The organism is Cupriavidus sp. CuC1 (assembly GCF_044627735.1).
GTDB lineage: Bacteria > Pseudomonadota > Gammaproteobacteria > Burkholderiales > Burkholderiaceae > Cupriavidus > Cupriavidus ulmosensis.
In genome coordinates, this window is record NZ_JBIUHC010000027.1 from 1 (window position 1) to 55,675 (window position 55,675).

A 55,675-nucleotide genomic window follows, 5' to 3' on the forward strand; every position below is an offset into this window, starting at 1 on the left:
GATGAAACGGATGGCGGATCTCAGCCCATCCCAAATGCTCATTGAGCGCTTGTGCAGTTCGCGCTGACCGTCCCCACGATCTCCGATCGCATCGCTCAGACGGTGGTCAAGCGATATCTGGAGCCGCTCGTGGAACCGGTGTTTCACGGTGACTCATACGGGTATCGTCCCGGACGATCGGCGCATCAGGCGCTCAACGTCACCCGGCAGCGATGCTGGGAGTACGAATGGGTGCTTGACCTCGACATCAAGAATTTCTTCGGTAGTATCGATTGGGAACTCATGATGCGCGCGGTGCGCTGTCACACGGACTGCGGGTGGGTGCTGCTGTATATCGAGCGCTGGCTCAAGGCACCCGTGCAAATGCCTGACGGGGCCGTGGAGTATCCGGACAAGGGCACGCCGCAAGGCGGTGTCGTCAGTCCGGTGCTGGCTAACCTGTTCCTCCACTATGCGTTCGACCGGTGGATGCAGAAATATCACCCGGACGTGCCATTCGCGCGTTATGCCGATGATGTCATCTGTCATTGCAAGAGCGAAGCGCAGGCGCGGCTGCTCAAGCAGGGGCTAGAGACGCGGCTGGCCGAATGCAAGCTGGATTTGCATCCAGAGAAGACCAAGATCGTGTATTGCAAGCAGGCCAACAGGCATGCAAGCTATCCGCTATGTCAGTTCGACTTCCTGGGCTATACGTTCAGACCGCGAAGTGTCAGAAGTCGGGTGGGTAAGCTGTCGGTTGGCTTCGTGCCTGCAGTCAGTAACAAGGCTGCAAAAGCGATGCGACAAGAGTTGCGTCGCCGCAGTGTGTTGCACCGCTATGACTTGAGTTTGACTGAGTTGGCTGACCGAACGCGTCCGACGTTGCTTGGTTGGATTCACTACTACGGTCGATTCTATCGGTCTGCGCTGGGGCGGGTACTGCTTGTGCTCGATGCCGCACTGGTCCGCTGGGCGCAACGGAAGTACAAACATCTCCGCGGTCGTAAGCTGCGTGCAGCGGCATGGCTACGAGACGTCAAGTCTCGGCAGCCGGGCCTCTTTGCGCACTGGGCCGTGGAGACCACGGTTGGACGATAGGAGCCGGATGAATCGAGAGGTTCACGTCCGGTTCTGTGAGGGCGTGAGGGTGCGATTCCCTTGCGCTACTCGACTATTTCGCGGGAGTTTCGGACCGGAGTCATACCGACGCTTCGTGCGGATCGACTTCGGGCACGCCTCGCGACTAGGCGCGAATAATGGCAGGAGTACGCGCAGACCAGGATTGCCCCATGCCAGGGCAGGGCTTCGCTAGGCATTCCGGGTACGCCGCGCCGGCATGGCTGGTTGCTCTATGCCTTGGCAAGATGGCGCTCAAACCATTGGGTCGCCAGCCGAGCGACCGTTTCCAGTGCACCGGGCTCTTCGAACAAGTGGGTGGCACCAGGCACAATGTCAAGTTCCTTTTGGCATATAAGCAAGGCAAATGCCGACTCATTTCGTTCGATCACGCTTGAATCGAGCCCTCCAATGATCAACAAGGTAGGCGCAAGCAACTTTGCGAGAGCGTCACGACCCGCCAAATCGACTCTGCCACCTCGTGAGACGATAGCGTGGATTTGGATTGGCGACGTGCTCGCGGCACGGATTGCCGCGGCGGCGCCAATGCTTGCCCCAAAATAGCCCAACGGCAGCGGTATCGCCTGCTGCTGTGCCACCCACTTTGTCGCCTGCACTAGCCGCTCAGCCAGTAGATCAACGTCGAAACGGGTGGCCGGGATGCTGTCCTCCTGCGGCAATAGGAGGTCCATCAGCAGCGTTCCCATGCCGCTTCGATTGAGTTCGGCGGCCACGTACTTGTTCCGCGGGCTATGTCGGGAACTGCCGCTACCATGCGCAAACAATACCAAGGAGCCGGCACCCGGCGGCAGTGTGAGTATGCCCTGCAGGTACACGTTCCCGGCCGGGATCACAACTTCCCGTGCCGCTGAGTCAGTCCACATGGCGCGATCCCTCATCAGATGCGCTTTGACGCGTGCAGCCTTACAGCCGCTTCCTTCCCTGATCACTATAGTAGGGCGGACGGAGCAGCGTGGCGAGTTGCCGTCTCGTATCGGCATCGGTGCGTCAGCCGCCAACGCTCTCACGACCATCCAATCCGGTGGGCGTTCCCGGTAGCCTGATGGCGGACGTCGTCCTCCGTATGCAGGTAGCCGCTGGTGGTCGAGATGGAGGCGTGCCCGAAATTGTCCCGCCCAAAGCGCAGGTCGAGCTGCTGATCGGTCATGTGGCTGCCGGCGGTGTGACGCAACCAGTGCGCTGACGCGCTGGCCAGCACGTCAGTTGGCCTTCCCAATCGGGGCCGCGTGCAAGCAGACGTTCGGCCGCCATCGCGAACACTTCCTTGAACACCAGGTGCAGGGCGCCGCGACAAGGGCCGTTCCTTGTCGGCGATCGGCAGAGCGGTACCACCGGTGAAGATAGAGGTGCGCGAAGTACTATGCAGCACCCACAGATCAACCGTTGGAATGCCAATGGTATCATTTGGTATACTTAGATGGGGATTTGGCCTTTCGAACGCATGAGCTGTGCAGAATGCGTTGTCTGGTTCGTGCAGTATGAGATTTCCTGTAGTCTTCGCTTACCAATATTCCCTATGACACTACAACCAAAACAGAGTATGGCCGCCGAGATCAAGGCTGCCATCGAGGCAGAGATCGAGAGCGGTAAGCTACCGCCGGGGGCGCTGCTGGACGAGCGCACGCTGGCTGAGCGCTTTGGTGTCTCCCGTACGCCGGTGCGCGAGGCCTTGCAGCAGCTTGCGGTACAGAATCTCGTGCGCATCGCTCCCCGCGTCGGCGTCTTCGTGTCACGGCTGTCGGTCACGCAACTGCGTGAAACGCTCGAGTTGCTTGGCGAACTCGAGGCCGTCGCTGCCAAACTTGCGGCGCGGCGGATGGACGACGAGCAGCGGTCGTTGCTCGAGACGAGCATGGCGCAGTGCGTCGAGGCGTCCAACGATAACAATGGGAAACGATTTGCCGAGGCCAATGCTGCGTTCCATGACCTGATCTATTCCGGCAGCCACAACGAATACCTTGCCCAGCAGATTCACGGCATCCGGCGTCTGATGCAGCGCTATCGGCCAAAGATTTTCCTGACGCCGGCGCAACGGCAGAAAGCATTGCAAGACCATCAGAAACTGGCTGATGCGATTCTCCATGGCGACGAGATCGCGGCGCATGACGCCATGCTCCAGCATGCGCCGGTGGGAACCACCGGATTTTCCGAGTTTCTCTCGACGCTGCCGGCGAGTTACCTCGAAAACGAGGTGGGGCAGGGTGGTTCGCCCTCCGCGGCAACATCCGGCACCAAGCGGCCGAGGGGTGGCGGTACCTCCGAGGAAGGCGACGCCAAGCCCAGGGCCAGACGCGGCCTGAGCCGCGCCACTGTTAGCTGATTTCGCATGCCCCCAAGGGGTGGGGGCGGGCATCGGCCGAAAACTCGCTCCGGCAGGCCGCCGGAGCTGCGCTTAGAACTTATGCCGCATGCCGATGGCAACCCCGATCTGATTGTGCTCATTGGCGGCAAGCTGGTACGCAGCAATGGCACCGTTGAAGTTCTCGAAGTTCAGCGCGGCGTTCTTCGTGTATGCGGTGCTCAGGTAAACGTCGGTGCGCTTGGACAGGGAATAGTCCGCGACGAGCGTGAGCTGCCACGGATTGCTTGGGTTAGTGCTGCCAGTCGCCGTGCGCAGGGAGCGCAAGTTGTCGTAATACACCACGCCCGTCAATACCAGTGCTTGTGTTGCCTGGTAGTTCAAGCCAAGCCACCAGATATCATCGCGCGCGACCGTGCCGGCGGCCGTTGCGCCGTTCTTGCCGTAACGGTAGGCGGCTTGGGCGAGCAATTTCGGTGTGATCTGGTAACGCACGCCGACGGCTGCCTTCTGGGCTCGCGTGTAGTTGCCACCGGTCGCGGGGCCGTTCACATTGTCGTAGGCGACGGCGATGCCGCCTGATCCAAACGAGTAATCAGCGCCCGCGCCATAGCCGGCCGAGCCTTGCGTCGAACCGGGTTGCTCGCCGAAGCTCCAGTGCGCTTCGGTCGTCAGCGGGCCGAAACTGCCATGGTACTTCACCATATTGTTTTCTCGAAGCGACCCACCGGCAATTTGCGTCACTGGCTCGTACAGCGTGGCATATGCGGTGGGCGAGTAGTTCGCCATGATCAGGAAGAGCGACGTGTATTGCCGCCCGAGCGTCAGTTGATGGCTGCCGGACGCAAGCCCCACCCATGCCTGGCGTCCGAACAGCAGGCCGCCCTGCCCGGATGTGCCTGTGTCGATGTTGAAGCCACTTTCCAGGGCAAAGATCGCTTTGTTTCCGCCGCCGAGATCTTCGGCGCCACGCAAGCCCCAGCGGCTCGGGGACAGTCCTCCCGAATTCAGCGCTACCTTCGAATGGCCGTTGGCACCGCTGCCCAGGTTGTGATTGGTGTACTCGATATTGGCATCAACGACCCCATACAGGGTGACCGATGACTGGGCAAATGCCGCCATGCTTGCGATGGCGCATCCAACGCCGACGATACTTTTCTTCATGAACCTTCTCCTCCGTGTTGATCCAGGTTGCGCTCTGGTTTCCGTATTGGCGAATTTGCGCCGCCGGATTCCATAATTGCACATTGGTATGTATGTGGACGTTAGTGGTATACGTTAATGTTGTTATATGAATACGAAATCGCTGGTTTTGTACGAGCGAGGCCTGAGAAATGCGGTGGGCGCGGCAGCAGGGCATGCAATGCGCACGCGCTTTGGCGCGCGACCCGGACGCAAGCCCGGGTCGGATCTGCGCCTCATCAGGCGGTGGAGCAAGCCAGGCGTGCCGAGTTCACGGCCTGCCCGCCGCGCGCCTATGGCGCCGGCCATGCCGTCTTGTTCTCAGGTGCGTATTTGTAGATCGGCAAAACGCCCGTTCTCTCGTGCCAGGCGCTCGAGCAGGGGAGCAGGCTGCCACCAGAAGCCATGCTGCTCGTGGAAGCGCTTGATGTCCGCGTAGACCTTGGCCAGCCCGATGCGGTCGGCGTAGTACATTGGCCCGCCGTGGTGAGCCGGGAAGCCATAGCCTGTGACGTATACGATGTCGATATCGCTTGGGCGCAGCGCGATGCCTTGCTCGAGGAGTCTCGCGCCTTCATTGATCATGCCGTAAAGGCAGCGTTTGATGATCTCCTCCTCGGAAATCGGCTGGCGCGCGATCCCCAGCCGGGCCGACTCGCGAACGATGAAGTCTTCGACCACCGGATCGCGCAGCGGCGTGCGGCTGCCCGGCTCGTATCGGTACCAGCCGGCTCCACTCTTTTGCCCGAGCCGTCCCATCTCCGTCAGCTTCATGATCAGGTCGTTCCAGCGCCGATCATTGGGCCGCGTCGCCATCTGGGCCTTGCGGGTCTGGTAGCCAACATCGTTGCCGGCCATGTCGTGCACGGCGAAGATGCCCATGGCATAGCCGAAGCGTGTCAGGGCCTGGTCGACCTCGTGGGGTAGTGCGCCTTCTTCGAGCAGGAAGTGCGCTTCGCGCGTGTAGTTGCGGAACAGCGCATTGCCGATAAAGCCGGGATAGATGCGCGCGAGCACGGAGATCTTGCCCATGCGCCGGCCGAGTTCCATCAGCGTGGCGATGACGTCCGGGGCGGTTCGCTGCGCGCGCACGACTTCCAGCAGGCGCATGACATGCGCCGGACTGAAGAAATGGGCGCCTACGACGTCCTGATGCCTTTGCGTGACCGCGGCAATCGCGTCGACATCCAGCCCGGAGGTGTTGGTGGCGAGGATAGCCCCCGGTTTGGCGATGGTGTCTAGTTGGCGGAATATTTGCTGTTTGAGCGCCAGGTCCTCGAAGACGGCTTCGATCACGAGGTCCGCGTGCCTTGCTTGTGCCATGTCGATCGAGCCGCTGATCAGGGCGATGCGCCGGTCCATTTCAGACCGTTCCAGCCGACCGCGCGAAACGCTGCCAGTGTAGTTGTCGCGCACCCGGCGCAGGCCGCCATCCAGGGCTTCCTGGCCGCTATCGATCAGGGTCACCGGAATGCCGATGTTGGCGAGCGCCATGGCGATGCCGCCGCCCATGGTTCCGGCGCCGATCACGGCCACGCTGCCGATCGGGCGCAGCGGCAGGTTGGCAGGGATGTCGGGAATCTTCGCCGCTTCGGCCTCGGCGAAGCGGATATGGGCTGCAGCGGCATCGCGCTCCGCTTGTGTGTCGGGCTGTGCGCGGGCGTCGTCAGGAGACATAGCGGTCATGGTCATATTCAGTCCAGTTGGGTTCCGGGGGCGACGAGCGGCTTGGCCCGCCCTTCGACGAATTCGCGCAGACGCTCGGCGGTCTCCGGGGAGCGCGCCATGTTGGAGTTCAGGTACTCCATGAACAGGCCGTCGTCGTGCGACAGGTCGTTGATGCGCGGCAATACGTTGGTGATCCGCCAGTTGGTGTCCGGTGTATTCCGCGCGATCGTCGCTGCCAGCTCACGCGCCTTATCGAGTGCATTGCCGGTCGGCACAACGTAGCGCACGATATGCTCGCGCTCGCCTTCGGCTGCCGTTAGCAGGCGGCCGGTCAGCATCATGTCGGCCATGACGGTGTAGCCGACCACCCGTTGTACGCGGACCGTGCCGCCTCCGCCGACGAAGATGCCGCGCTGGCCTTCGGGCAGTCCGAAGAACGCCGAGTCGTCCGCCACGCGGATATGCGCCGCCGTGGCCAGTTCGAGGCCGCCGCCCACCACGGCGCCATGCAGCGCAGCAACGAACGGGATGGGGCCGCGGGCAATGATGTCGAACACCTCATGCCATGAATGGCGCCGGCGTTTGCGCGGGCGCACAGCCTCGCCGGCCGCGCGTGCCAGGGCTTCCTTCAGGTCCAGGCCTGCGCAGAAGTTGCTGCCATGTCCGAACAGCACGCCGACGTCGGCTTCTTCGCCGGCGCGTACGACGGCATCGCGCAGGGCGCAAATCACCTCTTCATTGATGGCGTTGCGCTTGTCGGGACGGTTCAGGCCGATCAGTGCGACCGGGCCTTCGAGTTCGTAGGTAACGAGTTCGGCGCTCATATCTGTCATTCCATTGAGTAGGGAAATCGGGGTTTCGTAGGTTCTGCAGGACTAGAGATCCAGCACCAGCTTGCTGCCCTTCGCGCCTGAACAGCAGATCATCATGCGTTGATTCGACGCCTTCTCCGCTTCGCTGAGCACCAGGTCGCGGTGGTCTGGCAGCCCTGCGAGCACGCGCACCTCGCAGGTGCCGCAAATACCCTCCTGGCACGAGTAGGGCGGCTCGATGCCGGCATTGAGCAGACAGTCGAGAATGGTCTGTCCGCTGGCTATCTCGATGCTGCGGCCGCTGCGCGCCAGTTCGACCGTGAAGCCGCCTGCGGTGGCGGCGCTCTCGCGCGCAGCGAAATATTCCCTGTGCACTCGCTCGGGCGGCAGGCCTGCGGTGGCTTGCTCGAAGGCGTCCAGCATGGGCATCGGGCCGCAGCAGTAGACATGGGCGCCGGCCGGCAGCGCGTCGGTGATGGCGGCGATGTCGAGCATGCTGCCGCCGGGCTCGCGGTCGAAGCTGAGCTGGAGCGTGGCCCCGGAATCGTCCCGCAGTGCCTGCAGGGTCTCGACGAAGGCGGCATTCTTGCGTGTGCGTGCCGCGTAGAAGAGCTGCCACGGCCGGCCCAGCGTCTGCAGGCGGCGGATCATGCCGAGGACCGGCGTGATGCCGATGCCGCCGGCAATGAAGACGCTCGACGCGGCCGCTTCCTCGAGCGGGAAGTTGTTGCGCGGCGCACTGACGGTCAGGGTGTCGCCCGGGCGCAGCACTTCGTGCAGATAGCGCGAGCCGCCGCGGCTCTGCGGGTCCTTGTTGACGCCGATCAGGTAGCGATGCCGTTCTTGCGGCGAGTTGAACAGGGAATAGTTGCGGATCAAGCCGTTGGGCAGATGCACGTCGATGTGCGCCCCGGCTTCGAACGGCGGGAGTTCCTTGTGCGGGGCTACCGGCCAGAGTTCGTAGCTGAGGATGCCTTCCGCTTCCCAGGTAATGGATTTGACCCTGACTTGCAGTGTCTCGGTAATGCTCATGGGTGTCTCCCGGGGTTGGGCCTGCGTGGGTTCGTGGCGGATGGCTCTGGCTAGATCTCGACCACGTCAATGTCCTTGAGCTTCACGCCCGTGGCTGCCTCGTAGGCGCGCTTGACCTCGTCCGGCTGGCCGGCGTGGAAAATGAAGTGGAACAACAGCTTGTTCCACTTCGGATGGTTGGCGTACTGCTCCAGCGCCAGGCCCTCCAGGAAGAAGGCGCGCGAGTCGCAGGGCAGCATCACGCGATGGTTGGCCTGCGGATCGCGGATCAGCCCCTTGGGATCCCGGCCCTGCGCCACGGCGTCGATATCGTCGAACAGGCGGCGGCGGATCATGGCGATGCCGCGGTCGCTGGAGCCGAGGTTCTCCTGGCTGCGGTCGGTGACACGGCCCTGGCCGACCCAGGCGATGATGTCCTGGTTAATGACATGGCTTGAGATCCATCGGCCGGTGCGCGCGTCGCGGATCGGACTGGTCCACGAAGGGATCACGGCTTGCTCGTAGGGCTCGGCCTCGCGTGGCACGCGGATGAAGGACCAGGTCACGCTCAGCATGTTCTCGTCGTCGACGGGAACACGCCATTCGAAGTGGTCGCCAAGAAAGAACCCGTTGGGCCATAGGCAGACGCGGCCGATGGTCCATAGCGGATGGTGCTCGTCCGTGTCTTCGCTGATGCGTTTGTAGAGGAAGCCGTGCTCGAATTCCTCGAAATCGAGCCGCAGGTGCCGTGGCGCGTAGCCTGCGGAATCGCCGCGGAGCCGGCGGCCCCAGTTGGCGTGCATCCACTCGAAGTGCACCGGATCGATTGAGTTCTCTTGTGCTTGCAGCCAGTTGCAGGGCACCTCGGCAAAGACCACCTGGACGAAGCCGTTGCGCCAGCTGAACGGCTCCCAGTCCGGCAGCAGTGGTGCCGGCTGTGGACCCATATAGGCCCATAGCATGCCGGCCTTGGCCTGGACCTGGTAGGCCTTGAGGCGCACGCGCGCCTTCAGCCTGCCATGCGGATCGGCCATTTGCTCGAAGGGCTGGTCGACGCAGCGGCCCTGCTGGTCGTATTGCCAGCCGTGGTAGTTGCAGCGCAGCCCGCATTGCTCGACGTAGCCGTAGGCCAGGTCGGCGCGGCGGTGCGCGCAATGCCGGTCAACCAGGCCGTAGGTGCCGCTCAGGTCCTTGTAGAGCACCAGGTCCTCGCCCATCAGGCGCACCGGCTTGATGGGGTTGCGGTCCAGTTCGTCGATGCCGGCGATCGGGTGCCAGTGTCGCCTCAACACTTCGCCCATTGGCGTGTCCGGCCCCACTTGGGTCAGCTGACGATTCTTGTCCTCACTAAGCATTGGCGTGTTCCTGCGGGCGATTGGCTACTCCGGTTTGAAGCCGGACGCCTTGATGATGGGTTCCCAGGCCGCGAGCTCGGCGCGTTGCCTGCGGGCCATATCCTGGGCATCGATAAAGTCCGGCACTACCGCCAGGCGCTTCATCAGGAACTCGGTGGTTTGCGGCATGGACAGAATCTTGCGCAACGCCTGCTGCATCCGTTCGAGCTCGGCCCCCGGGGTTCCGGCTGGCGCCCACATTGCGGTCCAGCCGTCGCCGGAGGTCACGTTGATGCCTTGCTCGGCCATGGTCGGGATATCCGGGGCCAGAGGCGAGCGCTTCGCGCTGAAAATGCCGATCATCCGCACCTTGCCGGTGCGGTGGTACTTCAGCATGTCGTCCAGCAACGTCACGGCCGCGGGTACGTGGCCTCCCACCAGGTCGTTGATCAGGGGCGGCGTGCCCTTGTAGGGCGCCACCGACAGCGCGATGCCAGCCGCCCTGGCGAACTGCATCCCGAGAAAGTGGTTCATGCCGCCCAGGCCCGGCGTGCCGAAGACGGCGCTGTCGGGATGCTTCCTGACCCAATCCACGAATTCGCGCGCATTGCTGACGCCCGTATCCATCCGTACTGCCATCCCCAATGGGTAAGAGACCAGGCCGGCCACCGGAGCAAAGTCGCGCCAGAGCTTCCACCTGAGCTGCGGCCCGAAGACCAGTGTCTGGAAGGTCGGCGTTGCATTGGGTGCGATCATGTAGGTGAGGCCGTCCGGCTTCGCCGCCATCAGCACGTCCGCGGCGAGACGGCCGCCAACGCCGACATGGCTTTCGATGATGACCGGCTGTTCCAGGATCTGCGGCAGCCAATCGGCGAAGTAACGGGCGATCGCGTCGGTGCCGCCGCCGGGCGGCAGCCCTAGCAGGATGCGGATCACGGGCTTTCCCTGCATGCCGGCGTACGCTGCGGCAGGCGCGGCGAGGCCCGCGCACGCCGCCAGCAGGAGCCGGCGTCGGCGGTAGCTTGTCATGCTTGTCTCCGTATTTTCTTGTGACGGTGCGGATGGCTCAGGGCGTTTGCGTCAGCGTGCGCCAGTCGCTGCCTGCCGGCAGCACGCCACCGACGGACGCCGCCTTGGCGTAGTCGAGATCTGGGTTGTCGGCCAGCGTCGGCGTCTTGCCCGCCGTGAACTCGCGCACGGACTTGAGAAGAGCCTGCCGCACGCGCAGTACCGCGCCGTCGGCCGAGCAGAGCTGTTCGGTGGTGCGGTCCACGATGGGTCCCTGGCCGATAAACATGGCGAAGTCTTCGGTACCCAGGTGTTGCGGGAAACCGGTGGCATGGCCGCGCTTCATCAGTTCGCGGTTCTGGCCCCAGTTGTTCTCGGGCCCTCCCGGCGGGAGCGGCGGGAACCCCCACACATCTGGGGTGGCGGACATCACGGTCATGCCTAGTGGCCGGTGCGGGTTGAAATGCACGAACCACGCGCGGTGCGTGACATCGTCCACCGGCGTGGAGAAGAACACCGTGCCGGGGCCCTTGGCATCGGGCGCGCAGATGATGCCGTACCACGGCATGACGAAGTTGTTGACGCGCGCGTACATCTTGTCGTCGGGCAGGGCGCGCACGGCGGCGTAGCGGTAGCCGTACGGCATGTCTTCGAATTCCAGCCGCGGCGCCAGCGCCTGGGTCATGTGCAGGCGCTCGTTGCCCGCGCCGGCGGTAATCTGCGTGGTGGATTCATGCAGCACGCCGACGTGTGAAGAGTCCATCGAGGCTTCCACGCCCTGCACCCAGTTGGTCGGCACTTCCTGGCTGGTGACCGAACGCTGGTCTTCCGGCAGGCGGGTGAACGGCAGGTCGGGAAATTTGGGCGGCTGTTCGCCTTTGCCCAGCCACACCCAGACAATGCCGCCGCGTTCCTCCACGCTATAGCGGTTGACGCGCACATGCTTGCAGAACTGCGACTGATCGCCCATGTGGTTCGGCGCTTCGATGACCTCGCCGCTGGCATTGAGCTTCCAGCCGTGAAAGATGCAACGCAGGCCGTTGTCTTCGTTGCGGCCCATCAGCAGGGAAGCCTTGCGGTGCGGGCACTGCTCGTCGAGCACGCCAACATGGCCATCGGTGGCGCGAAACGCCACGTAGTTGGTGCCCAGCAGCCGCACGCGCACCGGTGCGCCGTCCGCCACCAGCTTGGCCGAGGGTACAGCCGGGATCCAGTAGTGCTGGCGAATCATCTCGCCCATCGGCGCGCCGTTTTCCACGCGGGTGAGCAGTTCGTTGTCTTCGCGGGTCATGGCCATGATCAGCACTCCTCGTCTTTGCGGAAAGCGCGCGAATAGACGCGGGTGCAATTGCACTCGAAGATGTTCCTGCGCTCTTGCTCGCTGAGCCAGTCGATGCTCTCGATCACCGGCTTCATGTCGTCATAATCGCGTCCGGAGACCGGATCGCGCGCGCTGCCGGTGCCCGGCTTTTCCGTGCCGAACAGCACGTTGTCGGTGCCGGCTACCTTGAGCAGCAGCTCAATGGCTTCCTTGGAATAGTTGCAGGTGTCGAAGTACAAGCGCTTGAGCTGTTCGTCGAAGCTCACCGTATCGCCCTTGCGGACCGACCATGAGCGAAAACGTCCCATCTGGTAGGGAATCGCGCCGCCGCCATGTGCCACGACGATCTTCAGGCCCGGGTATGTGTCAAAGACCTTGGAGCCCAGCAGCGAGACGATGGCAATGCTCTCTTCGTTGATGAACTTCAGGGTATAGGACTCGCGCGCGCTGCAGCTGCCGGCCGAGTGGATCAGGCCCGGTACGTCGAGTTTGGTCATGGCATCGTAGAGCGGATACCAGAACGGATCACCGAGGCCGGGAGGCGTGGGGCCTTCGCCTTCGGTCGGGTCGGGGTTGATCAGGCAGCCGACAAAGCCGAGTTCCTTGACGCAGCGTTCCAGCTCGGGCACTGCACGCAGCGCCGGCGATTCGTTCATGTATTGGGGCAATCCCGCGACACCGCGGAAACGGTCCGGGAACAGCGCCACGAAGCGTGCGATCAGGTCGTTGCAATGGCGCGACCACAACTCGGTCACGCGGCCGGGCTTGACCGAGTGCATCTGCAAGTAGGGACGCGGCGAAATGAACTGCACGTCGGTGCCGACGTTGTCCATGCTCTGAACCAGTTCCTCGGCCACCTTGCGCACGGAAGCATCCGGCACCTTCGGCGTGGTTGACGGGTTGGCACGGCCTCCTACCAGCTCCGCCATGTAGCGGAAGCTTTCGGGAGGCATGACGATATGCGCGTGGGAATCGATGATCATGAGGTTCAGCCTTTGGTTTCGCTGGCCACAACGGCCATGCATTCAAGTTGCAGCAACATGCCGTGCTGGAGGTCGTGTACGACGATGTGCCGCGCGGGACGGTCGAGGGGGTCGGGGAAATAGTGCAGCCACTCACCGTTGACCGCCTCGCGCACGCTGTTGTCCTTCACGTAGACGGTGAGCTTGACCAGGTCGGCGAGGGTCGCGCCCCCGACTTCAAGCAGCCGCCGCAGGTTCGAAAAAGCCAGTTCCGCCTGCGCAGCGGCATCCGCCGGGAGTCTGCCGGTGGCGGGATCCTTGCCGGCAATCGCCGAGGAGCAGATGATGTTGCCCACGCGAGCGCCGACCGGGATCGGCGCGTTGTGCGCCAGGCCGGGGACATCGAGCGAGCGGAGCGTACGTGTCATGGAATGCCTCTGTCAGGGAGTTTCGGTGCTGGTTTCGCCTGCGAAGAAGTTCATCGGCACAGTGGCCAGGAACTCGGAAAAACCGGTGGTACCGGCGGGCACGTGCAACAGCATCGCGGCGCCTGCCTGCAGTTCGTCACCGGACTGGATGGCGCGCGCGATCTCCTGGTGATCGCTCAGGGACCTGGCGATCTGGCTCCTGTTCAGGAAATCCTGGGTGCGGTAGCGCTGCAGGCGCCTGCGTGCCTGGCGGATATGCTCGGCCAGATACGCATTGCGGCAGCCCGCGTAAATTGCCTCGTGGAACAGGGCATTGGCGGCCGCATACGCTTGCTGGCCGCCTGTCTCCGCGGCTTGCCGGCAGTGGTGAATGCCCGCATCGAGCGCGGCGTGCAGGCTTTCGTCGGCTCGCCGGGCGGCCAGCCTGGCGCACAGCGACTCAAGTTCCCCCACGTATTCGAGCATTGCCCGCACTTTGCTGATCGAAAGCCGCGCCACCGTTGCACACTGACGCGGCGCGATGCAGACCAGTTCGCGCGCCGCAAGCTGCTGCAACGCTTCGCGAACGGGCGTGCGCGACACGTCGAAGCGCACCGCCAGCGCACGCTCATCCAGCGCGCTGCCAGGTGGCAGGATGCCCTTTTCGATTTCCTCCTCCAGCGTGGCGCGAATGTCTATGGCGAGGCCCGTGCGCGGCGCTGGATCGGCTGCCGCGGACAAGGCCATCCCCTCGCTGGGGAGAGGGCGGGTGCGAACGGAGGTTGAAGTCATCAGCGGTTTACGTTGAAGGTCACGGCCGGCGATAGACCAGGGTTGCCAAAAATATACAACAATAGTTTTCTGGTATGCAAACAGAATATTTTTCTGGTGCCTGGAAAAAGGCAGTTGCTGCTGGGTTGTTGCTGGGTTGCGGGTGGAAAACAGCACTTGATCGACATGCTGCCAGTACTTCCGAGAGCACCTACAGCCATCCTGGTTCCTCCGGAAATGCCTTATAAACAAAGACCTTCGCGCTATCTTCGGGATCTGTGCCACCATCGATTGAAATCACTCGGTGACTGCCGGGCCAGGCATCGCTACCAGCCAGTATCACTAAGGGAAATCACTGAGAGATGGATTTCAATAGTTGCTTCTGGTGTATTGAAAACGATGTTGTGGTATGCCACAATGGTCAAACATCTCGGTTGAGACCTTCCTGGTCGCGTCCGGAACCCCATCTCAAAAGGCCTTATTTCCATGCGCAGTCCTGCATCAGTCCGCGATCTTTCCGGTCTCGCCGCCATGCCGGTAGACCGTATCCTCAAGCCGCAATCGATCGCCATCGTCGGCGCGTCCGCAGACCCGCGTTCCTTCGGCGGTTTCGTGTTGGCCAATCTGGAGCGCTTCGGCTATGCGGGCGCCATCCACCTGGTCAGCCGCAGCAGCAGCGAGATCAACGGCCGGGCTTGCGTGAAGACGGTGGGGGAGTTGCCCGAGGGGATCGATCTGGCTGTGCTGGCGATTCCGGAGGCCGGTGTGCTAGAGGCCGTGCGTGGACTGGCCGCCCGCCACACGCATGCCGCAGTGCTGTTTGCCTCCGGCTATGCCGAAGCGGGCGAGGAAGGCCGGGCCAGGCAGGATGCGCTTGCCGCTGTGGCGCGTGATGCCGGGATGCTGCTGCTGGGACCCAACTGCATGGGTTTCACTAACTTCGAGGCCGGCGTGCCGGTGACCTTCGAGCCGGTGCAGTCCTATCCGTGCAACGGCCGCCCGGGCATCGGCGTGGTTGCGCAAAGCGGCGCCATGGCTGCCAACCTGCGCGATGCTGTGATGGGCCGTGGCCTGCCGTTGACGGCGACCGTCTCGACGGGCAACGAGGCCTCGGTCGGTATCGAAGACGTGCTGGCGTACTACATCGCTGATCCACAGACGCGCGTCATCGCGGTCTATGCGGAACAGGTGCGCCGGCCGCGGCTCTTCTTGCAACTGGCGCGCCAGGCACGCGCCGTCGGCAAGCCCATCGTGATGCTGATGCCGGGCAAGAGCGCAAGGGCGCGCGAGGCGGCGCAGTCTCACACCGGTGCGCTGGCCGGCGATCATGCCACCGCCTCGGTGGCACTGGCGCGCGAGGCGGTGGTACTGGTGAATTCCCTGGATGAGCTCTTTGACGCAGCGGCAATCTTGCTGCGTTTCCCGGTTCCGCCCAGCGGCGGGCCGGCTTTTATGACCGGGTCCGGCGCAATGAAGAATATTGCGCTGGACTTCTGCGACGGGCTTGGCCTGGAACTGCCCGCCCTGACTGCAGCGACGACGCAGCGCCTCACCGGCCTGCTGCCGGGCTATGCGGTAGCCGAGAACCCGCTGGACTACACCACGATCGGCGTACGCCAGCCTGGGCTGATCGGCGAGATCCTGCTCGCCATGCTGGCCGACGAGCACATCGGCAGCATGGTGCTGAGCATCCCGGCCGGCCCGGAGGTGGCGCAGCGCGATAAAGCCGAGCATATCCTGCCGGCCATTGCGCAGGCGGCCAAGCCGGCGGTGCTGGTGATCACCGGCGACAATGGCCCGATCGAGCCGTTCTTCGTGGATGCGATCCGCGCCAGCGGCGTGCCTTTCTTCCGCTCGCCTGACCGCGCGTTGCGCGCCCTGGCGCGCGTGGCGGCTTACGGCGAGGCCTTGCAGCGTGCCGCGCGTGCCAGCCAGGGTGCGGCGCGCGCGTTGCCGCTGCCGGCTCCCGTGCCGCCGTCGGGTGTGTTTGCGGAATACCAGGGCAAGGCCTGGCTGGCGGCCGCGGGTATCGCGGTGCCCGAGGGGGCGCTCGCTGGCAGCGCCGACGAGGCGGTGTGCATCGCCGCGCGGATCGGCTACCCGGTTGTGATCAAGGCGCAGGCCAGCGCGCTGCCGCACAAGAGCGATGTCGGCGGCGTGATCGTCGGCCTGGCCGACGAGGCGGCGTTGCGGGCGGGCTGGCACGAACTGCACGCCAACGTGGCATCGCACAGGCCCGACTTGCAGCTCGATGGCGTGCTGGTCGAGGCGATGGGCGCGCGCGGGCTGGAACTCGTGGTGGGCGCCAAGCGCGACGCCGACTGGGGGCCTGTCGTGCTGGTTGGCCTGGGCGGCGTGTGGATCGAAGCTTTGAAGGATGTGCGCCTGATTCCCGCCGACATGGCCGAGGCCGACATCGTGGAGGAACTCGGGCGCCTGAAAGCCGCGTCCTTGCTAAAGGGTATCCGCGGCGCGGCTGCGGTAGACGTGCCGGCGGTGGCGCGCGTGGTAGCGCTGGTCGGCGAGCAGATGCGGGCCAGTCCCCAGATTACCGAGATCGACATTAATCCGCTGGTTGCCTATCCGGATCGCGTGCTGGCGCTCGATGCGCTGGTGGTCTGCAACCCCGCCGCCTGAGGAATACCCATGCAACTAGAATTTTCCGCCGCTGACGAAGCCTTTCGGCAGGAAGTCCGCGCCTTCGTCAAGGCCCGGCTCCCGGCCGACATCAAGCGCAAGGTGGAGCTCGGGCTGCGGCTTGAGCACGCCGACTATGTGACCTGGTTCCGCATTCTCGAGGCGCGCGGCTGGATCACGCCTGGCTGGCCTGTCGAGCACGGTGGCCCTGGCTGGAGTCACTTGCAGCGCTATATCTTCGATGAGGAGACGCTGCTCGGCGGTGCGCCGCGCATCATCGCCAGCGGCATCCAGATGCTGGGACCGGTGCTGATTGCATTCGGTACGCCGGAGCAGAAGGCCAAATACCTGCCGGACATTCGCCACAGCAATACCTGGTGGGCCCAGGGCTTCTCGGAGCCGGGTGCGGGCTCGGACCTGGCGGCGGTGCGTACCACGGCGGTGCTGGAGCCCGACGGCAGGCATTTCATCGTCAACGGGCACAAGGTCTGGACCTCATACGCGCACTGGTGCTCGATGATGTTCGCGCTGGTGCGCACCGACCCGAATGCGGCCAAGCCGCAAGAGGGCATTTCATTCGTGCTGATCGACATGGCTTCGCCCGGCGTCGAAGTGCGGCCGATCCGCATGCTTGAAGGCGGCACCGACCTCAATGAGTGCTATCTCGACAATGTGCGGGTGCCGGTCGAGAACCTGGTGGGCGAAGTCAACAAAGGCTGGTCCTACGGCAAATACTTGCTCGGCCATGAGCGCACCGGCATCGCCGGCATCGGCTCGTGCAAGCAGCAGCTTGCGCGTGCTCGCGTACTCGCCGATGAGCAGGGCCTGGGCGACGACGCACTGCTGCAGTCTCGTCTCGCGCAGTTCGAGATCGAGTTGATGGCGCTGGAGTACACCGCGCTGCGCATGCTCGGGGCCAACCAGCGCAGCCGGGTGCCAAGCGTGGAGGCATCCATGCTGAAGGTGCGCGGCACCGAACTGCGCCAGGCGATCTATGAACTGTTGGTCGAGGTGGCGGGGCCGCATGCCGTGCCCTTTGACGAAGCGGCGCTGCTTGGTGCGCCAGGCTACGAGCAAAGCACGCCGGGCGATGCAGCCAGTCCGCCCTCGGTGGCGGCGCTGGCGGCGAATTATCTCGATTCGCGCAAGCTGTCGATCTATGGCGGCGTCAACGAAGTGCAGCGCAACCTCATCAGCAAGGCCTTTCTCGCGGCCTGAACCAGAACCGGACCATGGATTTCTCCTTTACCGACCACCATATCGCCTTGCAAGACGCGGTGCGCCGCTTTTGCGATGGCGAATACCCCGCGCACCAGCGCGGCAATCCGGAAGCGCCGGAGCTTGGCGCCCAGCGCTGGGCCAGCATGGCCGAGCTGGGCCTGCTGGGCCTGCCTTTCGACAGCGAATTCGGCGGCAGCGGCCAGGGCGCGGTCGAACTGATGCTGGTGGCGCAGGAACTGGGGCGGTGCCTCGGCGGCGGTGCCTGGCTGTCGAGCGTGGTGCTGGCCGGGCAGTTGCTGGACCAGGCGGGTACGGCGCAGCAGCGCAGCCGATGGTTGCCGGCGGTGGCATCCGGCAAGTGCAAGCTGGCGCTCGCCGCCAGTGAGCCCGACTCGCGCTACGCCTTGTCGCGGGTGCGCACCCGGGCACAGGCGAGCGCCGATGGCTGGCGCATCGAGGGGCGCAAGACGCTGGTGCTCGAAGGCGGCGGCGCCGATGCCTTCATCGTGGTTGCGCGTACTGCGGGAGACGTGGCCGATGACGACGGACTGACGTTATTCCTGGTGGACGCGAAAACCCCCGGCGTAGCGGTACGTGGTTTCGCCACGCTGGATGGCCGCCAGGCCGCCCATGTCGTGCTGGATGGCGTGGAGGTCGGCAGCGATGCCATGCTTGGCGAGGCTGGCCGCGCGTTGCCGCTGATCGAAGCCGCCACCGACCGCGCCAGCGCCGTGTTGTGCGCCGAAGCGGCCGGTGCGCTGGAAGCGCTGATCGATCTCACTGCCGAGCACCTGAAGACGCGCAAGCAGTTCGGCACGACGCTGGCCAAGTTCCAGGTGCTCCAGCACCGCGTGGCCGACATGCTGATCGCGCTCGAACAGAGCAAATCGATGGCTTGCGCCGCCGCCATGGCAGTGGATGGGGGCGACCCCGCGCGGCGGCGCCGGCTGGTGTCTGCCGCCAAGGTCGTGATCGGCCAGGCCGGGCGCCAGGTGGGCCAATGGGCAATCCAGCTGCACGGTGCAATGGGTATGACCGACGAATGCCGCGCTGGCCACTACGCCAAGCGTCTGCTGGTCATCAACCAGCTCTTCGGCGACGCGTCGCATCATCTGCAAAGGTTTGCGCAACGGCCGTAGAGCCGAGCGTTTCCCGAAAAAGACGACAGACAGGAGACAAGACATGGCTTTCATCCGATCCATCAAGACTACGTTCTGCGTAATGGCCCTGGGACTGGCGTTTGGCGCCCAGGCCCAGAGCAAGCTTCCCATTCGCCTGCTGGTAGGCTTCGCGCCCGGCGGCTCTACGGACACCGTGGCGCGTGTGCTCGCCGACAAGCTGCACAGCGTGCTGGGCCAGACGGTGATCGTCGAGAACAGGCCGGGCGCCGGTGGCCGGATGGCCACCGAGGTGCTGAAGAACAGTGCGCCGGACGGGCTCACCTATATGGTCGCGCCCAACGCCACCAGCATCTTCCCGAGCCTGCTCTATCCACCGTCGGTGCTCAAGTACGACCTGCTGAAGGACCTGGCGCCCGTGGCCGTGGTGGTGTCGTATCCGTTGGCGCTCGCCGTCAGCAGCAGGACCGGCGCCACCAACGTCAAAGAGTACGTGGACTGGGTCAAGAGCCATCCGAAGGAGGGCGTGTTCGGCACAGCGGGGCTCGGCGGCCAGACCCACTTCACCGGACTGCAGTTCGCCAAGGCCGCCGGGTTGCAGCTCAATGTCGTGCCGTACCGCGGCAACGGCCCCTTGGCCACCGACCTGCTCGGCGGCCAGCTGCCGGCTGCCGTGATGACCGCGGGCGACATCGCGCAGCATCAGGGCGGCGGCCAGGTCAGGGTGATCGGCGTGTTCGGCGACAAGCGCTCACCCGTCATGCCGGATGTGCCGACCGTCATGGAGCAGGGTGTCAAGGTTGCGACAGGCGATGCCTGGGCCGGCGTCTGGGCGCCGGGCAAAACCCCCAAGGCCGAGATCGAGCGCATGCAGGCCGCGCTAAAGCAGGTGCTGGCGTTGCCCGAGGTACGTAGCATCCTGATGAGCAAGGCCGCCTTGAACCCGGACTTCCATTCGGCCGCCGAGCTCGACCAGCTCCAGCGCAAGGAACTGGCCTACTGGGGACCAGTGATCAAGGCTAGCGGCTTCACCCCCGAGCAGTGACGCATCCCGCGCCTGCTTTCCCACCTACATTTCAAGAACGCCATGAGTCTGAACGGAAGCGCTTATATCGTGGGGGCGTACGAGCATCCCACTCGCAAGGCCGATGAACTGTCGGTTGTACGGCTGCACGCGGACGTCGCCAAGGGCGCGCTGGAAGACGCCGGCCTGAGCAAGAGCGACATCGATGGCTATTTCTGCGCTGGCGATGCACCAGGCCTGGGCACCACGACAATGGTCGAGTACCTTGGGCTCAAGGTGCGGCACGTCGACTCCACGGAGTGCGGCGGCTCGGCGCCCATCCTGCATGTTGCGCACGCGGCGCAAGCCATCGCTGCTGGCCGTTGCAATGTAGCGCTGATTACGCTGGCAGGCAGGCCACGCGCCGCCGGTGCCGCGCTGTCGTTGAGAGCGCCCGATCCCGACGCGCCGGAGCTTGCCTTCGAGCTGCCCTTCGGCCCGGCCACGCAGAACCTCTACGGCATGGTTGCCAAGCGCCATATGTACGAGTTCGGTACCACCAGCGAGCAATTGGCGTGGATCAAGGTGGCGGCGTCCCATCACGCCCAGCACAATCCGCACGCCATGCTGCGCAACGTGGTGACGGTGGAAGACGTAGTGAACTCGCCGATGATCTCGGACCCGCTGCACCGGCTCGATTGCTGTGTGATGAGCGATGGCGGCGGCGCCTTGATCGTGGCGCGGCCCGAGATCGCGAAGCACCTCAAACGCCCGCTGGTCAAGGTGCGCGGCACCGGCGAAGCGCCCAAGCATGCAATGGGCGGCAAGATCGACCTGACATGGTCGGCAGCTGCCTGGTCAGGCCCGGCTGCATTTGCCGAAGCCGGCGTCACGCCAGCCGACATCAAGTACGCCTCCCTTTACGATAGTTTCACCATCACGGTGCTGATGCAGCTTGAAGACCTGGGCTTTTGCAAGAAGGGCGAGGGCGGCAGGTTTGTCGCGGATGGCGGTCTCATTGCCGGGGTGGGACGGCTTCCCTTCAATACGGATGGCGGCGGGCTGTGCAACAACCATCCGGCCAACCGGGGCGGTGTCACCAAGGTAATCGAGGCGGTTCGGCAATTGCGCGGCGAGGCGCATCCCGCCGTGCAGGTGAAGCACTGCGACCTGGCGATTGCCAGCGGCATTGGCGGTGCGCTCGCCTCGCGCCATACCGCGGCCACGCTCATTCTGGAAAGGGTATGACTACGATGAACACATCCCAGGCCACGCCGGCTGTCAAGTCCGCTGCAGCGCCAGCCGCGCCATCCGGCCCGCGCAAAATTCCGGCGCCGCGCGCGCTGCCCGAGAGCCTGCCGTTCTGGAACGCGGCCGACGATGGCCGTTTGCTGGTCAAGACCTGCGCTGACTGTGGCGAGACGCATTTCTACCCGCGGGACATCTGCCCCCACTGCCTGAGCGAGCGGACCGAATGGACCGGCGCGGCCGGCACCGGCACGGTGTATTCGTTCAGCACCATGGGCCGCGGCGAGGCAGCCTACACACTGGCCTTCGTGACCCTGGATGAAGGCGTCACGCTGATGAGCAACCTGGTCGATTGCGATCCTGCGCTTGTCACCATCGGCCAGCGCGTCAAGGTGGTGTTCAAGCCAAGCGAAGGCGGACACGCCGTTCCCATGTTCACCCCTGCCTGAGAGAAACGTCCATGAAGGAGATATCCATGCAGGACAAGTCCGAGCGCAAAGGCGCGTTGTCCCGGTTCACCGTTATCGACACCTCGCGTGTGCGCGCCGGCCCGACTGCCGTGCGAGTGTTCGCGGACATGGGCGCGCGCGTGATCAAGCTCGAGATCCCGCCCGGCGCGCCGGGTGGCGACGACATGATCGGCGGGCGCGATCATAACCGCGCCGATTACGAAAACCTGCATCGCAACAAGGAAAGCCTGACCCTCAATATGAAGTCGCCCGAGGGGCTGGCGATCCTGCACGAGCTGGTCCGGCGCGCCGATGTGTTCATCGAGAACTTCCGCCCCGACGTCAAGGACCGCCTGGGTATCGGCCCCGAGGCGCTGCGCGAGATCAACCCGCGCCTGGTCTACGCCAGCATCTCCGGCTTTGGGCAGGATGGTCCCTATGCGCGCTGGCCGGGCTTCGACTCGATTGCCCAGGGCATGGGTGGCCTGATGAGCGTGACCGGCAAGCCAGGGGAGGGACCGATGCGGGTTGGCATACCGATTGCCGATCTGTGTGCGGGGCACTTCTGCGCAATGGGGATCCTCACGGCACTGCTGGAGCGCGAAGCATCCGGTGAGGGCCAGTGGGTGCAGACCTCGTTGCTGGAAGCGCAGATTGCCATGCTCGACTTCCAGGCCGCGCAATGGCTGATCGACAAGAAGGTCCCGGTGCAGAGCGGCAACGAGCATCCGCTGACCGTGCCGACCGGCGTGTTCGCCACCAAGGACGGCTACCTCAACATCGCAGCGATCGGGCAGACCATGTGGACGCGGCTGTGCGAGGCACTGGAGGTTTCGCACCTGGTGACCGAGCCCGGCCTGGGAACGGATCCGGAGCGGGTACAGAACCGCGCGCGCGTCAATGCCGCCATCGGCGAGGCCTTGCTGGGCCGGACCACCGCGCAATGGACCGAGCGCCTGCTCAAGGCCGGCGTGCCTTGCGGGCCGATCCACAACATCGATCAGGTCTTTGCCGACCCGCAGGTCCGGCACCTGGCCATGGCGTGGCCGATGGCGCATCCGGAACTCGGCGACATCTCGCTGGTCGGCCAGCCGATTCGGCTGTCGCGCCATCCGCGCGAAGCCCAGGCCCGTCCGGCGCCCGAGCAGGGCTGCGACACGCAGGCGATCCTGGCCGAACTCGGCTATTCCGAGCAGCGCATCGAAGCGTTGCGTGCCGGTTTTATTGTTTGATTCCAAGGACATAGCAATGGCAAGACTCGTTGCCGCATTCGGCTCGTCGCACAGCATCATGCTGGTCTCCCAACGCGAAGACTGGCAACACGGTTTCCGCCAGATCGATCCCAAGAACCCGCATTACTACGATCGCGCTGGCAATCCCACCACGTATGAGACGTTGCTCGCCAACGCGCCCGCCGAGGCCGATGCGATGGTAACGCCCGACCGGATGGGCGAGCGTTACGACCGCGTCGAAGCAGCCATGGATGAACTGCGCGAGCGCATCCAGGCGGCCAGGCTGGACGTGCTGCTTGTGGTCGGTGACGACCAGACCGAGCTGTTCCGCACGACCAACAACCCGGCCTTCGCCATCTACTACGGAGAGACGATTCGCAACGCCCGCAGCGAACTGGGGACCTCGGACGGCTGGTACAAGAAGGCGCGCATGGCACGCCAGGAACCCGAGGCCGACCGTGACTACCCGGTGCATGGCGAAATGGGACGCTGGATGATCCGCGAGCTGTGCGATCGCAACTTCGACATCGCGGCCATGGACGGACTGGAACGCGGGCAGTTCGAGGGCCACGCCTTCTCGTTTATCCACCGGCGCTATCTGCAGGACACCAGCCTGCCGATCGTTCCGGTGATCGTCAACACGTTCGATCCGCCCAACCAGCCTACGCCGCGCCGCTGTGTGCAGCTTGGGGCCGCCCTGCGCGAGGTCATCGCCGCCTACCCGGAAGACTTGCGCGTCGGCGTGCTGGCTTCCGGCGGTCTGAGCCACTTTGTCGTCGACGAGGCGCTCGACGAGTCAATCATCAAAGCGATCAGCGAGAAGAACATCGACTATCTCGCTTCGCTGGACCCGAGGCAGCTGCAGGCCGGCAGCTCGGAAATCCGCAATTGGCTGATCGTCGTCGAAGCGGTCAAGGAGCTGGACCTCGAATGGGTGTCCTACACGCCCGGCTACCGCAGCCCGGCACTGACCGGAACCGGCCTGTGCTTCGCCGCCTGGCGCACCTTGCCGTGATGCCGCTATCTTATTCACTACAGGACACCGCTATGACAGACACCAACGTACAACGCCTGCGCCGGCTCGATTGCTGCGCAGTTTCCGATGCGCTGGATAAGCTGCAACTGCCCGGCGCGGTTACCGGGCTGCCGCAGCGCTCCGGCGCCGGCCGCATCGCGGGCCGGGCCGTCACCGTCAGGCTCGGCACCGGAGAGCCGCCACCTGGCCCGCCCCGTCACCTGGGATGCACGGCCATCGAGGAGGCGGGGCCGGACCACATCATCGTGGTCGAACAGCAGAGCGGCATCGAGGCTGGTAGCTGGGGTGGGCTGCTGTCGCTGGGCGCGAAGGCGAGAGGCGTCGCGGGTGTGGTGGCCGACGGCCCGGTGCGCGACATAGACGAAGCCCTGGCCTACGACTTCCCCATCTTTAGCCGCAGCCTCACCGCATTCACTGCTCGCGGTCGTGTGGTCGAAAAGGGAACCAACGTGCCGGTGCAGATCGGCGCGGTCAAGGTGAAGGCAGGTGATTACGTGCTGGCCGATCGTAGCGCGGTGATCTTTATCGCCGCACGCGACATCGAGCGCGTGCTCGAGGCCGCGGAGTCCATCGTTGCTAAGGAAGCCAGGATGGCCAAGGCGATTCTTGCGGGAACCCCGATCAGTGAGGTGATGGGGGGAAACTACGAACACATGCTTACGGATTGAGAGAATGAGCGATACCAAGGATATCAACGTCGAACGCGCCGGCAAGCTCGATACCGCAACCCTGAGCGACGCCCTCGACAAGCTGGGCATTGTGGGCCAGTGCTACCGGATCAAGCCACGCAGCGGCAGCTTCCGCATGGCTGGCCGCGCGTACACGCTCTTGTACGGTCCGGCATCCAATCCGCCGGGTACGGTGGGCGACTATATCGACGACGTGCCCCCCGGACACGTGCTCGTGCTCGACAACGGCGGGCGGGACAATGCCACCGTATGGGGCGACATCCTGACCGAGATCGCGCATCGCCGCGGCATCGCCGGCACCGTGATCGACGGCGTGTGCCGCGACGTCGCCCTGTGCACGGAGCTGGGCTACCCGGTGTTCAGTAAAGACCACTGGATGCGTACCGGGAAGGACCGGGTGCAGGTCGAAGCCGTCAATATCCCGGTCAACATCGGCGACGCGCGGGTGCAGCCCGGCGACATCGTGCGCGGCGACGCCGACGGCGTGGTGGTGATCCCAAAGGAACACGAAGCCAGGGTGCTTGACACAGCGGAAGCGGTGGAACGAGCGGAGAACGCGATCCGCGAAGCGGTGCGCGGCGGCATGCGGCTCGATGAAGCGCGCCGGCAGTTCCGCTATCACCAGTTGCAGACCAGGGAGGCATGAGCATGAAAGAGCATGACGCTGAAAGTACCACCCGCCGCGAGTTCACACGCGTGGCGCCTGACGTGGTCGAGGCGGCGCGCGCGCTGCCGACCGCGACCCTGCACGAGGCGGGCGGAAAGATCGGCGCGCTGCCTTCGGCCATCAAGCCGGTCGCGCCTGAGTTCCGCCTGTGTGGCCCGGCGCTGACGGTGCATTCTCCCGGGGGCGATAACCTCTGGCTGCACCGGGCGCTCGACCTCGCCCGGCCCGGCGACGTGCTGGTGGTCCACGCCAGCGGCGTCTACGAACATGGCTACTGGGGCGAGATCATGACCACCGCCGCCAAGGTGCGCGGCCTGGCAGGCCTGGTGATCGACGCGTGCGTGCGCGATGGCGTGCTGCTCGAGCAGATCGGATTCCCGGTCTTTGCGCGCGGCTTGTGCATTCGCGGCACCGGCAAGGACTACGGCGCGATCGGTTGGCTCAATGAGCCGTTGTTGATTGGCGATTGCCGGATCGCGGCGGGCGACCTGGTGGTTGGCGATGGCGACGGTGTCGTTGTGCTGCCGCGCGGCCGGGCCGCCGAGGTAGTGGAAAAAGCCCGGCGGCGCGAAGCCGACGAGGCGGCAATCCTTGCGCGCGTCGAGGCGGGCGAGTCCACCATGCAGATCTATGGCTTTCACTGAGGCCGCATGAGCACAACTGTCACTGGCCAGGCGCCCGAGCTTGTCATCGACGGCCATGTGGCCACCATCACGCTGCGGCGTCCGGCGGTAGCAAACCGGCTTGAGCTTGAAGATCTTGACTTGCTGCGCGCGCACCTGGCAGCCATCGATGCCCGCCGTGAGGTGCGCGTGCTGCGCTTTGGCGCAGTGGGCCGGCATTTTTGCAGCGGCTTTAATATCGGCAATGTGGCCGCGGGCGACGCCGGCGCACGCTTCGAGGCACTGGCCAACGCGCTGGAGCAGGCGCGGCCCGTCACCATCGCCGTGCTGAACGGCGGCGTGTACGGGGGCGCCACGGACCTGGCGTTGGCCTGCGACTTTCGCATCGGGATGCCCGCCTGCGAGATGTTTGTGCCGGCGGCGCGATTGGGGTTGCTGTTCTACCGTAGCGGACTGGAGCGTTATGTGTCGAGGCTGGGCTTGCCGACAGCCAAGCGGCTGCTGCTCATGGCAGACAAGTTCAATGCGCAGGAGATGCTGGCCTGTGGCTTCCTGGACCGGTTGGCTTCATCAGCCGAAGCACTGGAACAGATGGTCGTGGAACTGAGTGGCACGCTCGCGGGCATGGCGCCGCTCGCGCTGCTGGGCATGAAGAAGCATCTCAACCAGATTGCCGCGGGCAGGCTGGACGCTGACGAGATAGCCCGCGATATCGCACAGGCCGACGCGTCGGATGATTTGCGTGAAGGCGCGCTGGCATGGCAGCAAAAGCGCGCGCCGCGGTTTAGGGGATGCTGATGGCGAGAGCCGGGAGGATTTCATGACGATGTCGCTGGATAGCTATTTCGCCAGACTGCAGCGTGGCGCCATTGCGCCACCGCCGATTTCGACCACGCTGGGCGGAAGGATTGTCGCAGTGGATCTCAGCGCAGGGACGCTCGAATCGGAGTATGTGGCGACCGCCGCTTTTCTGAACCCGGCCGGGCAAGTGCAGGGCGGCATGCTTAGTGCGATGCTGGACGATGCGACGGCCTTCCTGGTTACGGCCACGCTGGCCGAACATGAATTTTGCGCCACGCTGAACCTCAATGTCTCGTTCCTGCGCCCAGCGCGAACCGGTCCTCTGCTTGGGCGTGCCGGCCTGGTTCGCCGGGGCAAGGAAGTGTGCAACGTCAGTGGGGAACTGCTGCAGGATGGCAGGCTAGTTGCCACCGCCACTGCAACTTGCATAATAGTTGGGACGAAGTGAGTGGAGTACCGCAGGCGTTGTCACGTTGACGATCACGGGCCGCAGTATCGGCAGGCGGGTGATGCCAGTGAAAATGCGCCACGCGTCGAACCGCGCAGCAAGCTGCTTGCGATAGAACGATGGGCGCAACAGATCACGCTTGAGCGCATACGGTTGAAGGGATACAGTTCGATTGACCGCATCAGTTGCCGCGGATGTCGCTCCACGGCACGCTGCCATCCTCATGCATCCAGACCGGCCCGCGCTCCATTCGCCCCCCGAGGCCAGGCGCTCCAGCTCTGCACCGGCCTTGCCAAGGCGGACGCCCGCGAGTCATAGGCGATGACGGGAGCCATCAGTTGCTCACCTCATCATGGATGGAGTAGGGAAGGGAAGAGGGATCAATGCGGTAGAACTTCAAAGCGTTCCCGCACATCACGGCATGTCGCTCGGACGGCATGAGTCCGTCCAGCATGCGCAGGACCCCGTGCACCAGATCACCGTAACTGATCCGTAGCCCGGCCACCGGAAAGTTACTCGCGAACATGCAGCGCTGCCAGCCGAAGACGGCGACGGTGTCGCGCACGATGGCGGCGTTGGCGTGCCAATCCCAGGCCTGGTCGCGCAGTCCGAACTCCGAGAGTTTTACGTGCACGTTGGATTCCCGCGCGAGCACTGCCATCGATGCACGCCAACGGCGCAATCCGTCCTCGCTGCGGTCCCAGGCGAAACCGTGGTGATTGAGTACGATCGGCACACCGGGAAACGCTCGCGCCACCTCCGCGGCATCCGCCAGGTGCCAGGCGGGCACGCGCAGGTCCCAGCTCAGCCCGTACCGCTCGAGCAGGGAGAATCCCCGCAGCCACGCTTCGTCCTGCATGGTGCCGGGCTGCCCGCGCACGCTGTGCGCGGGCGACGGCGCCGTCACGGGCTTGCTGCGAATGCCGCGTACCAGCGGGTATTGCAGGTGCTGCAGCAGACGTTCCTCGGTGTCCGGACGATCGAACCAGGCGTGCGCCACGACCGCACGCGGCAGGCCGTGCTTCTCATTAAGCTCGTGCAGCCAGGCCGTCTCGGCCACCTGCTCGTCGCGGCAACGCTCGGCCTCGACATGGACAGTCGCAACCACGCGAACCCCCCGGGCCGCAACCCGATAGTCAACCGGCAGGAAGTCCCGGCACAGTGCCCGGTAGTCTCCGAGGAAGAAGCGTTGTGGGTCGTAGTCCTCCTGCAGCCACGGGTAGTGGCCTTGCGACAGGTCCCACAGGTGGTGGTGCGCGTCGACGATCGGTACTGGCTCGTCGTCGGGGCGTGCCGGGTGGGAGGACGTAGATGCCGTCGTCATGGCGGGTCTCTCTTCAGCGCTCGCAACGAGCGGGCAACGTGCTCGAGATCACGGCGGCCAGCACCAGCGCCCCGGCCAGGCAGTAGACCCCAACGCCACCGTCGTAGCGCTGGATCAGCACCCCCACCGCGTAGGGTCCGCAGAACCCGCCAAGGTTGCCCAGGGCATTGATCAGCCCGCGGGCACCGCCGGCCACCTCCGCGCTGCACAGCTTGGGCGGGATGGTCCAGAAGACGCCAGCGGCGGCCTGCAGGAAGAAGCCGCTGCCGATCAGAAACAGGTAGGACAGTGCGACGGACGATTGAAAATGTACGGACAGGAACAGGCATAGTGCGAAGCCCAGCAGCGGACCGGTTACGAAGTGCCGGCGCATGCCTGTGCGGTCGGAGAGGTAGGAGGTCGCCCACATGCCGGCCATGGTCCCGATATAGGGCAGGATGGCCAGCATGCCGACCTGCCCCATGCCGCCGTGCGTTAGGTTCTTCAGGATGGTGGGCAACCACAGCGTGTAGCCATAGATGCCGGCCTGGTAGAAGAAGTTGAGCGCGATCAGGCGCCAGATGGTGGGGTCGCGCAGCACCGCGCCGAAGGATGCCGAAACTACCGCCTTCTCGCGCGCCGCGTTGCGTTCGGCCCTCAGCGAGGAAAGGATGTAGTCCTTTTCCCCGGGCGACAGCCACTTCGCCTTCTCCGGGCTGTCACTGGCAAACGGGATCCAGACGAACAGGAACAGTAGCGACAGCGCGCCCGTCGTGAAGAACAGGTAGCGCCAGTCCATCGTTGCCAGGATCGCGCCGGACAGCGGGGCGGTGATCATGCCGGCGAGCGGGACGAACATGATGACCATGGCGTTGGCCCGTCCGCGCTCCTGGTCCGGAAACCAGTTGCTGACCATGGTGAGCACCACGGGCAGCATGCCACCCTCGGCCACGCCGAGCAGGAAGCGCAGCGTGAGGAGCTGCCAGACCTCGGTGACCAGGCCGGTCAGCACCGAGATCACGGCCCATGCCACCAGCGACCACGCGATGAATTTCTTGCCGCTGCCTAGCGCCGCGAGCCGGCCGCCGGGAATCTGCAAGAACAGGTAGCCGACGAAGAAGATGCCGCCCGCCAGGCCTGCCATGCTAGCGGTCATGCCGAGCCCGGCGCTCATGCCCCCGGGCATGGCGAAGGCGATGTTGACGCGGTCCATGTAGGAGATGATGCAGGCCAGCAGGATGGGCGGGATGATGCGTAGCCAGCGCTTGCGCGGAATCGCGGCCACGGAGGCCGACGCGGCCAGGTTCGCCGGCTCGCTTGAATTGAGGGTTGTCATGTTGTCTCCACGATGGCGCCCGTTCGGGAGTCCCGACGCGGCGCCTGTTTTCTCTTTGTGTTGTGGCCTGTTGCCGCCTCGGCGGTGCCGTCTAGCCGCCCAGCACTACCAGGCCGTCGGGCTCCTTGCCGGTCGGGAACGCGTGTGAAAGCACCAACGTCTTCAGATCCAGCCTCGCGACGCTGTTATCGTTCAGCGGGATATAGGCGAAGGACTCCGTCGGATGGAATGCCAGTGCGATGGGCTTGTGCTCGGTCGGCACGCGATGCAGCTCGGCCAGGGTCTCGGGGTCGTAGATGCCGATGCTGCGTTCGCCGTAGTTCGTGACGAACAGCCGGTTGTCGCGCGACAGGTAGATGCGGGTCGGGTCCTCGCCGGTGGGAACGGTCGCCAGCAGCTGCATGCTGGACGCGTCCAGCATCGACAGGGTGGCGTCATCCCGGCTCGCCACGTAGAGGATGGATTCGTCGTGGTTCAGGCAGCAGCCCTCGGGCCGCCCGCCGACGCTTGCCGCCACCGGCGTCTGTGAAGGATCGTGCGGATGCACCAGCGTGACGTTGTGCGACTGCAGGTTGGTCACATAGGCCTTTTCACCGTCGCGGCGCACGACGAACAGGTGGCTCTTCACGCCGCCTACCGGCACAGTGCGCGCCGGCACCCGGCTTTCCTGGGGCTGATCGAAGACCAGGAGCATGTTGTCATGTTCGCTCAGCGCATAGACACGATCCTGCCGGTCGATCTGCAGGCCGTGGATACGGTGATAGGGGGCGCAATCCAGCGAGGCGACATGCTCGCCGCGCGCGATATCCACCACGAAGACCTCGTGCCCGCCCAGACCCTCGTGGGCAAAGGTCTGCACGCCATAGTGGCCGACGTAGGCGAACGCGCCGCGAGAATCCACGACAAATTCGTGGGGGTATGCCGGCAGCTGCGCGCGGAAGGCCAGCGCACCAGTGTCCAGTTGATAGCCGCTGAAGCTATTGCCGAATTTCTCTACCAGTACGGCTTTGAGGGGGGATGTCATTGGGTCTCCGGAGTTGGAATGGTTCATGCGAGAGTGCCTGCCCGCTGATAATGCGCGGCGCCCATGCGGCAAGCGATCTGGAAGGCCTGCCACGTTGCTTCCACGTTGGCTTTGCCTTGGCCTGCGATGTCGTAGGCGGTGCCGTGGGCCGGCGTGGTGATGGGGATCGGCAGGCCACCCTGCACCGTCACGCCGCGCGAGAAGCCCAGCAGCTTGATCGCGATCTGGCCCTGGTCGTGGTACATGGTGACGATGGCCTGATACTCCCCGGCCAGTGCCTTCAGGAAGATGGTGTCGGCCGGGAAGGGCCCGTGGAAGGGACAGTCGCTTGGCCAGGCGCGGGCCTGCAGCGCGCGTACCGCCGGCTCGATGATGTCGATCTCCTCGCGGCCGCACACGCCGCCATCTCCGCCGTGGGGATTGAAGGCCGCCACCGCCACCTTCGGCGCTGTCACGCCATTGGCCAGTAGCGAGCGATACACCAGTTCGGCAGCCTGTTCGATGCGCTCCACGCTGAGGTGGCCGGCAACGTCCTTCTGCGGTACGTGGGACGAGATTCTGGAGGTCCACAGATCGCCGAGCGTATTGAATTCGCAGAAGTAGCCGGTCACGCCAAGGTGCTCGGCGAAGTGATGCAGCTCGTCCTCATGGCGCAGGCCCCCGAGCTTCATGGCCTGCTTGTTGAGCGGCGCGAAGCAAATCGCGTCGATGTCGCCGGCGAGCGTCGCGTCCATGCACTGGTCCAGTACCTGCAGCACCGACCGGCCGCCCGGCGCTCCGGCCCGGCTGCGCTGCACGTCGGCGGCTGCGATGCTCTGGACCGCGAGGAAAGCGGGCCGCGCCGTGTCGGGCCTGTCCCGGACGTCGGCAAGCGAAGCCACTTCGTCCGTTGCCACCTCGGCGCCGGCGGTGCGCTGTCCGTCGGCCCACAGCCAGCGATCGCCGACCAGGACAATATTGGCCATGGCCGCCGCTGCCGGCTTGGCCAGCAGCTTGGCTATCAGTTCGGGGCCGATGCCGGCGGGATCGCCCAGCGTGAGCGCGACCACGGGTTTGGTAGAAGACATCATGGGGTCAGTCCAGTCGGGTGTGATTCTTGCGAATGATGTTGCCGTAGCGCTGGTATCGCGCGGCGTGGAAGGCCATAAACTGCAGTTGGGTCATCGGAGTGATTTCGGCGCCAATGGCGCGGAGCCGGCCGATCAGTTCCGGTGTTTTCAGCACAGTGCTGATCGTGTCGTGCACCGTGTCCTGCACCGACTTCGGTGTGCTGGCAGGCATGTAGATTCCATACCAGGCGCTTATCTCGAGATCAGGGGCACCAGCCTCTGCCACCGTCGGTACATCCGGCAATAGCGAGCTGCGCTGGCTTGCCGTGACAGCAAGTGCCCGAATCGTTCCATTCCTGATCTGCTCAAGCACGGCTGGCATGGTGTCGAAACGCATCTGAACCTGCCCTTCAGCCAGGCCGGACAAAGCCGTGCCGCTGCCGCGGCAGGGGCTCTGCCTGATACTTAGGCCCTTCACATCCTGAAGGATTTCCGCCGCGATGTGCTGGACGCTACCCGAGCCGCTGCTGGCGTAGCCAAGCTGGTCAGGGCGCTGTCTGGCCAGCTCGATCAGTTTCTGTAGCGAATCAATATGCAACCCGTTGCTTACTACCAGCACATTAGGGATATCGCCCACAAAGACCACCGGCACCAAATCGCGGTTGCCGTTGTAGCCGAGAGGCAGCAGGTGAGGGACGATCGTGTGGGCGGCTCCGATGCCCAACTCCAGCGTGTGGCCGTTGGTCGACTTGGCAGTCGCCTCGGCAGCCAGCGTGTTCCAGCGACCCGGCTTGTTCTCGACGAATACAGGCTGCTTGAGCATGGGGCCCAACTGATCCGCGATGGCGTGCGCGACTGAATCCGCCATGCCACCGGGGGCGGATCCCACCAGGATCCGGACGGGTCGCGTCGGCCAGTCTCGCGCCGATACGATGGACGCCGCGAGCAAAAGCACGACGGCGATCGTCGTGCCGATCACCGCTTTCATGAGTTGTCTCCAGTTTGATTTTTTGGTTTGTACGCCGCGCCGGTTGACCGTATAGTAGGCGGGCGATTGATCTCGGTATATTGAAAGAACTTGATCGATCTATAACCAGGAGTGATTGGATTGGGTTCCATCGACAAGCAGGATTCAACCCCGCTGCTGCTCAATCGGCTACGCATGCGGCAGATCGCGCTGATGCTGGCCATCGAGGAGCGCAAGACGCTTAGAGCGGCGGCCGACGAGCTTGGGCTCACACAGCCTGCGGCAACGAAAATGCTCCATGAACTCGAAGATGCGCTGGGGCAGCGTCTCTTCGAACGCGTGGGCCGAGGCCTGCTGCTCAATCCGGCAGGCGAGCGAGTGACGGGCTACTTCCGGGGCATTCGCGGCAGCATGGAAGCACTCAATCGCGATCTGGGTGAGTTGCGGCTCGGCAGCGCGGGGCGGTTCGCGGTGGGCAGCATCATGGCGGCGTCGCCCGGGCGGCTGACCGAGGCGCTGGTAGGGCTCAAGGCGAAGTTCCCGCTGCTCGCGATCGAGATCGCGGTAGACACCAGCGATCGCCTGCTTGCACAGTTGCATGAAGGCGTGCTGGAGGTCGTGATCGGGCGGGTGGTGGGAGATGAAGCACGAAATTGCACGTTCCGAGCCATCGATGACGAGGGCCTCTCCGTGGTCGTCGGCAACCATCACCCCCTGGCCGGCAAGCAGCGGGTGGACTTCGCCGCGCTGCAGGCCTACCCGTGGATCCTGCAACCCTGCCTCAGCCCCATGCGCGAGGTCATCGAGCGCGAATTTCGCGACCACCACACGGCCTTGCCGCGTGGGCTGGTGGAGACAGGCTCGATACTCACCACCATCAACCTGATCCGGCGCTCGGAGATGATCGGTGTCATTCCCGCGACTGTGGCTCGACGCGACGCCCAGCATCACGTGTTAAAGATCGTGGCGTATCCGATCCGCCAGAAGCTGGCTACCTATGGCAGCATCGTTCGCCAGGACCGGCCGCCGAGTCTTGCAGCGCTGTATTTCCTGGAACTGCTCCATGCCAAACCGGCCGGCGGCGGCAAGTGATCGATTCCGGCTTACCCCACGGCACGTACGCTGCCCCACCAACGTTGTTCAAGCCAAGTCGGTGACGTTGCGCGGCTAGTCCGCGGCGTATCCACGTCATGCGCAGGCTGCCGCAGGCGGCATCATTGGCATCCAACTACGCTGCCCGATGCGCAATGGGAACGCCAGCCAACGCGAGCACCGATTCCGGCGGCGCGTGCAAAGGCGCTAGCGAGATAACCGCAAGGAATACACGCATCAGTTATTTTCAATTGTTCGTCACCCGTCAATCTCGCAGACTAGCGGCACACAAAAAAGCTGCAGCGCTCGCTTTACCGAGCAGTCTGTCGATATCCGGAGACACAAATGGAACTATCAGAACGCGTCTGCCGTCGACGGGCTTGCCGTCCATGGCAATAGCTCCCATTCCCGCCGCGCCGCGGATAGCGCAACGCTCCCCATTGTCCGACTGAGATCGCGCGGCAGCGCGGTACCAAAGACGATCTGATTCCCACGTGAATTGCCCATCTCGCCCTCATCGAATGAGCCGGCAGGGAGGCGCTTGCGCTCTGCATTCGTGCGACATGCGGCAGGCATGGATGCAAGACCGTCTATGAATGAAAGACCACGATAACGACAACGATTTTTCGGCCGAGGATGGAGAAGTGAATGATGAAGAAAGCTACCACGCTGTTGTTCCTGGGAGCAGCGGCGACACCGGTGCTGGCGCAGTCGAGCCTTACGCTGTATGGCCTGGTGGATACCAGCATCCGCTACAGTACCAATGAGAACGCCGCCGGCAACTCCAAGCTGCAGATGAGCGACGGTGTACTGACCGGCAGCCGCTGGGGCTTGCTCGGCAAGGAGGAGCTTGGCAAGAACTACCAGGCGATCTTCGTGCTGGAATCGGGTTTCGCTCCGGACTCCGGCCAGAGCCTGCAAGGTAACCGGCTGTTCGGCCGAAGGGCGTTCGTCGGGCTTCAGGGCGATTTCGGCACCGTTACACTGGGCCGCCAGTTCACCGTGATCCATGAAGTCATGGCGAGCTATGACGCGATGGCGCTGGCCAATCTTTCCATCGTCGGGTTTCAGGGCGGCAATTACACCGGCGGCGTCCGCCAGGACAATATGGTGAAATACACCGGCATCTTCGGCGGATTCAGCATCGCAGCCCAACATGCCCTTGGCGAAGTCGCCGGCAGCATCGCCAGATCGTCCTCGACGGGGGGTAGCCTGAGCTATGCCGCTGGCCCCTTTATGGTCGGCGCTGGCTACCAGATCATGCGCGACACCAGCAGCTACTATGGGGTGACCGTGCCTAACAGCAACCAGAAGGTGGGAACGCTGGGCGGCACTTACAACGCGGGGCCCGCCACGCTCTACCTGGGCTACACCAGCAGCAAGTTCATCACTGCCGACTATCGCAACCAGGCCGTCTACGTCGGGGTAAAGTACGTGTTCAACTCGGCGTGGTCTGCGATTGCGCTGGGTACTTACGATCGGCTCAAGCATAGCGGCGACTCTGGCAACCGCTTCACCGGCTCGGTTATGCTCGACTATGCCTTCAGCAAGCGCACGGATGTGTACGTGGAGAGCGACTACACCACCCTTTCGGGGGCCTGGCGCACGCTGGGCGGCCAGGCTAGTTTCGTCACGCCGTTCTACGGCTACGGCAGCCGCCTGGGCGTCATGGCCGGGCTACGACACAAATTCTGAGTGCGCCGGGAGGCCGGCAGGGAGTAGGTGGTGCAAGTCCACTACGATGAAGGAAGAGCGAACCACATCGGCCCCGAGCCGTGCGCAGACCGCCGTGAGGTGGTCTGCGAAGCGTCGGTAGGGGAATGTTCGGGCCAGACATGGAGCCGCGATCGTTGTGTTATTCCGGCTGCCGACGCGGTTCAGAAGGCGAAAAGGCAACATGATGGGGCATGCAAGCGCGAGCGCCTCGACGACCCGGTGTGGTCGACGACCCTGGCACGCAAACTGATCGAACGTCTCAATCCCATCCTGCGGGGCTGGGGGCACTACTACAGGCGCTCCCACGTCCGAAGGCTCTTGAACCGACTCGACCGATGGCCCAACCAGAAACCGGCGCTTGGCAACCCAGGGACGCCTCTTAAGCCAGCGCTTCATGCACGTGTGGCTACGAGGCTGGCAGCCAACTAGTTCTGCAAGTTCATTCACCGTGAGATACGTTCTCACCTCATTCTCCAATCCGCCAGTCTCGGCGGGTCAATTCGATGAACCGTTGTGCTGCCGCGTCCACAAACTGGTATTGATGTGACTTGACTCGGCTCAACTTCACGCGTGATGCTGGTTGCTAGGCTCGTTTCACATTCTTGGAGATTCGCATGCGCGAAAGAGAACAGTCGTACAAAGGGTTCAAGGTCAGGCTTGTCATGCCAGATGGCGTCAATGCTGGTGAACACTATGGCCGGGTGCAGATTTCCGGTCAGGATCAGAGTGTCGGGGTTCGATTTACGCCGGACTGGATTCAGCCCCCCAAGACGGCCGAGGAAGCGGAAGCATGGCTTTTCGCATATGCAGCCGGTGTCATTGACTGTGAGTTGGCTGGTGGCCTTGGGATGGATCTCAGAAACGAATAGTGTCATTCGTTGGGCCTCCCGAACTCCACCACCCATCCCCAGGGATTTGTCTCCCAGGCGCCGGCTCCATTGATCGGCTTGTCCCATAGCGCCGAGTAGCCGTCGACCGCAGCGGGCAGCAATGTCCTGCGTGTTTGCGCGGCCGACACGGAATCGACACATAGCTCGCCGTCGTCGGATTCGACGTACAGCGCAATCGATCATCAGTCTGTCTTCTGGCTGAAGACCTCGAATGCCTTCGCGTAATCCGGATGCCAGCGCGAAAGCGGCGGCCGGTTCTCGACAATATCTCTTGCAGCCCAGAGGATGCGTCGCTCGTCGAGCGAACGCGGCACATCGTTGTCGGGACAGAGAATGTAGAAGTCACCGGCCCCCAACCGGTCCATCATGAAATCGACGGTTTGCTCTGGCGTCCAGGCACCGGCCGGCTTCTCGGTACGACCTCGGGCAGCAAGATCCGTGAAAACAAAACCCGGAATCAGCAAATGAGCGCTGATCCGGCAGTTCGGCGTATTGCGCAGCTCGTGCTGCAGCGCCTCGGTAAAGGCCTTCAGGCCAGCTTTGGAGACGTTATAGGCCGGGTCGCCAGGCGGCGTGGTGATGCCCTGTTTCGAGCCGGTGTTAATGACCAGACCCGGGCGTCCGCGCGCGATCATTCCAGGCACAAAGGTCTGCGTGCCGCGGATGACGCCCCACAGGTTGATGTCAAGCACCCGTTCCCAGTTCGCGGCCGGCCCGAACAGGCCGCTGCCAGGCTGAATGCCGGCGTTGTTCACGAGTACATCTGTGCCGCCGAAACGATCCTGGACTGCAGCTTCGAGCCGACGCAGGTCTTCGAGGCGGCTGACGTCCGTCTCGAACGCCATCACGTCGGCTGTTCCGTTGGCCGCAAGAACGGCGACCTCTTGGGCAGCGCGAGCGAGTCGGCTCGCGCCGAGGTCTGCGATGCAGACGCGAAGTCCGCGCTGCGCGAACTGCTTGGCAGCGGCGAGCCCAATGCCGGCAGCACCACCCGTGATAACGGCGACGGATCCGGGCGTGAAAGCAAAGTGTGTCATCAATGATCCTTCATTGTTCGTGGCTGCAGGGGGTGTGGTGCAATTCGGAAGTGTCAGTCTGATACTTTGGAGAGCGCGAGCCTATGGGTAAACGCAAAGACATCGGCAGGCTGTTCAATGGGCGCCACCTTGATCGCGAAGTTTTAGTCCTTTGCGTGCGTGGGTAGCTGCGTTACAAGCTCGGCTCCAGAAACGGGCGGCTTCCCGCCCCCTGCTGAATTGCACCACAAGCCGGGACGGCACCTTAGAAAGAACCATGGTTTCCCAGGCAAGCCGCCTCATATCGACTACGCTCAGCCGCCGTAGAGTTGTTTGCTCAAGCCCGCGTCGGTCAAGGCACAAAGCGCAATCGCGGACCAGTCATGCTCAGCGCCGATACCTTGTGAGCGTAAGCTCAGGAATCGGTCATGGACAAGGCTCGCAAGCGGTAGGGGAACGCCAAGCGCCTCAGCGGCCGCGAGCATCAGGCGGTTGTCCTTCTGGCCAAGCGGCAACGAGAAGCCAGGCGGCTGGAATCGTTGCGATGCAATCAGCGGGCCATAGATCTTGTACGGCGGCGCATTGAAATTTGCGCTCGTCAGCAACTCAACGAGGCGCATAGGGTCAAGGCCCGCCTTGCCCGCAACCGCACATGCCTCGCCCAATGTTTCGATAATCACGGACAGCATGAAATTACCGATGAGCTTGACCAGGTTGGCCTGAGAGGGATCCTCGCCGACAATGCCGACCGACTGCCCAAGCAGCTCAAGAAGCGGCACGGCAACCTTGAGGTGCTCATCCGCACCAGCGGCCATAATGAACAGCCTGCGCGCCGCCGCTGCATCGGGCCGGCCAAACACCGGTGCCGACACGAAGCCAAGACCGGCTCCGCGGTACTTCGCTGCGTGGTCCTGTGCGGTTGCCACACTGATGGTACTCATCGAGATGTGCAACGCGCCCGGTTTCAGCGTTGTGGCGATACCTGCCTCGCCGAAGGTGACCGCTACGTGCGCGGCGTCGTCGGACACCATCGTGAACACGACGTCGGCCGACATCGCCGCCTGCGCAGGACTTGTCGCGATGCTCGCACCTGCCGCACGCAGAGGTTCGGCGCGGGCGGGATTGCGATTGAAGACATGTACGTCATGCCCGGACTCGATCAGGTTAATCGCAATCGCGGCACCCATCGAGCCAAGTCCTACAAATCCAATCTTCATGATGAAATTCCTAATGATCAGCCGAGCGGGCGCGAGCTCGCTCAGACGGCAAATTGATAGACTTGGACGCCACGTAACCGTCCAGCGTAATGGTCTTTGGAGCGAGCTCTTGCCTTTTGATCGCCTGTTAAGGCTGATCTTGTAACGCATGTACCAACACACGCACAGGACGATGACTTCGCGGTCGAAGTGCCACCCGTTGAACAACCAGTCGATGTCTCTCAGCGTACTCATTGCGGGCTCGCGCTAGCCAAAAGCCCGAGCATCACCCACCGGCCCCCACGATTTGCACCAGAGCCGTTAGGGGAGCGTATGCGGAAGTGTGGGTCACGCCGGAGCAAAGATAAACCATGCAAGTCTTTCTTTAATCCAAAGAAGATATATGGATACAAGCAGGCCGACCGGTACCTGCGTGAGGCCGGCATCACCGCGTGCGAGCGGTTCGAGCTCAGCTCGCCGGTGGCCATCCCTCATCGTTTTCGCGGATGCAGATGCGTGCATGCGCCAGCAAATCGCGGGGCACCTGCGGCACCCCGTGCGTGTCAACGGCTGGTCGTCGCGCTGGAAGGTCTCAGGCAGCGACTCCAACTGCTGTAGCAGCAGCTCAGCTTCGTGTGCGAAGCGCTCGCCTTCCGGGGTCAGGCTGAGCGGATGAGCGGTACGCGTGGCAAGCGCAAGTCCGAGCCTTGTCTCAAAGTTGCGTAGGCGCATAGACAGCGCTGGCGAGGTAACGTCGAGCGCCGCGCTGCGGCGCTGACCGATGGCGCTCGTGCCAACGCGGAGACAAGCTGCAAGTCCTCGATGCGGATCATTCAGTTCAGCTTAACAATAGATTTCCAGGCATTTAACCACGGAGATGACATGGTCGACTACAGTGGCTACATATGCACCGGTCTCATCTCCACGGCGCGCCGACGCCGCGAAGGAGGACTTTGGCTCTTTACAGGCGCGCTCCGTGACCCAGCAGCCTGCAGCTGCTATGGCGTGTCCAAAGGCTTTGGCGAAGCGCTTGGTCGCCTCTATGCGGACAATATCGCCTGTCGGTGGCGTGTCTGCGTATCGGGTCATTTCGTCCTGGCGACCAACCCAGGCTCTGTTCCATGGCGGCTTTGGCTGTCTTGTCGAATTTACGGGACGGCTTGAAGATATCGATTGACCGCGCATTCTCAGATGACTCCCCATTAAGAATAGGCCTTTACGCATGGATGCAGTGATCTTGGTTGTGGCAATTGGAGCCATTGTTGCGGGCTTCGTTCAAGGCCTCTCGGGCTTCGCCTTTGGACTCACTGCAATGTCGTTCTGGGCCTGGTCGCTGGATCCTAAACTGGCCGCGGCAATGGCTGTCTTTGGGGCGTTGACGGGGCAGATCATCGCCGCGGTAACCATGCGCCGAGGATTGAAGCTGGGCAGGCTGTTGCCTTTCTTGATCGGCGGCCTGGTGGGCATACCTATTGGCGTCGCGATTCTTCCGGCGCTCGACCTTCAACTCTTCAAGGCTCTCCTGGGTACGTTCCTTGTGCTGTGGTGCCCCACAATGCTTGCGGCACGAAACCTGCCGACAATCACGGCGGGTGGGAGGGTAGCCGACGGGATCGTGGGTGGCGTCGGGGGGATCATGGGTGGCATCGGGGGCTTCACCGGCACGATTCCTACGTTGTGGTGCACGTTGCGAGGATTCGACAAGGATGAACAGCGTGCGATCATTCAGAACTTCAATCTCGCCTTGCTGCTTGTGACGATGGCCATCTACGTGGAAAAGGGCATCGTGACACGTGAAATGCTGCCGATGTTTGCCATCGTCGGGCCGGCGATGCTAATTCCCACTCTCCTGGGCGCGCGTCTGTATGTTGGCATTTCGGAAGCAACGTTCCGCAAGATTGTGTTGAGCCTGCTCGCCGCCTCCGGGGTCGCGTTGCTGGGATCGTCCGCGCCACATTTGCTTCAGCGCTTGGCGTAGGGATTCTGTTACGGTACGGTCTCGACGTGCTGCTGGGCTTACTCCAGCAACCCACTTCCTTGTCTGCCGCGGGTTTCACTCACAGCCTGGAGCAACCCATATTTGCGGATCTTTTGATATAAGGTACTTTTGGCAATGCCCAACTGGAAAGCGGTTTTGGTCAGATTGCCGCCGTTGTAGGCGAGCGCCTCCCGGATTGATTCGGCTTCGGCCTTTTCCAGTGAACAGCTTTTTGCGCTCAATGGTGGCGTCGCTTCCTGCCCAGCACCACCTCGGCTCAGGATCGACCCGATGGTGATTTCAGGTGGCAGCTTGTCCGTGGTGATCACATCGTCTTGCGCCATCAGCAGGGAGCCTTCAATCGCGTTGCGCAGCTCGCGCACATTACCTGGCCAATCATAGGTTAGAAGGCACCCATAGGCTTCGTCGTCAAACGAAGTCGCGGGTAGGCCGTAGCGCTCGCAAAGATGGGTCAACCAGTGAGCGATCAGCCCAGGCAGGTCGTCCTTGCGGTCACGCAGCGGTGGTATCGAAACAGTGGTCACGGCAATCCGATAGAACAAGTCCATGCGGAATTTCCCCTCCGCGATTTCGTCCCTCAGGTTGCGATGCGTGGCCGCGATCAGGCGAAAGTCGGCTTTGCGCGGCGAGTTCTCGCCGAGGCGATAGGTTCCGGTGCTTCTGCTAGGCGAGACCGGTGTCGGCAAGGAATTGTTTGCCCAGGGAATCCATCAGGCCAGCGCCTGCGCCGACGGCCCGTTTGTCGCGCTCACAATTGCGGCGGGCTATCGCGGGACCTGCTTGCAAGCGAGCTCTTTGGCTATGCGGATGGTGCCTTCACGGGTGCGCGCAAATCGGGGGCCGCCGGGAAAATCGAGGCCGCGAGCGGCGGCACATTGTTCCTGGATGAAATCGGCGAGATGCCCCTGGATATCCAGCCCCACTTGCTGCGGGTGCTGGAGGAGGGCGAGATCTGGAATGGAAAGGGAACACCGGAGCCGCAGTGAGATGGAGTGATTTCTCGATGCGCGCGGAACCGCCGCTAGGAGCCCAACTCGTGACGCCGCGCAGAGGGTATACCCATCATGGCCTCTACGTGGGCGACGGGAAGGTTGTGCACTATGCAGGGCTCTCGGGTGCCCTGCTCGCGGGGCCCATCGAAGAGGTCCCGGTAGCGCGCTTTGCCTGCGGCCACAAAGTGTGGATTGAGCCGGGCCTTTCCCCAAAGTACACAGGCGCGGAAGTCGTCCGTCGGGCTCGCTCCCGGCTGGGCGAAAACCACAATCGGCTGCTGACCAACAACTGCGAGCACTTCTGTATGTGGTGTCTATGTGGAGTAGCGCGCAGCGCACAGGTGGACAGATGTCTGGCGTTCCCCCGCCTGTTCCTGGCAGCAATTTTCCATCAGATCAAGGCAGGCGGCGCCATGTCTCTCCGGCGTTCCATATGCTCGCCGTGATTGGGGCGGCAGCCAACGTGAGTGATATCGGTGTCCCCCGTCCTTTCGAATCGGTTTCGGAGTCAAACTCAGTTCTACTTGTCCGACAGCGCTGTCGTAGGGGCGGCGTATGAGGACCATCCCATCTTCGCGCAGTCTATTGCGGTCAGCAAGCGGGTGGAGCCCGAGACGGAAGATGCCAAAATTGTTGCCGGCACACATTCTGCCTCAGTTACTTCACAAGACTATTCGGAGAGATGAACATCGGTGCAAAAGGGGAACGTTATCACTTGGCCGCTGATCCGAGGCACTGCCGGTCACAGACGCAAGGGGGAGAGCTGATACTGGAGACTCGCCACCGTTGAAGTCGCGGGCGTATCGGTTCGCTGACATCAGATTCCCACGCGATCCCACCCCGGTATGTGAATCTAGCCGATCATGACTAATTCCAGGCTTTCCGCAACGAGAAGATAGGAAGGTGAAGGGCTTCAGGCCCGCTTTTCCAACGATGTCAGGGCAAGACGCCCCATGGCCAGTTGCTGTGCCACTCCCGCAACGCGTGCACCCAGGTGTTCTGCGGTGCGCAGATCCGCGAGGGGTGGTACCACATCGGATCCTTCATCAGCGTTGGACTGGGCCGCTGCGCCCAGGAAAAAGCCATGACGATTCAGGGAATCCTCCGTCGACTTCGAATTGTTGTGTCCCGGCGGCAGGCCGAGGTTCACCCAGTGCATGCCGTGCTGGGCGGCGAAGATTGCAATCTGCTGCAACGTGACCAGCTTGTCGCCCGAACGCGAAGCCGCATTGGTGAAGCCCGCCGCCACCTTGTTGGCCCACTTGCCGCCCTTGGCAAAGACATGGCGCGAACTAGCGTCCATGAATCCCTTGAACTGCGCCGATGCACTGCCCATGTAGGTGGGCGCGCCAAAGATGATGCCATCCACGTTTTCCAGTGTGTCCCAGTGTTGATCGATTTCGTCGACACTGATCAGCAGGCTTTCCACGCCATCAACACTGGCTGCGCCGCGTGCGACGGCCTGCGCTTGTTTGGCGGTATGTCCGTAGCCACTGTGATAGACGATGGCGATTTGGGTAGAGCTGGAGTTCATGGTGCCAAGCCTCAATGTAGTTTGCAATAAATTGAATTTTTCTGCATCACGTGAAACGCCGTAGAGCTGGGACAGTGACGAAAGTTAGGGGGCGCAGCTTGTTCGCTGGAAATTCGACAACATCCCTTTTGTGCCGATTCCCATCGAGAATGCCGGGAGTAGCAACGCGCGAGCAACTCAACTCATGCCAGGTCCCCGAGGTCGTGAGAACGATCCTGCCGACGCTCCGGTTGGACTCCATGCGCCGATGCGCATCAGCAGCGTTCGACGGCGGGAACACGCTGCAGACCACTGACGTCAGGCCATCCGGGGTGAAATGATCGAGCCGCCGTTCGCTAAGGCGACGCACCATCGCATACTTGGCGGATTGTGCCCGCGATCTCTTTACGGTCCCGATGATCTGGGAGCGTCCATAAAGTACCCGCTCCAGCGGCAGCGCAGCCGCCGCTTTCCCATGGTTGGCGCTCTGCCTGAAGGCCAGGAGCATGCCGTACTTATCGTCTATTTGAATATGAGCCGAGCGAAGTCAATCGCACGCTGTCGATGGACGACGCGCTTGAACTGCTATGCGCACCGGCCGTGAAGGGGTCGCGCTTGCGAGTTACACGACTGCGGCCATCTTGTGGCGCATCCGCGCTAGCGGAATCTCCCGTAGCGGCGCTGGAGATGCCGGTGAACGGTGAACATGATTGTGATTGCGGTGATCAGAGGCGTTATCCGGATCGATGAACAAGTTAGCGTCTACGTGGAGAGCAGTATATTCAGACAACGGTAGCGGATCGATGGCTATTCAATGACGAGATTGCAATCTGCCGCACCCTACTGGGCCGCGGAGTCCTCAGGGTGCGAGCTTGTCACGCACATCGCGCCGGGCGCGGATTCTTGATACGCCGGTAGAGTTTGTCGAGCATCGCGTCGCTTTCCTTGGCCGACAGTGCAGGCGCATGCGTTGTGAAGACTTGATTGACGCAGAGCAGCTTGCGACCGGTTTCCAGGTGCACGACGACCGTCAACTGGTGGTGGTGGTGGTGGTTGTGGGCGAAGGGCTTGGCAGGTGCGCCGAAGCGATACTTTGCCCAAATCTTGGGGCCAGCTTGAACCGCGGTCGGGGCCTGAGAGAGCTTACGCCGCCAGATGTTCCTCAACAAGGCACTCACTTCAGTGCCTTGCTGCTGGAAACGCTACTTATACGCTTTGGCCGCAGTCCGGTCTGGTTCCAAGCCTTTCTCCCGGGGCAGAAGTTGAGCCAGTGTCCTTTGACGGGTGAGGAAGCTCCCGAGCATCGCAAGGCCGACCAGTGCGAGGACCGCACCGAGTTCGAAGTCCGCTGGAATGCCAAGCCGGTCCACGACGCGGCCTCCGAGAGACGAGCCAACCGCGATCGCGACCTGAATTATCCCAACGAACAGTGCTGAGCCAGCTTCCGGTAGATCGGCTGTCGATTTCTGAATCCACAAGCTGAGGCACAGTGGAATCGCGCCGAATGCAATGCCCCACGCAAGAACGATCGCCACCACTGTCGGGGCAGAATGGCGCAGCGCGGGCATCATCAACAGCGAGATCATCAGCATCAAGACCATCGCAGCCAGCGACGCCTTGAGGTTGCGCGTTACCGTTGCCGAGACGGCGAAATTGGAAACGAAGCCGATGGCGCCGAAGCCCAGTAAGACCCAAGTAATGCTTTCGGTGCTGAAGTCGGCGTATTGCAACAGGAAAGGGGCAATGAACGTATAGGAAGAAAAGTGAGCGCCGAAGATGAAGGCGACCATGATCAAGCTTCTGCGCGAGTGCGTCCGGTGCAAGAGCGCGAACAGATCGGCGATGCGCAACGCAGCTTTCGAGGGCAGTGATGGGACGAGGATGGCCTGGGCTACCATGGCCACGGTTACGAGTATACCGGTCGCTATGAACGATGCCCGCCACGACGCAAGGCTGGCGATGAACGTGCCGAACGGGACTCCAATCACTGTAGCAAACGTGACCCCTGCCAGAATCATTGCAGTCGCCCGCGCCGCTTCGCGCGGCTGCACCAGCCTTCCCGCGGCGGCAAGCGCGAGAGTCCAAAAGCCTCCCAGGCTTGCACCGAGGATGGCGCGCCCGATCAGCATGACCGCGAAATTGGGTGCAAATGCGGATATCAGATTGGACGTCAGCAGCAACACCGAAAGTATAAGCAGGATATAGCGGCGATCGACCCGTCCAGCCCCCAGCATCATGCCCGGCGCGGAGATGGCTGCCATCACGCCAGGGATCGTGACCATGAGGCCAGCGGTGCCAGGCGTTACGCCGAACTCCTGGGCGACTTGTGGCAAAAGTCCGACCGGCAAGAATTCCGTTGTGACGAACGCAAATGCGCCCACGGTTACGGAACCCACCGCTAGCCAAGCCCGCATAGGGGAGGGGTTGCGGGCTTCGTTCAATGGGTCACCTACCGGGTGACTGTTTTCCATCATCATAAATCTGCTTCCGGGCTTTGGGTCTACAGTTTGGGCTCGCCGATAGGTCTACCGCGACATCGTGCAGACAGGCTTTCCGGTAGCTCCATCTCGAAGCGGACGACGGCATCCGTCAACCGCGCCGATGTAACAGGAAACGCCAGCCTGACCGCGATACACGTGGTTAGGCTACCTAAGAAGTGCGAGGCGGGGTCGGCACCATACCATTGGTTCATGCTTTGCGCTGGCAGGTTGCAAATATGGCGCTAAACCTCGGTTGCCGACAGGGTCTTCTCGCATGCAGACCTGACGAAAAGAGTCGCTTGCATTCGATGGGTTCTTACTCGAACAATGCTGACCACTCGGCGTCGATTTAATTACAGTTCTGTCATGCTGGTGGCGCAAGCCCGTACTATTGGATAGACAAAACTCGATGCAGCGCTGGCGGTGGGAATTCCCGTGCCGCACAGCTGCAAGCGCGGCGAACGCGGCTTGTGCGCTACCAAGGTCGTGAGCGGTGCCGTGTCCCACAGAGATCGCTTCCTGTCTGATGTCCGGCGCTAGGAAGACACCCTGGCCTGTGTTTGTGTCGGCTGGGCGGAAGACGATGCGATGACGCTCGACCTCTGAGCCGGGCGACATTCGCAAGCCCGGATGCGCGGCGCCGATCTGCCCGTGAAAAGCGCGCCGCTGTGGCGAAAGATGGGTCGAAGCCGAATCTCTATATTCGGCTTCGAGCGCCATCGCGCGAACCGAGTATCAAATAACCAACAGGAAGCGGAAGTGTCAAACGTTCTTCATATTGTGGCGTCCCCGCGTGAGAGCAGCCAGTCCGGGCTGGTCGCGGGCGCATTCAGCCAGGAATACCTGCAGACCCATCGGGGCGCGCGCGTGGACGAGCTCGATCTCTGGGCACTCGACCTGCCGGAGATTCGGGAGGACATCCTCAACGCCAAGTATGCTGTTCTCGCTCGCCGCGAGCATACCGAAGCACAGGCGCGCGCGTGGGAGGTCATCAAGCAGGAGGCGGCTCGGCTGCTGGCCTACGACACGCTGGTGATCAGCACGCCAATGTGGAACTTCGGTCTTCCCTATCGGCTGAAGCACTACATCGACGTGGTTACGCAGCCGGGGCTCACGTTCAAATGGACACCGGAGAAGGGCTACGAGGGTCTCGTCCATGGGCGGCGCGCGGTGGTCATCTATGCGAGCTCCTTCGACTATGCGGCGGGTACACCCCTCGCTGGATTCGATCATCAGAAGCCCTATCTGGACGCGTGGCTGCGCTTTATCGGTATCACCGACATCAGCACCATCACGTTTGCCCCGACGCATCCAGACGCCCCGGCGATGGGAAGCGCAAGGGACGCGGCGATGACGCGTGCGCTCGCGATCGCCGGATCCATGTAGGTCCCCCACATTCGGTCCATTGAGGATCCAGGTGGTCCACGCAGTCCACATTGTCAGCAGCCAGTCATGGAACACAAATCCCTCAGACAAGCCGGCGGTCGCTTCCCCGTGGGCACCCGCGCACGCGGCGTGGCGGTACTGCTTTGTCTGGCCGTAATCGGCTTCAACCTGCGCACGCCAATGACCAGCCTGGGTTCGGTGCTGAGCCTGATCCAGGATAGCGTGACCCTTGCCGGATGGCGTACTGGCTTGCTGACTGCGTTGCCTTCTGTTTGCTTCTCGCTGTTCGGCCTCGCCTCGCCGGCGCTTGTGCGTCGTATGGGAGACGAAACCTGCCTGTTTGCATGCCTTGGACTGACGGCCTGCGGACTGCTGCTCCGTGGTGCGGGCGGGGGATCCTGGCTCTTCTTTGGTCAGGCCCTGTCTTGCGCCGGGATCGCCGTTATCAACGTCCTGCTTCCTGGGTATTTGAAGCGCCGGTTTCCCGAGCGAACTGGCTTGCTGACGGGCGTGTACTCGATGGCGCTGTGCGCGGGCGCTGCGCTGGCGTCGGGCCTGACCGTACACATGGCGCAACAGCTGCACGGGTCGTGGGAGCTGGCTCTGGCTGCATGGGCTGCGCCGGCGGGCCTGGCCACAGCCGGATGCGCGCTTGTATTCGGAGTGCGCAACGACGAGAAGCCCGGCTTGGCGACGCCCGGCGTTCAACATGGTGCGGTCTGGACGAGTCCTCTTGCCTGGCAGGTCTCGCTGTTTATGGGCTTCCAGTCCTCGCTCGCCTACATCGTCTTCGGGTGGCTGCCTTCGCTGCTTCAGTGGCGGGGGCTGGACGCCGTCTCGGCCGGCACGATGTGCGCACTCTCCGTCATTGTGCAAGCACCGGCATCGTTGGCCGTGGCGATATGGGCGAGCCGCACGCGCGACCAGAGGGCAGGGATGGCGGTGGCCTCGCTGACATGCGCTGCCGCGTTGTGGGCTTGCCTGCTCCTTCCGCTCGGCAATCTGCAAGCCGCGGCCGTCGCTCTGGGTGTCGCGCAAGGCAGCTTGCTGGCGCTAGGACTCACCGTCATCGGGATGCGCGCGCCGGATGGAGCGGTGGCTGCGCGCTTGTCCGGCATGTCGCAAAGCGTCGGCTACGCGATTGCCGCGCTGGGGCCGGTAGTGGTCGGCCTGCTGCACGCGCGTGCTGGCGGCTGGTGGCTTGTCGGTTGTCTTTGCCTGGCCATCGCCTGCGCCGCCGCGCTGTGCGGGCTCGGCGCAGGCCGTGCCCGGTTGATTCCGGCGCGCCGCCGCACCGATCTGACGATGGTGGGTGGCGACAATGTCCCTTGGTAGGCAGCGCTGTCGTCGCAGGCCCCGTATCTCTCATTCAGCTTGTGGCTGAGCCCGGGTCCTTTTCCATAACAATCACAGGAACTCGCGCGGCCTGCCGCGGGCATTGCCTTCCAGGCCAACATCCTCGCCTTGAATGCGGCGGTCGAGGCGGCGCGCGCGAACGAGCATGGCGGTGGCTTCGCCGTGGTTGCCGGCGAGGTTCGGATGCTCGCGCAGCGAGCAGCTACGGAAGCGAGGTCCATCGCGGCGCTGATTGCTGAATCCGTTTGGGCAATGGCCAGCGGGGCGGCCGCAATCGCCCCGCGCCCGGCGGCGCGGCTCTTAAGACCGATCCCGCCGAAAGCGCGCCGGCGTATTCCCCTCGAGACGGCGGAAACATGTTGTCATATGCGCCTGATCCGCGAAGCCGCAGTCGTGGGCGATCTTGATGAGCGGAAAGTCCGTTTCCAGCAGCAGCGCTTGCGCGCGCTTCACGCGCCGCTTCATGATGAAGCGCAGCGGTGCTTCACCGGTCGATGCGCGGAATGCGCGCATGAAGTGAGGAAGACTCAGTTCGGCTAGGGCAGCCAGTTCGAGCATCGAGATATCCTCGCCGATATGGCCTTCTATATAGTCGACGATCCGGCGCAGGCGATAGGGGGCGAGTCCACCCTTGTTGGCTGCGAGCGCGTCACCTTGCTTGAAGCGCGCAATCTCCACCGCCAATTGCCCGACCAGGCTTTCGCAATACAGCTGGCGCCCCAGTTTCGGCGTGACGCATTCCATGGCGAGCTTGTCCGCGATCGCCCACATTGCCCTGTTCTCGAACATCAGCCGCGTCGTGAAGGCAGGCGGTGTCTCCTCGCTTTCGCACGCCTGCCTCAGCAACTCGTCCGGGAAATGGACGGCGACACACCTGAAGCCTTTGATGAATTGTGTGTGGCCGTACGCTTCGCCGTCCTTCGCGATCAGGCTGAGGTGATCGTTGCCGCGGTAGGCGCCTTCGAGCGGCCTGGAGGGCTGGTGGCGTGCATCTATCTTGCCGCCGGTCTCCCGAAGCGCGGCGCGCAGGCTCAAGCGGCCGGAGCCGAGGGGGCGCGCGATGTCCGAGAGCTGGTCGAATTCGACGACTTCCACTTCGGTGTTGGCCCAGCGGCCAACCACGCGGCTGCGATGAAGATTACTGGCGATGCGTACCATGACGCCCTCCTGTAACTGATACGACACGATGCGAATGAGCTGCGCCAAGATCTCCACTGCCCATCGGCGTCGACGCTACTGCCAGAGAATGCCTGCTCTTCCCGTGCAATATTTGCGCCTGCGGGCTACCTATACTGACCTCGGCTGTGAAGCCAGCGCTGCCTGTTGCCCGGCATGCAACCCCTGACGATGAGGACTGAAACAAAGGAGCACCCTGTGCAGTATCGGTATGCAGCATCCGCCAGCGACGCGGCGGCAGGACGAGCAAGCGGCGCAAGCCGCCGCGGAAGAAATCGCATGAAACGCAGCCATGAGCGGGCAAGCTTTTTGTTCGACAAGGCGAAAGCCGAACACGCAGGGAGTGGAAATCATGACGAGCGGAGCTAGTCCGGTATCTGTCTGCGAGGTGATCAAGAGTCGCGTCGCTGTGCGTCGATTCCTGCCCCGGGGCGTCCCTGAGGCCGTCGTCCGTGAAATCCTGCATACCGCCAGCTATGCGCCAAGCGGAGCCAACCTGCAGCCGTGGAGGGTGTATGTCGTCGCCGGCACGGCGAAGGATGCGCTTGCCGAACAGTTGCATGCCGCGTTTCATGATCGTGCGGAAGCACATAGTGAGGAGTACCGCTACTACCCAGACCCGGGTCTGGAGCCATACGCTTCCCGGAAGCGTGCCTTCGGGCGCTTGTTCTATGGCGCGTTGGGAATTCGGCAGGAGGATGCCGAAGCCCGGGTGCGACAGACGGCGCGTAACTACCGGTTTTTCGATGCTCCCGTCGGGCTGGTCTTCACCATCGACAGGCGACTCGAGCAGGGCAGTTGGCTCGACTACGGGATGTTCCTTCAGAGCATCATGCTGGCAGCCAGGGCGGTCGGGCTCGACACTTGTCCTCAGGTATCGTTTGCAAAGTTTCATGTTGTCCTGCGTAAGTGCATGGGGATACCGGAAAACGAACTCGTTCTGTGTGGCATGTCCCTCGGCTATGCGGATCCGGAATCCCCCGAGTTGAGCACCCGGCAACCCAGGATTCCCGTGGATGCCTTCGCCTCGTTCTCGGGATTTGCCCCTTAGACGGGCGCCACACGGTTCACCCTCATCTGATCCTTCCGCGTCCTGCGGATTCGCTGCGACCGGTGCGATTTCACCGATTGCACCTGGATATCCCTCGCCTGGCCTCGCTGTCCTCTGGGCGGCGACGGCCGCCCTCCAGTCCTTTCTTATCGCACCGCCTCCGAAATCGTTCTGTGGCCGCGCCAGTTCAGCGGTGCCGCGCTCCCCCGGCGGGCCCTGCATGCAAGCCCGGCAGACCCTTGCCAATAATTTCATCTAGCTGACGTGCATTGTATGCAGCGATCTACTCCTTGGCATCAGCGGGTAAACGCTTAGCTGACGCTATGTGATCGATGTATTACCGTATAAAGCGTTTAAAAATCAACACATTAGGATGACTTTCACGATGATTTATCAGGAACGGGTCCGCCGATTCGGGTATTGCCAATCATGACGTGTCTTGCGATGTCTGCATGCAGCAAATAGTATGCTGCATACAGAGACGCGATGAACGCCTCTCGCTGGCAACCCACCCAAGTAGGAGATTCCCCACCATGATGTCCAAGGAACAGAACGATTTCATCACTCGCGTCGGCGAGCAGACACCGGCCGGCAAGCTGTTGCGCCAGTACTGGCAACCGGTTGCATTGGTGGACGAGTTCGCTGGTGAGCGGCCGGTTCGTGCGGTGCGCCTGATGGGCCAGAACTTCGTCGTGTTCCGCGACGAGCAGGGGCGCTACGCGATGCTGGATCGCGATTGCCCTCACCGCGGCGCAGACCTGAGCTTCGGCCGCCTCGAAGACGGTGGCCTGCGCTGTCCCTTCCACGGCTGGTTGTTCGACGCCAGCGGCACATGCCTCCAGACGCCCGCGGAGCCGGCGGGGAGCAAGCTCTGCCAGCGCATCAAGCAGAAGGCCTATCCGGTCGTGGAGCGCAGCGGAATGCTGTTCGCCTTTATTGGCGAAGGCGAGCCGCCGGCGTTTCCGGCCTTTGACTGCTTCGTTGCTCCGGGCCAGTACACCTTCGCGTTCAAGGGCTTGCTCGAGTGCAACTGGCTGCAGGCGCTTGAGGTCGGCATCGATCCCGCGCATGCGTCGTTCCTGCACCGGTTCTTCGAAGACGAGGATGTTTCCGAGAGCTATGGCAGGCAGTTCCGGGGCGCGTCCGCCGACTCGGCAATGCCAATCACGAAGGTTCTTCGCGAGTTCGAGTGCCCCGAAATCAGCATCGCCACGACAGACTACGGCATGCGGCTGATGGCCCTGCGCGAACTCGGCGGCGAACAGCGCCACGTGCGCGTGACCAATGTGGTGTTCCCTCAAGCGTTCATCATCCCCATGAGCGCGGAGATGACGATTGCGCAGTGGCACGTGCCCATCGACGACACTAGCTGCTACTGGTATGCCATCTTCACGAGCTTCACCGAGCCGGTGAACAAGCAGCAGATGCGCGATCAGCGCCTGGCGCTCTATGAGCTGCCGGACTACCGCCCGCGCCAGAACAAGCACAACGACTACGGCTTCAATCCCTACGAGCAGCGCAACGAAACCTACACCGGCATGGGCAGTGACATCAACGTCCATGACCAATGGGCGGTCGAGTCACAGGGCGCAATCCAGGACCGAACCCGCGAGCACCTCGGCACCACCGACAAGGGGATCATTGCGTTTCGCAAGCAACTGGTCGAAGCCATCGAGGCAAACCAGCGCGGTGAAAAGGCGCTGATGATGATCGATGCCGCGCAGGCCAGTGCGCTCAGCGGACCGCCTTCGATCGACGGTGTCAGTGACGGCCTCGGCGCCGATGAGTACTGGCGTGGCGCGGATGCGATGCGTCGCGAGGAATCGGAATGGGCTTCGCAACGCAAGTAATCCGCGCGCGCACAAGACAAATCACTGACAACCGAGGAGGCAAGTCCGTGTCGCAGACGCGGACCGCCCGACCCATATGGCATTTGTAGAAGACTTCGGCCTTTGGACCGACACCCACGCCCGCGCAGCCAACGACGTGATTCGTCGGCTCGCCAGCGGAGATATCGATGTTGTTCGATTCTCCTTCCCCGACCAGCACGGCATTCTGAGGGGCAAGACGCTGGTCGCGTCCGAGGCACAGAAGGCCCTGAAAAGCGGCATCAACGTGACCACGACGCTATTCGCAAAGGACACTTCGCATCGCACTGTGTTCCCCGTGTTCTCTTCGGGCGGCGGATTCAATATCCCTGGCATGCAAGGCGGCGCGGACGTGACGCTGGTGCCGGACCCGCTTACGTTCAAGGTGCTGCCCTGGGCGCCGAATACGGGATGGATTCTCTGCGACCCGCACTTCCATGACGGAACGCCGCTGCCCTTTGCCACGCGCCCCATTCTGCGGCGCGCCGAAGAGCAATTGGCAAAGGCTGGTTACGAACTGATCACGGGGCTGGAAGTCGAGTTTCACGTGTTCCGCTTGCTGCGCGAGCACATGACTCCGGATGATGCTGGCCAGCCGGGCGAGCCGCCCGACGTCGAACTGCTCTCCCACGGCTATCAGTTCCTCACGGAGTTGCGATATGACGCGACGGAGGAGGTGATCGAGCTGATCCGCCGCAACGTCCAGCAGCTCGGCCTGCCCGTGCGTTCGCTCGAAATCGAGTTCGGTCCGAGTCAGTTCGAATTTACCTTCGCGCCGGCAACGCCGGTGGAAACTGCGGACTGCATGGTGCTGTTCCGGAGTGCAGTCAAGCAGGTTTGCAAGCGCCATGGCTACCATGCAACGTTTATGTGCAGACCCAAGATCCGCAATGTGGTCTCCAGCGGATGGCACCTGCATCAGTCACTGAAGCGGCGGGAAGACGGTGCGAACGCTTTCATGCCCGCCGGCGCGGCTGACGAGCTTTCCGCCGTAGGGAAGCACTATCTCGGCGGGCTCCTCAGCCACGCATGCGCGGCGACGGCGTTCTCGACGCCGACCATCAACGGGTACAAGCGCTATCGGGCGTACTCGCTCGCGCCCGATCGTGCGATCTGGGCGCGAGACAATCGCGGGGCCATGTTGCGCGTGCTTGGTGGCCCGGGAGACCAGGCAACGCGAATCGAGAACCGCGTCGGGGAGCCTGCCGCGAATCCCTATCTCTACCTTGCTTCGCAAGCCATCTCCGGGCTGGATGGCATTCAAAGGCAACTGGACCCGGGACCTTCCGCCGACTCTCCCTACGAGACACCGGCGCCCAACCTTCCGCGCACCCTGGAAGAAGCGATTGGCTGTCTGCGTGAGAACGAAACCCTGCGCAACGGCATGGGTTCCGACTTCATCGACTATTTCTGTCACATCAAGGAAGCAGAGATCGCACGGTTCAATCTCGAGGTAAGTGATTGGGAGCAACGCGAGTACTTCGACATATTCTGATGCTAGCGTAGGGAGAATGCCATGCCAACGATCACCTATATTCTGAAGGACGGCAGCCACAAGGCCGTCGCCGCGCCAAACGGCAAGTCGCTGATGGAGGTTGCCATCGCCAACAACATTCGCGGCATTGATGCCGAGTGTGGGGGTTGCTGTTCCTGCGCAACCTGTCATGTCTATGTCGATGAAGAATGGAGCGGCCGGCTGCCCGACGCCGACCAGATGGAGGACGAGCTCCTCGACGGCGTATCCGCGCAGCGCAGGCCAGAGAGCCGCCTGAGCTGCCAGATCACCGTGAGCGATGCACTGGACGGCCTGGTCGTCCGCGTACCGACAACGCAAGGATAAACCATGGCACATCTTGTCATCGTAGGCGCCTCCTATGCGGGGACGCAGCTTGCCCTTGCCGCTCGCGAACTCGGCTTCGATGGTGAGGTCACCATGGTTGGCGAGGAGCCGCACGCCCCGTACCAGAGACCTCCGCTGTCAAAAGGCTTCCTGAGCAGCAAGATCGACGCTTCGAGCCTGCCCTTGCAGTCGCAAGCACGCTTCGACGAAGAGCGAATCGTCCTTAAGGCGGGTGTCTCCGCGCAAGCCATCGACCGCACGCACCGCGAACTATCGCTTTCAGATGGCGAGCGAATCCGCTATGACCATCTTGCGCTGACCACGGGCGCACGCTGCCGGCAACTGCAGTGCGACGGCGCAAGGCTTGCGCAAGTCCACTACCTGCGCAATCTGGCGGACGCCTGCGCCATCAAGGCAAGCGCAGGGGTTTCCCGGCGTGCGGTTGTTGTCGGCGGAGGCTTTATTGGCCTGGAGGTGGCGGCTTGCCTGTGCGCGCTCGGGCTGGAAGTCACCGTGGTGGAAATGCAGGGCCGGCTGCTCGAGCGGGCGGTGCCCCCACTGGTATCAACGTTTCTCCTGGGCGTACACGAGGCGCGGGGCGTGACTTTCAGGATGGGCAGTCAGATTGCCAGGATCTGCGGAGCAGACGCCGTAACGGGCATCGAGCTTGAGACAGGCGAGCATCTTGCTGCGGATATGGTGGTGGCCGGACTAGGTGTCGTGCCCAATGTCGAACTGGCATCCGGCTGTGGACTTGCGGTCGACAACGGCATTGTTGTGAACAGCTTTGGACGCACCAGCGATGCGTCCATCGTGGCGGCGGGTGATTGTGCGTCCTACCCCAATCCGTGGGCGGATGACACGGGAAAATGTGTCAGGGTGGAGTCCATTCAAAGCGCAAATGATCTCGCAAAGGCGGCGGCAGCCACGATCGCTGGCGTGCCGGCTCCGTACGACGCGGTTCCCTGGTTCTGGTCTGATCAGTATGCCTACAAACTGCAAATGGCCGGCTTCTCTCGCGGCCATGATACGACCGTGGTACGCGGAAGCCCGGATGAGGGGCGGTTCACGGCGCTCTACCTGCGAGACGGCCGCCTCATCGGCGCCGACTCTGTCAACCGTCCGCAGGACCATATGGCGGTGCGCCGTTTGCTGGCAGCTCGTATCCATCCAGGGGAGGGCGTTCTGGCGGACGAGACGGTGGCGTTGAAATCCCTGCTTCCCGTCTAGGGCACGCCCCTATCTGCCTGCGCTGCCGGCTGTTTGTATGGTGGACCCGGGTGTACCATATCGACGTTGCATGCAGCATTGCCTGAATGGTATCCAAGCAGGCGGTGATGTGGCGTTATGTCAGAGGTTGAA

The 55,675-nt window shown here is 63.1% G+C and carries 53 protein-coding genes and 4 pseudogenes; 31 read left to right on the plus strand and 26 right to left on the minus strand.

The window, feature by feature from the left end:
- Positions 1 to 51: 51 nt before the first annotated feature.
- On the plus strand, positions 52 to 1,077 hold the full coding sequence (ltrA, locus tag ACGLHR_RS14110) for a group II intron reverse transcriptase/maturase (protein WP_400094564.1): 1,026 nt from the start codon (positions 52 to 54) through the stop codon (positions 1,075 to 1,077).
- Between the two features lie 251 nt (positions 1,078 to 1,328).
- Here the strand turns inward: ltrA and ACGLHR_RS14115 are convergent, their stop codons facing one another.
- Positions 1,329 to 1,979: a dienelactone hydrolase family protein gene (locus tag ACGLHR_RS14115; RefSeq protein ID WP_400094566.1), complete on the minus strand. Its 651-nt coding sequence runs from the start codon at positions 1,977 to 1,979 to the stop codon at positions 1,329 to 1,331.
- Between the two features lie 140 nt (positions 1,980 to 2,119).
- A pseudogene (locus ACGLHR_RS14120) lies at positions 2,120 to 2,409 on the minus strand (tyrosine-type recombinase/integrase); the annotation flags it as partial.
- Between the two features lie 247 nt (positions 2,410 to 2,656).
- Between ACGLHR_RS14120 and ACGLHR_RS14125 the strand changes: the two are divergent.
- Positions 2,657 to 3,436, plus strand: a complete 780-nt coding sequence (locus tag ACGLHR_RS14125) for a GntR family transcriptional regulator (protein WP_400094567.1) — start codon at positions 2,657 to 2,659, stop codon at positions 3,434 to 3,436.
- 72 nt (positions 3,437 to 3,508) lie between these two features.
- Here the strand turns inward: ACGLHR_RS14125 and ACGLHR_RS14130 are convergent, their stop codons facing one another.
- The 10 genes from ACGLHR_RS14130 to ACGLHR_RS14175 all read right to left on the minus strand — a co-directional run bounded on the left by ACGLHR_RS14130 (position 3,509) and on the right by ACGLHR_RS14175 (position 14,068).
- Positions 3,509 to 4,579, minus strand: a complete 1,071-nt coding sequence (locus tag ACGLHR_RS14130) for a porin (RefSeq protein ID WP_400094569.1) — start codon at positions 4,577 to 4,579, stop codon at positions 3,509 to 3,511.
- A gap of 339 nt (positions 4,580 to 4,918) precedes the next feature.
- Positions 4,919 to 6,289, minus strand: a complete 1,371-nt coding sequence (locus ACGLHR_RS14135; protein WP_400094570.1) for a 3-hydroxyacyl-CoA dehydrogenase NAD-binding domain-containing protein — start codon at positions 6,287 to 6,289, stop codon at positions 4,919 to 4,921.
- Positions 6,290 to 6,291: 2 nt separating this feature from the next.
- Complete coding sequence (locus ACGLHR_RS14140; protein ID WP_400094571.1) at positions 6,292 to 7,089, minus strand: crotonase/enoyl-CoA hydratase family protein; 798 nt, start codon at positions 7,087 to 7,089, stop codon at positions 6,292 to 6,294.
- A gap of 51 nt (positions 7,090 to 7,140) precedes the next feature.
- Positions 7,141 to 8,109: a PDR/VanB family oxidoreductase gene (locus ACGLHR_RS14145; protein ID WP_400094573.1), complete on the minus strand. Its 969-nt coding sequence runs from the start codon at positions 8,107 to 8,109 to the stop codon at positions 7,141 to 7,143.
- A gap of 50 nt (positions 8,110 to 8,159) precedes the next feature.
- On the minus strand, positions 8,160 to 9,443 hold the full coding sequence (locus ACGLHR_RS14150; RefSeq protein WP_400094574.1) for a Rieske 2Fe-2S domain-containing protein: 1,284 nt from the start codon (positions 9,441 to 9,443) through the stop codon (positions 8,160 to 8,162).
- Between the two features lie 24 nt (positions 9,444 to 9,467).
- Positions 9,468 to 10,451 (minus strand): tripartite tricarboxylate transporter substrate-binding protein, encoded by a 984-nt coding sequence (locus ACGLHR_RS14155; protein WP_400094575.1) that lies wholly within the window; start codon positions 10,449 to 10,451, stop codon positions 9,468 to 9,470.
- Between the two features lie 37 nt (positions 10,452 to 10,488).
- Positions 10,489 to 11,727, minus strand: coding sequence for a Rieske 2Fe-2S domain-containing protein (locus ACGLHR_RS14160; protein ID WP_400094576.1), 1,239 nt, complete (start codon positions 11,725 to 11,727; stop codon positions 10,489 to 10,491).
- Between the two features lie 2 nt (positions 11,728 to 11,729).
- A complete protein-coding gene (locus tag ACGLHR_RS14165) occupies positions 11,730 to 12,734 on the minus strand; it encodes an amidohydrolase family protein (protein WP_400094578.1) in 1,005 nt (334 codons plus the stop codon).
- 5 nt (positions 12,735 to 12,739) lie between these two features.
- Complete coding sequence (locus tag ACGLHR_RS14170; protein ID WP_400094579.1) at positions 12,740 to 13,141, minus strand: RidA family protein; 402 nt, start codon at positions 13,139 to 13,141, stop codon at positions 12,740 to 12,742.
- Between the two features lie 12 nt (positions 13,142 to 13,153).
- Positions 13,154 to 14,068: a GntR family transcriptional regulator gene (locus tag ACGLHR_RS14175; protein ID WP_400094580.1), complete on the minus strand. Its 915-nt coding sequence runs from the start codon at positions 14,066 to 14,068 to the stop codon at positions 13,154 to 13,156.
- Positions 14,069 to 14,422: 354 nt separating this feature from the next.
- Here ACGLHR_RS14175 and ACGLHR_RS14180 point away from each other — a divergent pair, with 354 nt between their 5' ends.
- Genes ACGLHR_RS14180 through ACGLHR_RS14240 form a run of 13 tightly spaced genes read left to right on the plus strand, consistent with a single transcriptional unit; the run spans position 14,423 to position 27,063 of the window.
- Positions 14,423 to 16,528, plus strand: a complete 2,106-nt coding sequence (locus ACGLHR_RS14180) for an acetate--CoA ligase family protein (RefSeq protein WP_400094582.1) — start codon at positions 14,423 to 14,425, stop codon at positions 16,526 to 16,528.
- Positions 16,529 to 16,537: 9 nt separating this feature from the next.
- Entirely contained in the window at positions 16,538 to 17,746 is a 1,209-nt protein-coding gene (locus ACGLHR_RS14185; protein ID WP_400094584.1) for an acyl-CoA dehydrogenase family protein, read from the plus strand.
- Between the two features lie 14 nt (positions 17,747 to 17,760).
- Entirely contained in the window at positions 17,761 to 18,888 is a 1,128-nt protein-coding gene (locus ACGLHR_RS14190; RefSeq protein ID WP_400094586.1) for an acyl-CoA dehydrogenase family protein, read from the plus strand.
- A gap of 43 nt (positions 18,889 to 18,931) precedes the next feature.
- Positions 18,932 to 19,912 (plus strand): tripartite tricarboxylate transporter substrate-binding protein, encoded by a 981-nt coding sequence (locus tag ACGLHR_RS14195; RefSeq protein ID WP_400094587.1) that lies wholly within the window; start codon positions 18,932 to 18,934, stop codon positions 19,910 to 19,912.
- Between the two features lie 42 nt (positions 19,913 to 19,954).
- Positions 19,955 to 21,118 carry a thiolase domain-containing protein gene (locus ACGLHR_RS14200; protein ID WP_400094588.1) on the plus strand — a complete coding sequence of 388 codons (1,164 nt, stop codon included), beginning with the start codon at positions 19,955 to 19,957 and terminating at the stop codon, positions 21,116 to 21,118.
- Between the two features lie 5 nt (positions 21,119 to 21,123).
- Complete coding sequence (locus ACGLHR_RS14205; protein ID WP_400094658.1) at positions 21,124 to 21,567, plus strand: Zn-ribbon domain-containing OB-fold protein; 444 nt, start codon at positions 21,124 to 21,126, stop codon at positions 21,565 to 21,567.
- 26 nt (positions 21,568 to 21,593) lie between these two features.
- Positions 21,594 to 22,799, plus strand: a complete 1,206-nt coding sequence (locus tag ACGLHR_RS14210; protein ID WP_400094589.1) for a CaiB/BaiF CoA transferase family protein — start codon at positions 21,594 to 21,596, stop codon at positions 22,797 to 22,799.
- 16 nt (positions 22,800 to 22,815) lie between these two features.
- Positions 22,816 to 23,814: a protocatechuate 3,4-dioxygenase gene (locus tag ACGLHR_RS14215; protein ID WP_400094591.1), complete on the plus strand. Its 999-nt coding sequence runs from the start codon at positions 22,816 to 22,818 to the stop codon at positions 23,812 to 23,814.
- 32 nt (positions 23,815 to 23,846) lie between these two features.
- Positions 23,847 to 24,503 carry an RraA family protein gene (locus ACGLHR_RS14220; protein WP_400094592.1) on the plus strand — a complete coding sequence of 219 codons (657 nt, stop codon included), beginning with the start codon at positions 23,847 to 23,849 and terminating at the stop codon, positions 24,501 to 24,503.
- A 4-nt stretch (positions 24,504 to 24,507) separates the two neighbouring features.
- Entirely contained in the window at positions 24,508 to 25,170 is a 663-nt protein-coding gene (locus tag ACGLHR_RS14225) for an RraA family protein (RefSeq protein ID WP_318233801.1), read from the plus strand.
- 2 nt (positions 25,171 to 25,172) lie between these two features.
- Positions 25,173 to 25,835 (plus strand): 4-carboxy-4-hydroxy-2-oxoadipate aldolase/oxaloacetate decarboxylase, encoded by a 663-nt coding sequence (locus ACGLHR_RS14230; protein ID WP_400094594.1) that lies wholly within the window; start codon positions 25,173 to 25,175, stop codon positions 25,833 to 25,835.
- A 6-nt stretch (positions 25,836 to 25,841) separates the two neighbouring features.
- On the plus strand, positions 25,842 to 26,612 hold the full coding sequence (locus tag ACGLHR_RS14235) for an enoyl-CoA hydratase/isomerase family protein (protein WP_400094595.1): 771 nt from the start codon (positions 25,842 to 25,844) through the stop codon (positions 26,610 to 26,612).
- On the plus strand, positions 26,557 to 27,063 hold the full coding sequence (locus ACGLHR_RS14240) for a PaaI family thioesterase (protein ID WP_400094597.1): 507 nt from the start codon (positions 26,557 to 26,559) through the stop codon (positions 27,061 to 27,063). The genes ACGLHR_RS14235 and ACGLHR_RS14240 overlap by 56 nt, the downstream gene beginning before the upstream one ends.
- Before the next feature lie 334 nt (positions 27,064 to 27,397).
- Here the strand turns inward: ACGLHR_RS14240 and ACGLHR_RS14245 are convergent, their stop codons facing one another.
- From ACGLHR_RS14245 to ACGLHR_RS14265, 5 genes are all read right to left on the minus strand, one after another.
- Entirely contained in the window at positions 27,398 to 28,387 is a 990-nt protein-coding gene (locus ACGLHR_RS14245) for an amidohydrolase family protein (protein ID WP_400094599.1), read from the minus strand.
- Between the two features lie 13 nt (positions 28,388 to 28,400).
- Entirely contained in the window at positions 28,401 to 29,702 is a 1,302-nt protein-coding gene (locus ACGLHR_RS14250) for an MFS transporter (RefSeq protein WP_400094600.1), read from the minus strand.
- Between the two features lie 91 nt (positions 29,703 to 29,793).
- Positions 29,794 to 30,726 carry a YncE family protein gene (locus tag ACGLHR_RS14255; protein ID WP_400094602.1) on the minus strand — a complete coding sequence of 311 codons (933 nt, stop codon included), beginning with the start codon at positions 30,724 to 30,726 and terminating at the stop codon, positions 29,794 to 29,796.
- 23 nt (positions 30,727 to 30,749) lie between these two features.
- A complete protein-coding gene (locus ACGLHR_RS14260) occupies positions 30,750 to 31,796 on the minus strand; it encodes a 4-hydroxythreonine-4-phosphate dehydrogenase PdxA (RefSeq protein WP_400094603.1) in 1,047 nt (348 codons plus the stop codon).
- A 4-nt stretch (positions 31,797 to 31,800) separates the two neighbouring features.
- Entirely contained in the window at positions 31,801 to 32,763 is a 963-nt protein-coding gene (locus ACGLHR_RS14265) for a Bug family tripartite tricarboxylate transporter substrate binding protein (RefSeq protein ID WP_400094605.1), read from the minus strand.
- 120 nt (positions 32,764 to 32,883) lie between these two features.
- Between ACGLHR_RS14265 and ACGLHR_RS14270 the strand changes: the two genes are divergently transcribed.
- The 4 genes from ACGLHR_RS14270 (at position 32,884) to ACGLHR_RS14285 (ending at position 36,419) form a co-directional block, all read left to right on the plus strand.
- Positions 32,884 to 33,834, plus strand: a complete 951-nt coding sequence (locus ACGLHR_RS14270) for a LysR family transcriptional regulator (RefSeq protein WP_400094607.1) — start codon at positions 32,884 to 32,886, stop codon at positions 33,832 to 33,834.
- 648 nt (positions 33,835 to 34,482) lie between these two features.
- Positions 34,483 to 35,529, plus strand: a complete 1,047-nt coding sequence (locus ACGLHR_RS14275) for a porin (RefSeq protein WP_400094608.1) — start codon at positions 34,483 to 34,485, stop codon at positions 35,527 to 35,529.
- 240 nt (positions 35,530 to 35,769) lie between these two features.
- Complete coding sequence (locus ACGLHR_RS14280; RefSeq protein WP_400094660.1) at positions 35,770 to 35,979, plus strand: group II intron maturase-specific domain-containing protein; 210 nt, start codon at positions 35,770 to 35,772, stop codon at positions 35,977 to 35,979.
- Positions 35,980 to 36,164: 185 nt separating this feature from the next.
- The gene (locus ACGLHR_RS14285) at positions 36,165 to 36,419 is read left to right on the plus strand and encodes a hypothetical protein (RefSeq protein WP_400094609.1); all 255 of its coding nucleotides are present in this window, start codon (positions 36,165 to 36,167) and stop codon (positions 36,417 to 36,419) included.
- Positions 36,420 to 36,622: 203 nt separating this feature from the next.
- Here the strand turns inward: ACGLHR_RS14285 and ACGLHR_RS14290 are convergent, their stop codons facing one another.
- The 3 genes and pseudogenes from ACGLHR_RS14290 to ACGLHR_RS14300 form a co-directional block, all read right to left on the minus strand.
- On the minus strand, positions 36,623 to 37,477 hold the full coding sequence (locus ACGLHR_RS14290; RefSeq protein WP_400094611.1) for an SDR family NAD(P)-dependent oxidoreductase: 855 nt from the start codon (positions 37,475 to 37,477) through the stop codon (positions 36,623 to 36,625).
- A gap of 293 nt (positions 37,478 to 37,770) precedes the next feature.
- On the minus strand, positions 37,771 to 38,673 hold the full coding sequence (locus tag ACGLHR_RS14295; protein WP_400094612.1) for an NAD(P)-dependent oxidoreductase: 903 nt from the start codon (positions 38,671 to 38,673) through the stop codon (positions 37,771 to 37,773).
- 534 nt (positions 38,674 to 39,207) lie between these two features.
- Positions 39,208 to 39,485: pseudogene (locus ACGLHR_RS14300) on the minus strand (LysR family transcriptional regulator); the annotation flags it as partial.
- Between the two features lie 389 nt (positions 39,486 to 39,874).
- Here ACGLHR_RS14300 and ACGLHR_RS14305 point away from each other — a divergent pair.
- Complete coding sequence (locus ACGLHR_RS14305; protein ID WP_400094614.1) at positions 39,875 to 40,630, plus strand: sulfite exporter TauE/SafE family protein; 756 nt, start codon at positions 39,875 to 39,877, stop codon at positions 40,628 to 40,630.
- Positions 40,631 to 40,668: 38 nt separating this feature from the next.
- On the opposite strand, the gene ACGLHR_RS14310 is transcribed toward ACGLHR_RS14305, so the two are convergent.
- Positions 40,669 to 41,337 carry a sigma 54-interacting transcriptional regulator gene (locus tag ACGLHR_RS14310; RefSeq protein WP_400094615.1) on the minus strand — a complete coding sequence of 223 codons (669 nt, stop codon included), beginning with the start codon at positions 41,335 to 41,337 and terminating at the stop codon, positions 40,669 to 40,671.
- Here ACGLHR_RS14310 and ACGLHR_RS14315 point away from each other — a divergent pair.
- Positions 41,300 to 41,604, plus strand: a pseudogene (locus ACGLHR_RS14315) (sigma 54-interacting transcriptional regulator); the annotation flags it as partial. The gene ACGLHR_RS14310 and the pseudogene ACGLHR_RS14315 overlap by 38 nt on opposite strands.
- A gap of 50 nt (positions 41,605 to 41,654) precedes the next feature.
- Complete coding sequence (locus tag ACGLHR_RS14320) at positions 41,655 to 42,089, plus strand: lecithin retinol acyltransferase family protein (RefSeq protein ID WP_400094617.1); 435 nt, start codon at positions 41,655 to 41,657, stop codon at positions 42,087 to 42,089.
- A gap of 467 nt (positions 42,090 to 42,556) precedes the next feature.
- Here the strand turns inward: ACGLHR_RS14320 and ACGLHR_RS14325 are convergent, their stop codons facing one another.
- From ACGLHR_RS14325 to ACGLHR_RS14340, 4 genes are all read right to left on the minus strand, one after another.
- On the minus strand, positions 42,557 to 43,177 hold the full coding sequence (locus ACGLHR_RS14325) for a flavodoxin family protein (protein WP_400094662.1): 621 nt from the start codon (positions 43,175 to 43,177) through the stop codon (positions 42,557 to 42,559).
- 46 nt (positions 43,178 to 43,223) lie between these two features.
- Entirely contained in the window at positions 43,224 to 43,664 is a 441-nt protein-coding gene (locus tag ACGLHR_RS14330; protein ID WP_400094618.1) for a hypothetical protein, read from the minus strand.
- A 367-nt stretch (positions 43,665 to 44,031) separates the two neighbouring features.
- The gene (locus ACGLHR_RS14335) at positions 44,032 to 44,325 is read right to left on the minus strand and encodes a hypothetical protein (RefSeq protein WP_400094620.1); all 294 of its coding nucleotides are present in this window, start codon (positions 44,323 to 44,325) and stop codon (positions 44,032 to 44,034) included.
- 33 nt (positions 44,326 to 44,358) lie between these two features.
- Positions 44,359 to 45,633: an MFS transporter gene (locus ACGLHR_RS14340; RefSeq protein ID WP_400094621.1), complete on the minus strand. Its 1,275-nt coding sequence runs from the start codon at positions 45,631 to 45,633 to the stop codon at positions 44,359 to 44,361.
- A 420-nt stretch (positions 45,634 to 46,053) separates the two neighbouring features.
- Between ACGLHR_RS14340 and ACGLHR_RS14345 the strand changes: the two genes are divergently transcribed.
- The 4 genes and pseudogenes from ACGLHR_RS14345 to ACGLHR_RS14360 all read left to right on the plus strand — a co-directional run.
- A complete protein-coding gene (locus ACGLHR_RS14345; RefSeq protein ID WP_400094664.1) occupies positions 46,054 to 46,176 on the plus strand; it encodes a 2Fe-2S iron-sulfur cluster-binding protein in 123 nt (40 codons plus the stop codon).
- Between the two features lie 90 nt (positions 46,177 to 46,266).
- Positions 46,267 to 47,022, plus strand: a complete 756-nt coding sequence (locus ACGLHR_RS14350; protein ID WP_400094623.1) for an FMN-dependent NADH-azoreductase — start codon at positions 46,267 to 46,269, stop codon at positions 47,020 to 47,022.
- A gap of 66 nt (positions 47,023 to 47,088) precedes the next feature.
- Positions 47,089 to 48,357: an MFS transporter gene (locus ACGLHR_RS14355; protein ID WP_400094625.1), complete on the plus strand. Its 1,269-nt coding sequence runs from the start codon at positions 47,089 to 47,091 to the stop codon at positions 48,355 to 48,357.
- A gap of 99 nt (positions 48,358 to 48,456) precedes the next feature.
- Positions 48,457 to 48,625, plus strand: a pseudogene (locus ACGLHR_RS14360) (methyl-accepting chemotaxis protein); the annotation flags it as partial.
- Positions 48,626 to 48,678: 53 nt separating this feature from the next.
- On the opposite strand, the gene ACGLHR_RS14365 reads toward ACGLHR_RS14360, so the two are convergent.
- Positions 48,679 to 49,584, minus strand: coding sequence for a helix-turn-helix domain-containing protein (locus tag ACGLHR_RS14365; RefSeq protein WP_400094627.1), 906 nt, complete (start codon positions 49,582 to 49,584; stop codon positions 48,679 to 48,681).
- Positions 49,585 to 49,846: 262 nt separating this feature from the next.
- Between ACGLHR_RS14365 and ACGLHR_RS14370 the strand changes: the two genes are divergently transcribed.
- The 5 genes from ACGLHR_RS14370 to ACGLHR_RS14390 all read left to right on the plus strand — a co-directional run bounded on the left by ACGLHR_RS14370 (position 49,847) and on the right by ACGLHR_RS14390 (position 55,543).
- The gene (locus ACGLHR_RS14370) at positions 49,847 to 50,605 is read left to right on the plus strand and encodes a nitroreductase (protein ID WP_400094629.1); all 759 of its coding nucleotides are present in this window, start codon (positions 49,847 to 49,849) and stop codon (positions 50,603 to 50,605) included.
- A 533-nt stretch (positions 50,606 to 51,138) separates the two neighbouring features.
- Positions 51,139 to 52,455, plus strand: coding sequence for a Rieske 2Fe-2S domain-containing protein (locus ACGLHR_RS14375; protein WP_400094630.1), 1,317 nt, complete (start codon positions 51,139 to 51,141; stop codon positions 52,453 to 52,455).
- Positions 52,456 to 52,531: 76 nt separating this feature from the next.
- A complete protein-coding gene (locus ACGLHR_RS14380; RefSeq protein WP_400094632.1) occupies positions 52,532 to 53,968 on the plus strand; it encodes a glutamine synthetase family protein in 1,437 nt (478 codons plus the stop codon).
- 21 nt (positions 53,969 to 53,989) lie between these two features.
- Positions 53,990 to 54,313: a 2Fe-2S iron-sulfur cluster-binding protein gene (locus ACGLHR_RS14385; RefSeq protein WP_400094633.1), complete on the plus strand. Its 324-nt coding sequence runs from the start codon at positions 53,990 to 53,992 to the stop codon at positions 54,311 to 54,313.
- Between the two features lie 3 nt (positions 54,314 to 54,316).
- A complete protein-coding gene (locus tag ACGLHR_RS14390; RefSeq protein WP_400094634.1) occupies positions 54,317 to 55,543 on the plus strand; it encodes an NAD(P)/FAD-dependent oxidoreductase in 1,227 nt (408 codons plus the stop codon).
- Positions 55,544 to 55,675 lie beyond the last annotated feature (132 nt).

Excerpts from the sequence above, each read along its gene's own strand:
- ACGLHR_RS14145 (WP_400094573.1), bottom strand. The coding sequence starts at position 8,109 with ATGAGCATTACCGAGACACTGCAAGTCAGGGTCAAATCCATTACCTGG.
- ACGLHR_RS14245 (WP_400094599.1), bottom strand. The coding sequence starts at position 28,387 with ATGACGACGGCATCTACGTCCTCCCACCCGGCACGCCCCGACGACGAG.
- ACGLHR_RS14380 (WP_400094632.1), top strand. The coding sequence starts at position 52,532 with ATGGCATTTGTAGAAGACTTCGGCCTTTGGACCGACACCCACGCCCGC.
- ACGLHR_RS14210 (WP_400094589.1), top strand. The coding sequence starts at position 21,594 with ATGCAGGACAAGTCCGAGCGCAAAGGCGCGTTGTCCCGGTTCACCGTT.
- ACGLHR_RS14225 (WP_318233801.1), top strand. The coding sequence starts at position 24,508 with ATGAGCGATACCAAGGATATCAACGTCGAACGCGCCGGCAAGCTCGAT.
- ACGLHR_RS14185 (WP_400094584.1), top strand. The coding sequence starts at position 16,538 with ATGCAACTAGAATTTTCCGCCGCTGACGAAGCCTTTCGGCAGGAAGTC.
- ACGLHR_RS14375 (WP_400094630.1), top strand. The coding sequence starts at position 51,139 with ATGATGTCCAAGGAACAGAACGATTTCATCACTCGCGTCGGCGAGCAG.
- ACGLHR_RS14265 (WP_400094605.1), bottom strand. The coding sequence starts at position 32,763 with ATGAAAGCGGTGATCGGCACGACGATCGCCGTCGTGCTTTTGCTCGCG.
- ACGLHR_RS14255 (WP_400094602.1), bottom strand. The coding sequence starts at position 30,726 with ATGACATCCCCCCTCAAAGCCGTACTGGTAGAGAAATTCGGCAATAGC.
- ACGLHR_RS14205 (WP_400094658.1), top strand. The coding sequence starts at position 21,124 with ATGAACACATCCCAGGCCACGCCGGCTGTCAAGTCCGCTGCAGCGCCA.
- ACGLHR_RS14220 (WP_400094592.1), top strand. The coding sequence starts at position 23,847 with ATGACAGACACCAACGTACAACGCCTGCGCCGGCTCGATTGCTGCGCA.
- ACGLHR_RS14325 (WP_400094662.1), bottom strand. The coding sequence starts at position 43,177 with ATGAACTCCAGCTCTACCCAAATCGCCATCGTCTATCACAGTGGCTAC.
- ACGLHR_RS14155 (WP_400094575.1), bottom strand. The coding sequence starts at position 10,451 with ATGACAAGCTACCGCCGACGCCGGCTCCTGCTGGCGGCGTGCGCGGGC.
- ACGLHR_RS14355 (WP_400094625.1), top strand. The coding sequence starts at position 47,089 with ATGGAACACAAATCCCTCAGACAAGCCGGCGGTCGCTTCCCCGTGGGC.
- ACGLHR_RS14135 (WP_400094570.1), bottom strand. The coding sequence starts at position 6,289 with ATGACCATGACCGCTATGTCTCCTGACGACGCCCGCGCACAGCCCGAC.
- ACGLHR_RS14340 (WP_400094621.1), bottom strand. The coding sequence starts at position 45,633 with ATGATGATGGAAAACAGTCACCCGGTAGGTGACCCATTGAACGAAGCC.
- ACGLHR_RS14180 (WP_400094582.1), top strand. The coding sequence starts at position 14,423 with ATGCCGGTAGACCGTATCCTCAAGCCGCAATCGATCGCCATCGTCGGC.
- ACGLHR_RS14140 (WP_400094571.1), bottom strand. The coding sequence starts at position 7,089 with ATGAGCGCCGAACTCGTTACCTACGAACTCGAAGGCCCGGTCGCACTG.
- ACGLHR_RS14305 (WP_400094614.1), top strand. The coding sequence starts at position 39,875 with ATGGATGCAGTGATCTTGGTTGTGGCAATTGGAGCCATTGTTGCGGGC.
- ACGLHR_RS14125 (WP_400094567.1), top strand. The coding sequence starts at position 2,657 with ATGGCCGCCGAGATCAAGGCTGCCATCGAGGCAGAGATCGAGAGCGGT.
- ACGLHR_RS14195 (WP_400094587.1), top strand. The coding sequence starts at position 18,932 with ATGGCTTTCATCCGATCCATCAAGACTACGTTCTGCGTAATGGCCCTG.
- ACGLHR_RS14160 (WP_400094576.1), bottom strand. The coding sequence starts at position 11,727 with ATGGCCATGACCCGCGAAGACAACGAACTGCTCACCCGCGTGGAAAAC.
- ACGLHR_RS14390 (WP_400094634.1), top strand. The coding sequence starts at position 54,317 with ATGGCACATCTTGTCATCGTAGGCGCCTCCTATGCGGGGACGCAGCTT.
- ACGLHR_RS14165 (WP_400094578.1), bottom strand. The coding sequence starts at position 12,734 with ATGATCATCGATTCCCACGCGCATATCGTCATGCCTCCCGAAAGCTTC.
- ACGLHR_RS14230 (WP_400094594.1), top strand. The coding sequence starts at position 25,173 with ATGAAAGAGCATGACGCTGAAAGTACCACCCGCCGCGAGTTCACACGC.
- ACGLHR_RS14320 (WP_400094617.1), top strand. The coding sequence starts at position 41,655 with ATGCGCGCGGAACCGCCGCTAGGAGCCCAACTCGTGACGCCGCGCAGA.
- ACGLHR_RS14260 (WP_400094603.1), bottom strand. The coding sequence starts at position 31,796 with ATGATGTCTTCTACCAAACCCGTGGTCGCGCTCACGCTGGGCGATCCC.
- ACGLHR_RS14285 (WP_400094609.1), top strand. The coding sequence starts at position 36,165 with ATGCGCGAAAGAGAACAGTCGTACAAAGGGTTCAAGGTCAGGCTTGTC.
- ACGLHR_RS14275 (WP_400094608.1), top strand. The coding sequence starts at position 34,483 with ATGATGAAGAAAGCTACCACGCTGTTGTTCCTGGGAGCAGCGGCGACA.
- ACGLHR_RS14200 (WP_400094588.1), top strand. The coding sequence starts at position 19,955 with ATGAGTCTGAACGGAAGCGCTTATATCGTGGGGGCGTACGAGCATCCC.
- ACGLHR_RS14235 (WP_400094595.1), top strand. The coding sequence starts at position 25,842 with ATGAGCACAACTGTCACTGGCCAGGCGCCCGAGCTTGTCATCGACGGC.
- ACGLHR_RS14290 (WP_400094611.1), bottom strand. The coding sequence starts at position 37,477 with ATGACACACTTTGCTTTCACGCCCGGATCCGTCGCCGTTATCACGGGT.
- ACGLHR_RS14215 (WP_400094591.1), top strand. The coding sequence starts at position 22,816 with ATGGCAAGACTCGTTGCCGCATTCGGCTCGTCGCACAGCATCATGCTG.
- ACGLHR_RS14295 (WP_400094612.1), bottom strand. The coding sequence starts at position 38,673 with ATGAAGATTGGATTTGTAGGACTTGGCTCGATGGGTGCCGCGATTGCG.
- ACGLHR_RS14150 (WP_400094574.1), bottom strand. The coding sequence starts at position 9,443 with ATGCTTAGTGAGGACAAGAATCGTCAGCTGACCCAAGTGGGGCCGGAC.
- ACGLHR_RS14350 (WP_400094623.1), top strand. The coding sequence starts at position 46,267 with ATGCGCGGCGCCGATCTGCCCGTGAAAAGCGCGCCGCTGTGGCGAAAG.
- ACGLHR_RS14115 (WP_400094566.1), bottom strand. The coding sequence starts at position 1,979 with ATGTGGACTGACTCAGCGGCACGGGAAGTTGTGATCCCGGCCGGGAAC.
- ACGLHR_RS14130 (WP_400094569.1), bottom strand. The coding sequence starts at position 4,579 with ATGAAGAAAAGTATCGTCGGCGTTGGATGCGCCATCGCAAGCATGGCG.
- ACGLHR_RS14370 (WP_400094629.1), top strand. The coding sequence starts at position 49,847 with ATGAGCGGGCAAGCTTTTTGTTCGACAAGGCGAAAGCCGAACACGCAG.
- ACGLHR_RS14250 (WP_400094600.1), bottom strand. The coding sequence starts at position 29,702 with ATGACAACCCTCAATTCAAGCGAGCCGGCGAACCTGGCCGCGTCGGCC.
- ACGLHR_RS14330 (WP_400094618.1), bottom strand. The coding sequence starts at position 43,664 with ATGCTCCTGGCCTTCAGGCAGAGCGCCAACCATGGGAAAGCGGCGGCT.
- ACGLHR_RS14385 (WP_400094633.1), top strand. The coding sequence starts at position 53,990 with ATGCCAACGATCACCTATATTCTGAAGGACGGCAGCCACAAGGCCGTC.
- ACGLHR_RS14190 (WP_400094586.1), top strand. The coding sequence starts at position 17,761 with ATGGATTTCTCCTTTACCGACCACCATATCGCCTTGCAAGACGCGGTG.
- ACGLHR_RS14170 (WP_400094579.1), bottom strand. The coding sequence starts at position 13,141 with ATGACACGTACGCTCCGCTCGCTCGATGTCCCCGGCCTGGCGCACAAC.